The organism is Colwellia sp. M166 (assembly GCF_024585285.1).
Lineage (GTDB): Bacteria > Pseudomonadota > Gammaproteobacteria > Enterobacterales > Alteromonadaceae > Cognaticolwellia.
The window spans coordinates 1,153,428-1,211,098 of the sequence record NZ_CP040755.1 but is presented as its reverse complement, the minus strand read 5'-3'; the positions used below and the strand labels follow the sequence as shown (position 1 = coordinate 1,211,098).

Here is a 57,671-nt window from a genome sequence, read left to right as displayed (position 1 = left end):
GAAAAAACCAGTCTAATGACTGGTTTTTTTTCGTCTTAAATATAGCAACTTTCCTCTTTAACTTTTTAATTATACCCAAGCTATTAAATTTGTTCTTACTCAGCGTTTACCAGCAGTTTGAGAACAATGATCATTATTTGAAAATAGTTATTCTATATGAAGGAAATTATCGCCGGTTATCGAACCGCTGGTAGCTCCCTAGGGGGATTTTAAAAGGCTTGCCGTCGGTGTTATTGATTTTGACAAGGTTCTCACAGGGATGTGAATCATTAGAACAACGCAGGAGCAGTTGTCGAGAATAACCATTATCTTTAATCAATGCCTTGCCAACATGGATGTACTTAGGTTCAGTCTGGAACGGTGAACCTGTGCCACTAAAGGTTTTAAATTTCACTGAGTGGGAACAAGCTTAGTAGAATTGGTATTAATCTACCAAGTAAAAAGCTCATTATACGGTATAACTATATCGACTAAATTTACTCAGTGTTTATGGTTTTACGAAAAAGCCAAACATTTACAACTTAATGGTTTATTAAGAGCAGATTAAATTAAAGCGCTATAGTGGTCATTCGCAAAGATATTATCCAAAATTCAGTTTCTGCAATAAAAAAACATATAAATGGCAAGGTCAGCGATAGGCGCTAGAATAACATTATAGATGTATTTGCTTGCCTAGAATTTAAATTAGTTATGTGTCATTTAGTTGTAAATTAATGACTGATTTTTGCTTTTTTCGGTTCGTTTTTTAGTAAATGAAGTTGACTAGCCGGTTAGTTTTTTAAATATAGTATATTGTATATTATGTTGTTTTTTTTCTTTCTAATACCCGTTATTCATGAGTTTGATATTGTATACAATGTACTTGATATATCATTTTGTATAAAATAATGGTGAAATATTATTAAATTTCGCTGTTTTTTTGAACTATTTACACTTGACATCGCTTTTTTTTAACAATTTGTAAAAATGTGTTTGCATTTTACATATTGGAGTGATTATTCTAATTGTATAAAATTACTTGAGAGTAAAAAAATGGAAAATCTTCAAGCGTTATTTATTGAAGCAGGTACTTTAATGCTAGCCGGAATGGTCTTTGTTTTTGCCTTTTTAGGTTTATTGATTGTTTTTATCAATGAGGTGCTAGTTAGGTTGGCAAAAAAATACCCAGATGCCATTATCGAAAGTAGAGCGCCAAATAAACGAAATAATAAAAAACTAGACGGTAATGGTGGTGTATCGCCGGCAGTCGTCGCAGCAATTTCTTCTGCTGTTACTCAATATCGTCAACAACACTCTACAGAGAAATAGGACATAACCATGACCAAGCCCCTAGGAATAACTGAAGTCGTTTTACGCGACGGCCATCAATCATTACTTGCCACACGTTTGCGTTTAGAAGATATGTTGCCCATTGCAGCTAAAATGGATGATATTGGTTATTGGTCAATTGAGTCCTGGGGTGGGGCGACATTTGATTCTTGTATCCGCTATTTAGGAGAAGATCCTTGGGAGCGCATTCGAGCACTGAAAAAAGCCATGCCAAAAACCAAGCAACAAATGCTTTTTCGTGGCCAAAATATTTTAGGCTACCGTCATTATGCTGATGATGTTGTAGAGAAGTTTGTTGAGCGAGCTCATATTAACGGTATTGATGTTTTTAGAATATTTGATGCCATGAACGATGTACGTAACCTAGAAACATCGATTAAAGCGGCGGTAAAGGTCGGTGCCCATGCACAAGGTACATTGAGCTATACCGAAAGCCCAGTTCATACGCTTGATGGTTGGCTTACCATGGCTAAGCAACTTGAAGATATGGGGGCTCACTCATTATGTATTAAAGATATGGCAGGTTTATTAAAGCCATACGATGCTGCCGAGCTTATTGGGCGCTTAAAAGAAACGGTTGCCTTACCGATTGCACTACATTGTCATGCGACAACAGGTTTGAGCGTGGCAACCCATATGAAGGCTATTGATGCTGATATTGATGTAATTGATACCGCTATTTCATCAATGAGTATGACTTACGGTCATTCACCAACAGAAACGATTGTTTCTATCGTTGAAGGGACGCAGCGTGACACTGGATTAGATATGGTTAAGTTGGCAGAAGTTGCTACTTATTTTCGAGATGTTCGAGAAAAATACGCACAGTTTGAAGGTAGTTTACGTGGTATAGATGCTCGTATCTTATTAGCCCAAGTACCTGGTGGCATGTTGACTAACATGGAAAGCCAATTAAAAGAGCAAGGTGCGGCTGATAAGCTTGATGAAGTGTTAACCGAAATTCCAAAAGTACGTAAAGATCTTGGCTATATTCCATTAGTTACACCAACGTCACAGATTGTTGGTACGCAAGCGGTATTGAATGTCCTCACTGGTGAGCGTTACAAATCAATCACTAAAGAGACTGCCGGGGTTTTAAAAGGCGAATATGGTAAAACGGCTGATAAGGTAAATGCAGAGCTACAAGCGCGAGTACTTGATGGCAAAGAAGCGATCACCTGTCGACCTGCAGATTTACTTGATCCTGAAATGGATAAGTTGTCGGTTGAATTGCAACAAATTGCCAATGAAAAGAATATCAGCTTAGCTGAAGACACGATTGATGATGTCTTAACATATGCTTTGTTCCCACAAATTGGTTTGAAATTTTTAGTAAATCGTAATAACCCTGACGCTTTTGAGCCGGCACCAACGAAAGCCTCAGCTAAAAGTGCTATTGCCGCTGCGCCTGTTGTTAGCTCAGCAAACACGGGGCAAGAAAGTTACGCGGTAAGTGTTGATGGTAAGGTTTTTGATGTTGTTGTGGCACCAGGCGGCTCAATTGAACATATTCAAGCTGCTAACAGTGCTGTAGCATCAGTTGCAAGCTCAACAGATGGAGAGCCGTTAAAGGCGCCATTAGCAGGTAATATTTTTAAAGTACTGGTCAATGAAGGTGATGAAGTTGCAGAAGGTGAAGTGGTGATCATTATGGAAGCGATGAAAATGGAAACAGAGATCCGTGCCACTAAAGCCGGTGAAATCTCTGCTATTTACACCCGAGAAGGTGATTCAGTCGCCGTTGGTGATACATTGTTGAGTTTGGCATAGGACATCTCATGGAATCATTAAAATTATTGTGGATGTCGACGGGTTTAGCGAACTTTGAATTAGGCCAAGTTATCATGATGCTGGTTGGTTGTGGTTTGCTTTATCTTGCTATTGCCCGTAACTTTGAACCGCTATTATTAGTCCCGATGGGCTTTGGCGCTATTTTAACCAATATTCCCGTTGCCGGCTTTTCTGAAGTTGGTGGTTTACTGCATTACATATATTACGCAGGGATCGATACCGGCATATTTCCGTTATTGATCTTTATGGGGGTTGGCGCTATGACTGACTTTGGCGCCTTGATTGCTAACCCTAAAACATTATTATTAGGTGCTGCTGCTCAGTTTGGTATTTTTGCTACTTTATTTGGCGCAATTGCCTTAAATGCGATTCCTGGTTTTGAGTTCTCGCTTAAAGATGCCTCAGCCATTGCTATTATTGGCGGTGCTGACGGTCCAACGGCGATATTTTTAGCATCAAAATTAGCACCTGAATTATTAGGTGCAATTGCGGTAGCTGCATATTCATACATGGCATTAGTACCGATTATTCAGCCGCCAATTATGCGTGCGTTAACCACAGAAGATGAGCGAAAAATTGAAATGGCTCAGTTACGGCCAGTAACGCGTGTTGAAAAAATTATCTTTCCATTAGCGGTATTGTTAATGACGATATTTTTCTTACCGGCAGCAACGCCACTAGTTGGGATGTTTTGTTTAGGTAATTTAATGCGTGAGTGTGGTGTCGTAGACCGTTTAAGTTCTACTGCGCAAAATGAGCTAATTAACATAGTAACCATTTTCTTAGGCTTAGGTGTTGGTTCTAAATTGAGTGCTGATAAATTTTTGAATGTCGAAACTCTAGGTATATTAGCACTTGGTGCTGTTGCGTTTTCTATTGGTACCGCATCGGGTGTGCTTATGGCTAAGCTAATGAACCGGATATCAAAAGAAAAAATTAATCCACTCATTGGTGCGGCGGGGGTATCTGCAGTACCAATGGCGGCACGTGTTGCTAATAAAGTAGGCTTAGAGGCAAACCCTCATAACTTCTTACTGATGCATGCTATGGGACCAAATGTTGCTGGTGTCCTAGGCTCAGCAGTTGCCGCCGGTATTTTGTTAGCTTTAGTTGGTTAGTGGCATAGCTAAAAACATGTCTCTTCGTATGTGGTAGGTTAGACAGTTATAATTTTTAATATCAAAACGTACACATTATATAGCATAGTGTGTACGTTTTTTTATCTCTAGCTTTAAGCTGTTTAATGACGAGCATATCTTGCTATGTCAATCTATAGCCCCTTAAAAACTTAGTGGGTAAAAAATTAATCATTGCACCTGGATATATGATTGCTATGTTGAGTGCAACTAAAGCAATGCTTATAAGATCATAGATAATGACTTTATTTTTATCTAAATTGCCCAATCAAACTATGCTGTTCATTTAATCGCGTTAATAAAGTATCACTGAGTGTTACCGATTCTCGACCATGTATTTCGCTTTCTGTCGACATATCGCTGATAGAAACTATATTTTGGTTAACTTGCTCTGTTACAACCGATTGCTCTTCAACTGAGGTTGCAATTTGGGCATTAATGTTAGCTAGCTCAGTAATTTCAGTGTTTATTTTATTTAAAGTTTCACCTGTTTCTCTGGCAAGTTCCACACAGTTTTCAGAAAGTTTATTACCTTTATCCATAGCAAGAGTTGCAGAGGACGATTCTTTTTGAAGTAGTCCTAGCAATTTACTTATTTCCTCTGTTGACTGTTGCGATCTTAAGGCTAAGGCTCTCACTTCTTCAGCAACAACGGCAAAACCTCGACCCTGTTCACCAGCTCTTGCCGCTTCTATGGCTGCATTTAAGGCTAAAAGGTTAGTTTGATCAGCAATGCTGCTGATCTCATTTAAAACAGTTTCAATTGACTTAGTGCCATTGATCAGGCGAGTAATGTTACTCTCGACTTCCGTTAATTGGTTTGATAATTCACTAATTGCTTCAACCGTTGTTGAAACTACAGCCTGTCCATTCGCACTTATTTCTAGCCCTTGTTGTGCTGCCTCTGATGCCTGTATAACGACTTGAGCAATTTCTTGTACTGTTGCTGACATTTGAGTAATTGCAGTCGCTACTTGATCTGTTTCACTTTTTTGAGAGCTCAAAATACTTGCTACATCTTCGCCTCTTTTGGCCGATTGCTGAGCAATTTCAGTAATACTTTCAGAATCATCGGTTACTCTGCCAATAATTGCCTTGAGTTCAGCCTGCTTCATTTGAATTGCTAAATTAATCGTACCAATATCATCATTGTTTCCAGAGTATAAATAAGCCATTAAGGAGTTGTCATAAATCGCTTTTGCGTCATTAACCACTTGTTTATATTTCTTTCGCCAAAAACTAAACACTGCAGTACCGATTAAAGAAATTAATAGCATAGAAAGGCTAATAAAATAATTAGTCTCGGAAAATAAAACGGAGCCTGCTGATAAAGCTGAAAGCAGTATTAATATCAACTGGATCCATAAAGTTATATCTGTTTGATATTTTAAAACACTAGGCTGTTTATTTTCTTTAAGTTGTGAGTAGACTTTAATTGTTCTGTCGATAACATCTCGCTCTGGTAAAGTTCGTACCGATTGATACTCATTCACTTTCCCTGAGCTATCTTTAATCGGCGTTACAAAAGCGTTCACCCAGTAATAGTCGCCATTTTTACATTTATTTTTAACCGGCCCCATCCAAGGCTTTCCAGCTTGAATAAATGACCATAAATTTTTAAATGCCTCTTTGGGCATATCGGGATGGCGAACCATATTGTGAGGGTTGCCTTTTAATTCTTCGAGCGTATAACCGGCTATATCACAGAAGTTTTTATTTGCGTATTTAATGTGACTGTCAGTAGTTGTGGTTGATAATAAAATCTCAGATTGGTTAAATAATTTCTCTTTGCTCATAGTTAGTCGCCCGAGTTTAGATTTAATACAATTTATCGTTAAATTGTGATGATGATTACCACATTTAGTTGATAAATATTGTCTACATTGAGCAATACTAATATTTTCCTTCTTGCGCCCATCCCTTTGAAATTTATGATCCTCTCTTGTTATTAGAATAATGAGAGAATAGTTCTTAAAATTAATCTTACTGATGACTGTATAAAGTTGTCACTGTTTGATAATAAAGGTAAGAATTTCTTAAATGCATAACTAATATACTTAATTTTATCAGCTTGAAGCAATAGAATTATGTTAATCTTGTTAATTTAGTGTTAGTTACTTTACAGGTGAGGTTTTATAGGCGAGCAAATGAGGAGCTTTAAATACATAAGATTAATGGTTTAATACAAGTATAGATAACCCGAACTGGGGTTAACTATATTGTTATACCAATTCTACTCAGTTTCTTCCCTCTCAGTGAACAAACTTACTAGACTTGGTATAATATCCAATAAGGCTAATTAGGGCTGTAATTTAAAGTTATCCCAACCGGAAGCTGACTTTTCAAAGCACACGCGATCATGTAATCGACTTGCTCGTCCTTGCCAAAATTCTATATAGTTAGGCTTTACCCGCCAGCCGCCCCAAAATTCAGGTAAAGGAACTTCTTGGCCAGCAAATTTTTGCGTGTAGTACTCAACGTTGTCAGCAAGCTCAGTTGCTGTTTGCAGTTTACTGCTTTGTTTTGATGCCCAAGCACCAATTTGACTGCCTCTATCTCTACTATGAAAGTATTTCGCTGATTGTTCCGCACTCACTTGTTCAACACAACCTTCGATGCGAATTTGACGTTGTAGAACATTCCAGTGAAATAACAAAGCAATTTTGTCATTGTTACTTAGCTCATGACTTTTTCGGCTCGCGTAATTACTATAAAAAATAAAACCATCGTGATTAAACTCTTTTAATAGCACCATGCGACAACTAGGCTGACCATTATGACTAACGCTACTAACTGACATTGCTTCCGGTAATAAAATGCCTGATTTATGGGCCTCATCAAACCAAAGTTTAAAGAGCGCTAGCGGATCGGCATTTTCATCAATCGGTGGCAATGGTAGGGCAACGCCTTGACCAAAGGTAAGTAGGCAGCGTAGTTTTTCAAATAAAGTCATAACGTCGATGGTTAGGCAGTGAGAGTGTTAGCTTAATGATATCAGCTTTGCATTAGAAACAAATATTTACTATCAATTTTTTGCTGATAATTTTGAAAAAACTTAATGATAGTGTGCGAAAATAACAGCAGCTTACCGGAAAATCAAATTAAATAACTTTCGATAAATAAGCGCTTAAACGCTATTGAAGTTTGCCTTAATAAAAAGGTAAGCAAAGTGACAGCCATTGTTTGGTTTAGCGCAACAATAGCCAGCGATGCAGACCTTTTCGATTGTAGATTTAGATTAGTGCCTCACTAGAAAAATGTAACCTTGATAATGTTATTGATCAAATATCCCAATCATCAGAGTCGTCTAATAACTCTTTTAGGCGTTTCCTCTCTAATAGGTCATCAATGCGTCTTCTAACTTCACTGTTATGTGTTGCCTTTTCTCCTTTAGGCAGGTCTTCGTCATAACTTTCATGGTCTGCCGCTGGGGACATGTCATCTGTTAAATCGTCGTTCATTTTTTATACCTACGGCTTTTACAATCTGTGCTGCAATTACAATAAATAGGGTTGATAAAGTTTTAATGCTCGCCAACTGTTCAATTACATGAGCATTTCAGTGCCAATATTGCACAGTATTTTTAATTCACCATATCTTAAAAATAACTAACCTATAATTTTAGGGCATATACTGAAGACTAATAAATTGAACATAGGCAACTAACGGCGGATTTTCAACTAATTATTTTTTCATTTCAACAAAAATATTATCGTCAAAGTACTAGATGTTGTTTTTATATGCTGATTTTACCTTAGCGTAGATATTTAGCTTTGATTGGTGCTCTGATAGACTGATAACACTTGGCGACAGTCGAGATACTTCTTAAGGTTAAAATTGATGTTGAAAGAAAAATTTGCACATTGGTGTGAGCAATTAGCGCAATTTACACAGAATAAACGTTGGCGCAGCTTAGTTGTTTTAGTTGGTGATGAGCATTGGACGACTCAATATATTAATACAAGTTTGACGGTACTATTGAGTAGTTCGCGTCATAGCCAACCATGCCAAGGTCTTGTTTATGGCGATGATCTCAATGCAAATGTGCATGAACAACTGCTCTCAGTTAATCGCAAGAACTATCGCCAGTATTTGGGCACAGAGCAGCATGTTGTCGTTTTTAATGCCGGACAGAAGCTTAACGTTAGCGATACTCATTGTGATTTTGATGTTGATGCTTTTGCTGCACTTACTGGCACCTTAGTTGCCGGTGGCGTGCTTATATTGTTATTAACGCCTTGTCAAATTAGAGCGCTTAATGAACAGCAATCGACGGATTTTTTTCTTCAGCGCTTTTTAAAGCAGTTGTCAGATAAACATAGTTATTTAATAAAGCAAAATGCATTGTCGCTGCCTGAACTGCCTGAAGAATTAGCTATTAATGAAAGCGTTGAACTGGGCGTCAAAACAATAACATTGAGTACTCAGGTAACTGCACCAGAAAGTAAGCTATATGCCCAGAAATTAACGGCTGCTGAACAAGTTACGGATTTGCCATATGGCTGTGTTACTCAAGAGCAGGTTTTAGCCGTAGACGCTATGCTGAAAGTTTTGTACGGCCATAGGGATAGACCTTTAGTGTTAACCGCTGATCGTGGACGGGGTAAGTCTTCAGCATTAGCGCTAGCCGCGTGTCAAATGTTACTCCATGCTAAACAACCTATTAACATCATCATTACCGCAGCAAGTAAACAAGCACTGAAGGTGTTTTTTAATCAAGTTACTGCTCATTTACCTTGCGCTAGTCTACAAGGTACACGTGTTGAACATGATAATGGCCGTATTATTTTTTATCCTATCGATGTCATCTTAAAAGAACGGCCTGTTGCTAATATCGTTATGGTTGATGAGGCCGCTGCATTGCCGGTTTATCTTTTACAGCAACTACTTGAGCATTATCATCGTTTAATTTTCGCTAGCACTGTGCACGGTTATGAAGGCGCCGGGCGCGGCTTTAGTATTAAGTTTCGCTTAGTTTTACAACGCTTAATGCCTAATTGGCGCAATCTACATATTCATCAGGCTATTCGTTGGGCTGATGATGACCCGCTTGAACAATTTGTTTTTACCAGTTGTTTACTTAACGCCAAATTACCCAGTTATGACAATAGCTCAATTAGTGTCAAAAGCTTTGCTGATAGACATAGACAACAAAAGCTTGCTTTGATTGAGCAGGAAAATGTCACAATAGAGTCTGTTAGTAAAACGCAGTTATTACAAAATGAGGCGCTTCTACAACAAATATTCGCCGTGTTAGTAACAGCTCACTATCAAACATCCCCTAGTGACGTAAAACTGCTGCTAAATAATACGGCTATATCATTATTTATACTCAGGCGTGAAAGTGATATTTTGGGGGTGGTTATGCTTATGCGAGAAGGGGGAGCCGATAAAAGCCTTGTTAAGCTTGTACGGGAAAACCAACGACGTTTGCGTGATCAGTTTTTACCGCAGTCTTTGCTGACCCATTGTGGCATTAAAGATAGCTTTAATTATCGTTATCAACGCGTCATGCGTATTGCTATACATCCTCAATTTCAAGGCCAGGGTTTAGGTGGATACTTCCTAGGAGCTATTGAAAATAATATGATCGAGCAAGGCATAGATTTTATCGGCGCCAGTTTTGCCGGTAATGCGAGTCTACTTAAATTTTGGCAACAAGCAGGGTTTAATGTTGCACGAGTTGGCTTTAGTAAAGATAAAGCCAGTGGAGAGCATTCTTGTATCGTGACTAAAGCATTGATGCCAAATGCTGAAGGTACGCAACAAGCAATAAGCGCACAGTTTTATCAACAATTTGACTATTGGTTGTCGGATGAATTTAAATTTTTGCCGACAAAGTTTGTCTGGCAGGTCCTCAATGCTAATTGTGGCTTGAAAAAACTAGCGCTGAGCAATGATCTTGAACAAAGCGTTAATGACTTTATCTCAGGGCAACGACAATTTAGTAGCTGTGTTTATGCCCTACATCAATGGTTAATAAGACATTGTACCGAGCAGTTTAATACCGAAGTATTACCGTTAATTGCCCGTATTTTGCAAAAGCACAGTGTTGAACAAGTTTGTCAACATTATGCATTTACTGGTAAAAAAGCTTTAAACCAACAGTTGATTCATTATATAAGCGCACATAAACACTAAACCCGTTTGTTTAAGCGATTTGATAACGCCATAACCAATAATTTTGCATTTTAAGGTAACTACAATGACTATCCGCGACTTTCTCAAAATCGTCATGTTGAATTATGGCATTGATAGCAGCACATATTTTTGCCAATAGCTGTTTGTTACCGGATTGATTATAGCTAGAGATAAAATTCTCTAACCAAGCTTCTAAGCAGTCAAGTTCAACCGTGACCGATTCAGTTTTCATGTTACAACTCCCTTGTTGGTATATTCGCACTTAAGTTCAGTAAACATTGCCATAATGTTTTACGGGCATTATTGTCTAGGCATCGACAGTCATTACCTGTTAGTGCGCCTGAAGTAATTAATTGCGCTAATAAATCTGCTGATATTTCAACTTGGGCTCTGCCATTACATCCGTCATTCACTTGTCTAAATCCCATCATCATTCCTCGTGAAAGCTATTTCGTTAAAAACAATAGTTGAAAAAACAACTTGATGCAAATGATAATTGTTATCATTTGTAAAATATCTGAATTCTGATATTAATATTTATCATCAACCGTTAGAATACTGCTTAGGTTTCATAGAGGTGCGCCATGCAAGAAGTTATTCGTGTTGAAAACTTAACTAAGAGTTATAAAGATATTATTGCGGTAGACAATATTAACTTTGCTATTCAGAAAGGCCATTGTTTTGGCTTATTAGGGCCGAATGGCGCGGGTAAAACCACCACCATAGAAATTATGGAAGGTATTATTAAAGCGACTAAGGGTGAGGTTTTCTATTATGATAAGCCTATCGATGAGTCAATGTCGCAGCAAATAGGCATTCAGTTTCAGCATACTGCCTTGCAAGACTTTCTGACCGTTAAAGAAACTTTAAACCTATTTACCTCGTTTTATCAGCACACGGTGCCACATAATGAACTTATTGAATTATGTGACTTGAGTGAGTTTTTAGACCGTGACAATCGTTTGCTTTCAGGTGGGCAACGTCAACGACTATTGCTCGCACTAGCGTTGATTAATGATCCCGACATTGTCTTTCTTGATGAACCGACCACCGGCCTTGATCCACAAGCTAGACGTAATTTTTGGCAATTAATTAAAAATATTAAAGCGCGTGATAAAACCGTTGTGTTAACAACCCATTATATGGACGAAGCACAGCAATTGTGTGATGACGTGCTGATTATGGATCATGGTCAAGTGATCGCTCGTGGTACACCAAGGCAATTACTTAACCAACATTTTGATGAAGTGTTTATCTATTTACCTGCTGAGCAAGTACCTAGTGAGCTGTGTCAGCGAAATAACTGGCAAGTAGATGAACAGCAAGTTGAAATTACCACAACAGATGTTGAAGCTACGATAACGCTTTTACTGTCAGAGAAAATTTCATTAACAGGTTTGCATGTTAAATCACCGAACTTGGATGATTTATTTTTAAAACTTACCGGCCACACTTTAAGGGATTAATCAGATGAATTTTTCACGTTTTTTTGCTGTGGTTAAAGCCCGTAACATTGAGTTTTTTCGTGATCGCTCATCTTTGGGCTGGAACTTACTTTTTCCTATATTAATGTTGATCGGTTTATCATTTGTTTTTTCCGGTGATGGTCGTGCCGTGTATAAAGTTGGGGTATTAAACTTAGCGCAAAGCCAATCGAGTTTTCTAGAAACTAAATATATCAGTTTTATCGATTACCAAGAACAAGCACTAGGAGAAGTAAAACTAGAGCAGCATAGCATTGATCTATTAGTTGATTTTAATGCGCAACAGTATTGGGTTAATCAAGGTGCGCCTAGCAGTTACTTGGTAGAGAAAATATTTTTAAATGGGCATGATAACTATCAACGTATCGAAACTCAGGGTAGAAAAATTCGCTATGTTGACTGGGTTTTGCCCGGTATTCTTGGCATGAATATGATGTTTAGCTGCTTATTTGGTGTTGGTTATGTCATTGTTCGTTATCGTAAAAATGCAGTGTTAAAACGATTGAAAGCAACGCCTCTATCAGCATTAGAATTTGTTTCCGCACAGTTAGTTTCGCGTTTATTTATTGTCATGTTTTTATCGTCAGTGGTTTATATTGGCTGTAATTTATTTTTTGATTTTTATATGTTAGGTAGCTACTTTGACCTGTTTATTATTGCCATATTAGGGGCATTTAGTTTAATTACCTTGGGCTTATTAGTGGCAAGTCGTAGTAAAAGTGAAGAGCTTATTGGTGGCTTATTAAACTTAAGTTCATGGCCGATGATGCTATTATCAGGGGTATGGTTTAGTTTAGAAGACGCGCCGAATGCAGTGAAAGTGTTTGCTGATTTTTTACCATTAACCCATTTAGTGGCGGGGGCACGTAAAATTATTACCGAAGGGGCAACCTTAGCGGATATTAGTTATCATGTCTCCGTTTTAATGGTGATGAGTACAGTGTTTTTAGCCTTAGGTGCTTATTTGTTTAGTTGGAATACTGAACGCTAGATTATTTGAAGATTAATGTTAAGTTGATCTAAAAGAGGGCATAGCATTATGTTATTAAAAATATCAGGGATATTTTTTGTCGCTTTAGCTTTTGTTGGTGCGTTTTTACCTTTGTTGCCAACCACGCCTTTTTTGTTAATCGCGGCGGCATGTTTTGCCAAATCATCGCCACGCATGCATAAAATGTTGTTGGCGAATAAAGTTTTTGGGCCAATGATTTACCATTGGCAGCAGTCGCGCAGTATTCCTAAGCGAGCAAAAATCATGGCCTTGAGCTCTATTGCTATTGCGACATTATGGTCGTGTTATATTTTACCGACCCTATGGTTAAAGGTATTCGTAGTTGTGTTGGTTGCTTGGCCCATTGTCTTTTTGTGGCGCTTACCACTAAGTAATGGCAATCAAGATATTTTGACATCTAAAGCGCCAGAATAACAAACACAAGCCCAACCAGCCTGCTTAAATTATTGTTTAGGCTAAGGCTTTACCAACCAGCTCTGCTAAATGAGCTGGCAAGGTCAGGCTTAATGCAATTTCTTGGCCTTGTGTTGACATTTTTCGCCAGGTTAGCTGGACAATACGAATAATCTTTTCTTCTTTATGTTTAGCGGCAAATTCATCAAAATAATATTGTAAAAAAACTAAACAGGCTACGTCTTCTAAGGTTTGGCTATTATCATTCGATTTTAATTTTTCTTTACGAATAATCGCGGCAGTGGTTTCGGCTGAATCTTCACTGTAGCCATGCTCGAGCATCAATGCTTTGGCTGTAGCGGCATGAAAAATACCTAACTCTTTGCGCCATGTTAAGTAGCCTTGTTTACCTGCCGGAAAGTCGATACGCTTCAACTGCCAGCGCTTTACATGTTGTGCGCGCACCGCTATTTGTAAGTACTCATCGGCTTCAGGCCAATATTTTTCAAGGCAAGTTGTCATGTGGCGACCGTACACTAACTCTTTTGGCTGAGCAATGCCGTCAACAAGTGTGGTGTTGATATCAGCTTTATTGATGGTATCGATGGCGTTTAAAACATTTTGCAATTGCGTCATAGTCATGGGTTTTATTTATTAGGAAAAGTAAAAAATCAGTTTACCCCGTTTTTCATTAGTTACAATAATACTTTAAGAGAAAATTTCTGTGTTTTAATGAAAATTTGTGCAACTAGATGCCTTGATCATATTGTCGTGAACATGGCTTTTAAGTATAATGCTTTCCCGTCCTACTAAATTCATTTATTTACCAAAAATAAAATCAATTTAGTGCAAAATTTCTGTTTTTCCTGACTCTGGGTATCGCATGACAACTAGATATATTTTTGTTACTGGCGGCGTTGTATCGTCTCTTGGTAAAGGTATTGCTGCAGCATCACTAGCGGCAATTCTCGAAGCACGTGGTTTGAAAGTTACCATGTTGAAGCTTGACCCATACATTAATGTTGATCCTGGGACAATGAGCCCAATTCAACATGGTGAAGTTTTTGTGACTGAAGATGGTGCAGAGACCGATCTAGATTTAGGTCACTACGAACGTTTTATTCGCACCAAAATGACCAAACGTAATAACTTTACAACAGGTCGTATTTACCAAGATATTCTAGCGCGTGAGCGTAAAGGTGAGTTTTTAGGCGCGACAATTCAGGTTATTCCTCATATTACTAACGACATTAAGCGTCGGGTGATTGAAGGTGCTGAAGGTTACGATATCGCGATGGTTGAAATTGGTGGCACGGTAGGTGATATTGAATCGCAACCGTTCTTAGAAGCTATTCGCCAATTAGGCGTTGAGTTAGGCCGTGAACGCGCTATGTTCATGCATTTAACCTTAGTGCCTTATATTGCCGCCGCGGGCGAAATAAAAACGAAGCCAACGCAACATTCTGTAAAAGAATTACGCTCAATAGGTATTTTCCCAGATATTTTAGTGTGTCGTAGTGAGCGAGCTATTCCGGCTAATGAACGCGCTAAAATTTCATTATTTACTAACGTTGAAGCAAAAGCCGTTGTTTCAATGCGTGATGTTGACTCAATTTATAAAGTACCGGCATTACTTAAAGCACAAGGGACGGATGAATTAGTCGTTAAGCGTTTTGGCCTTGATGTACCCGAAGCTGACTTAACCGATTGGGAACAAGTGCTTTACAAAGAAGCTAACCCATCAGGTGAAGTTGTTATTGGTATGGTCGGTAAATACACTGAATTGCCTGATGCCTACAAATCAGTAAACGAAGCATTAAAACATGCCGGTATTACTAACCAAGTTAAAGTTAAAATTCAATATATTGATTCACAAGACGTAGAGTCTAAAGGTGTTGAAGTTTTTAAAGACCTCGATGCTATTTTAGTGCCGGGTGGTTTTGGTGAGCGTGGCGTTGAAGGTAAAATTTTAACCGCACAATATGCCCGCGAAAACAAAATACCTTACTTGGGTATTTGTTTAGGTATGCAAGTGGCGTTGATTGAATATGCCCGTAACGTTGCCGGTTTAACTGATGCACATAGTACTGAGTTTAATGCAGAGACACCACACCCAGTGGTTGGTTTGATCAACGAATGGTTAGATGAAGAAGGCAAAGTCGAATACCGTAATGCTGAGTCTGACTTAGGTGGAACCATGCGTTTAGGTTCACAATTGTGTCACATTGTGAAAGGTACCAAGACATATGACGTATATGGTAGTGAAACAATTTATGAAAGACACCGTCATCGTTTTGAGGTAAATAATAACTACCGTGAACAATTAAGCAAAGCAGGTTTAGTGTTCTCGGGATTATCTACGGATAAAAGCTTAGTTGAGGTGATTGAAAATCCTGATCACCCATGGTTTATTGCCGGGCAGTTTCATCCAGAGTTTAATTCAACTCCTCGTGATGGCCACCCGCTTTTCACCGGCTTTATTGCTGCCGCTTTTGAACATCAAAAGCAGCAATCAAGTTAACTCGAACTAATAAAAACCGTAGCTTATTGCTGCGGTTTTGTTTTTAGCAGCTAAGTATTTTATTACTGTTGAGAACTGAACTGAAATTTATAGCAATTTAACTTTTAATTTATCGTTTATAACCTGCCATGCGCAGTTAGTAAGGAATAGGGAACATAATGTCTAATATCAGTAAAATTATCGCTCGCGAAATCATGGATTCTCGTGGTAACCCAACGGTTGAAGCTGACGTCTATTTAGCGTCAGGTGCTTGGGGTCGAGCTGCCGCTCCTTCTGGTGCCTCAACCGGTTCTCGCGAAGCGCTAGAGCTACGTGATGGTGACAAAGCACGTTATTTAGGTAAAGGCGTGTTAAAAGCCGTTGCTGCTGTTAACCATGATATAGCTACCGCGCTTATCGGCAAAAGTGCTTTAGAGCAAGCAAATATTGACCAAATCATGATTGATTTAGATGGCACTGAAAACAAAGAAACTTTCGGCGCTAACGCTATTCTAGCGGTTTCTTTAGCTAATGCTAAAGCAGCGGCAATGGAAAAGAAAGTACAATTATTTGAACATATTGCAGACCTTAATGGTACTCCGGGCCAATACTCATTACCGTTACCCATGATGAACATCATCAATGGTGGCGAGCACGCTGACAACAACGTTGATATCCAAGAGTTTATGGTACAACCGGTTGGCGCAAAAAGCTTTAAAGAAGCATTGCGTATGGGTGCTGAAATTTTCCATGCCTTGAAAAAAGTATTATCTTCAAAAGGCATGAGCACAGCAGTAGGTGATGAAGGTGGTTTTGCGCCAAACTTATCATCAAATGCGGAAGCCTTAGCGGTTATTAAAGAAGCGACAGCAGCAGCCGGTTACGAATTAGGTAAAGATGTAACTTTAGCACTTGATTGTGCGGCATCTGAATTTTACAACGCTGAAAAGGGTATTTATGACCTTACTGGCGAAGGTAAGCAATTTACGGCGAATGAATTCTCCGATTTCTTAGCAACGCTTTGTCAGCAATACCCAATTGTTTCAATTGAAGATGGCTTGGACGAGTCAGACTGGGATGGTTTCAAATACCAAACCGATCTGCTTGGTGACAAAGTACAAATTGTGGGTGATGATCTGTTTGTGACAAATACCAAAATATTAGCTCGTGGTATTGAGCAAGGTATTGGTAACTCTATCTTAATCAAATTTAACCAAATCGGTACCTTAACAGAAACCTTAGCGGCAATTAAAATGGCGAAAGATGCAGGTTTTACTGCTGTTATTTCACATCGCTCGGGTGAAACTGAAGATTCAACTATTGCCGATTTAGCCGTAGGTACGGCGGCTGGCCAAATTAAAACCGGTTCATTATGTCGCAGCGACCGTGTTTCTAAGTACAACCAATTGTTACGTATTGAAGAGTTCTTAGGCGACAAAGCTATTTTTAATGGTTTGTCTGAAGTTAAAGGTCAATAATCAAAAGCTTTCTGCTAAATAAGTGCAATAACGGTTATGGTTATACTCACTGACACTTGATAGTTGCGTGCAACCGTTAAGCAACTTTTCAAGAGCCATTGACCGACCTTTCAAATAATTCAAAATCCGATACCAGTTAACTGATATCGGATTTTTTATGTATTTTGAAAATGAACCGTGTCCAAGTAAACTTGGTATAAAGTGATTCGAAAGCTATAAAAACCAATCAGTCTGGATAAATATTGTTGGTGCTAATGTCGTTCATATAGCGCTAAGCGCTGAGTGGGAACAAACTTAATAGACTTGGTATTAGATGCAATGATATAACTCAATGTTATAAAGCTGTTTTGTTAATTGATATAATTGACTTTTAAAAGTATCTTCGAAAGAACAAAATTTAATGGAAAAATTAACCATATGATAAGTATAGTAAATTTTGAGCACGATAAGCTGGTCATTAAACAGTGGCAATTACTTGAAAAAGAAAACTGGTGTGTTTTGGGACGCAATGGCTCAGGGAAACAATATTTTAATCAACTGTTAATTGGAGAATTATTACCAACAAAGGTTGAACAACTAACATTACCGGCTAAAGACAAAGTCGCTATGATTTCCTTTGAAGCACAGCAAGATATCTATGAAGAGACTTTAGAAAAAATAGCGCCTGATTATGCTGATATTAATGGGGCTATGATTAAAGCGAAAAATTTTTTACCGGAAGATAAATGGCATGACCCTCTCATTGGTGAGTTTGGCTTAAGTCAGCGTCTTGATACTAGCTACTTACAACTTAGCACTGGTGAAAGTAGAAAGTTGTTAATACTGCAAGCCATCTTCAAGGGGATTGATTTACTTGTTTGTGATAACCCGTTTGACAGCTTAGATATTGCTTCTTGTCAGGCTTTATCTGATGCCTTAGCAGGTTTATCGCAAACCGGTATTACCGTGCTCTTATTGTTAAATAATCGCCAAGATATTCCAACATGGTTTGACAACGTTGCCTTTATTGAACGTGGACAATTCTCTGTTATTGGTAAGTTAACGGATGCCGATACTAAAAATCAGCTTGATGTCTTACTAACTCCAGCACCAGATGATGCGCCTTGGCCAGATACCGTGCAGCAGTTAGCAGATTATCAACATACACTTTTAGTCGAGCTCATTCAGGGGACGGTGCGTTATGGCGGTGTGAGTGTTTTTGAAAACTTAGATGTTAGCATTAAACCTTTACAACATACGTTGATCACAGGTGCTAATGGCAGTGGTAAATCTACCCTGATGCAATTAATTACCGGAGATTGTCCACAATGTTATAGCAATAATATTCATGTTTTGGGTTATAAACGAGGCTCAGGTGAAAGTATTTGGGAACTGAAAGCACAAATGGGCATTGTGAGCGCCGAGTTACATCGTCAATATCGAGTGAGTGTCGACTTACTTACCGTGATCCTTTCGGGTTTTTATGATTCGATTGGTCTGTATCAAAAACCAAGCGAGAAACAACTTGCTATTGCAGAGCAATGGTTAGAAAAAATAGGTTTATCCGCACACAAGCAGCAATTATTTCAACAGTTGAGTTATGGTGAACAGCGACTTGCTTTAGTCGCTAGAGCATTAGTGAAGTCGCCTTATTTACTTATTTTAGATGAACCAACACAGGGACTAGATGAATTAAATAGGCATAGAGTGCTGAATTTTTTAGAGCACTTAGCCACGCAAAAACACAGTACTATGTTGTTAGTAAGCCATAGGCAAGACGAGCTTTTATCGATATTTGAGCAGCATATAAAGCTTTAATTGACTTTTTGCTTTTGGCTCTGTCTTTATAAAGCTGTTAACAATAAATTAACTGGCGACTTAATAAGTAATGCTGATCAGTTAAGAAACTTTTGCCGTGCCATTGAGTGAGCTTTCAAATAGTTCAATAGCGCCGCTTTCTTTAAGAACTGTACTTGTGCCAATGATCGGCATGAGTTTATTCCACCAATATTCGGCATGTAATATTGCAACCTAAATGTGTCCGTACGGACACACCTAAATGGATAAACGCTTCTGATTGCGCGAAGTGCACTGGTATAGCAAGCACATGTTTAGGCACTGAAGCGGTTAACAGTTAACTGATTGGCATTACACGCTTGTGAGTGACTTTTTGTTACTACTGATTTGTTGAGTACATTTATGTATATTATTTTACCTTGCTGCAATTTGGAGTTAATCAATTGAACTTAAAAAGTAGTCTCAATGCTAATATCATTACTGTCTTTTAATATTTTTGCATCTTCTCATGATGAAGTCGCTCATCTTTTGACGTTTATTGAAAAAACCGAATGTAAGTATGAACGCAATGGCACCATGCATACAGGGGCTGAAGCGGTTAAGCATATTAATAAAAAGTATCGATATTACCTTGATGATATTAAATCGGCAGAAGACTTTATTAAATATGCCGCGACTAAAAGTGCAATGTCAGGTAAACATTATAAAATCCACTGTGCTGATAAAGCGGTAATGAAAAGTCAAGATTGGTTACTTATTGAATTAAAAAAAGTTAGAAAATAAAATGTTTCATTGTTATAAAGTCATTCATTAACTATTATATGATTATGATTAAATTGACTTAAATAATCAGTACTGTAACTTTCTTGAATTTGGTAATATCTATAGCTAGTGAAAAGTCGCTTTAATTTGAGGCTTAGCCCTTGGGCTCATATTTAACTCTTAGACGTTGAACTTAGATTAAAATAAAGTAAGGAATTATGTCGTTGATTGATCTAGATAATAAAAAGTTAGCTTCGGCAGTTTCTAGTTTTCAAGTACCCGCTAAACCTCAAATTCTAATTGATATTCAAAAGCTGATGGCAGAAGATGAACCTAATATCGATAAAGTTGCTTTATTGATTAGTAATGATGTTGGCTTATCTTCAGCAATTATAAAAGTTATTAATTCTCCACTTTATGGTGTTAACCGTAAAGTATCTAAAATTAAGCATGCGGTGATGGCCTTAGGTTTACGAGGGGTTAATGGTCTTGTTATTGCCTTATTGCTTAAATCTTCCATTCAAGGCACTTCAAGTATTTCGCTTGAACACTTTTGGGATAACGCTATTGATACTGCTAACGCGATGTCTTTTATCGGCGGAGAAATAGACAGTAAAATACCGGTTGATACGCTCTATAGTATCGGGCTTTTCCATAACTGTGGTATGCCAATATTAGCGTTAAAATATACTGATTATAATGATTTATTAGCAGAAGCAAGTGGGTTAGCGTTAAATTCCCTTGAGTTAGAAGAGCAACACTATCATACCAATCATGCAGTGTTAGGCTATTATGTAGCAACGTCGTGGAACTTACCCAGTGAAATTTGTCAAATTATTTTGCGTCATCATGAAGTAGACTACTTGGATGAAATAACTGATAGTAGCGAGCAACTAGCATTCGCAATTTTAAAAGCGGCAGAAAACTTAATTGAGCAAGCTAGACGCCAGAGCGTTACGCCAGATTGGGAATATGTTCAAGAAGCGGTGTTTGATGTATTAGGGATCTCTGCCATGGACTACTCTGATCTAGAAGATGGCTATACTTTGCTGTATTAATTTTAAGTACATGAATTGAAGCGCTTGCGTTATCGGACATAGCTTTTGGTCTTTAGTTTTAAGCCAATATAGAAGAGCCTAACCGCTGGTTTATGAGCTGATCAGGCCTGATTTTTAGTGTCTATAGATATTACAATGTGGCGTGCGGGCCAAACACTTCATAATGAATATTACTTTCACCTACACCTAGTTTTAACAATTGCTGTTTAGCAAATTGCATAAAAGCAATGGGACCGCATAAATAGAAGTTTCCATTTTCCGTTGGTAAATCAACAGTAGCTAAATCCATCATGCCTTTATTGATATGTGGTTTTTGTACTTCTTCAGTTCTGTACCAGATATTCTGTTGCCAGTTGTTTTGATTGATGAGTTCACTCGTTCGTTGTGCAAAAGAATGTTGTTCACTTGCCTCACAAGCATGTAAAAAGTGTACAGGTTGGTTATGGTTATTTTCAGCTAATGTTTCTAACATACCTTGCATGGGAGTAATACCGACGCCGGCGGAAATAAGTACGGTCGGGGTTTGACGGTCAACAAAGAAAAAGTCACCGGCAGGTGGATAAAGTTTGACTTCATCAGCAATATTAACCGCTTGATGTAAATAATTTGATACTTTACCAGGCACACCTTGTTGTTCACGCTTAACCGAAATACGGTAATTTTTACCATTAGGTTTATTTGATAAAGAATATTGGCGAATTTCTTTATAGTCATTGCCTGTTGGTTGAACTTCAAGGCCTAAATATTGCCCAGGTATAAAATCAATAACTGCTTGTTGGTCGACCGGCGCAAAGATAAAGCTTGTTACTAGTTCAGATTCGACCACTTTGTCGATCACTTTAAATGCCCTTGCTCCTTGCCAGCCGCCCACTTCTATTAAACGTTGCTGATATAACTCGGTTTCACGATTAATAAATATGCCAGCTAAAAATTGATAGGCGCTTGTCCATGCCTCTTCAACATTAGAGGTAAAAGCTTCAGGGGCAAGTTCACGCAGGGTTTCAATTAGGTGCTGACCAACAATAGCGTAATGCTCTGCTTGAATATTAAAACTGGTATGTTTTTGTGCTATGCGTTCTACAGCAGTCGTTAATGCGCTTAAATTTTCAATGTTTTTAGCATAGGCGGCGATTGCTTCAAATAGCGCCACTTGCTGACGGCCGGTGTGTTGATTCGACATATTGAAAATATCTTGTAACTCAGGGTTATGAACGAATAATCGTTGATAAAAATGAGTGGTCATTGCAGAGCCTGCATTTTCCAATAATGGAATGGTAGTTTTAATTATCGCTATGTGTTTATCAGTTAGCATTATTGCTCCTAAATTAACTGAAAGGTAAAAGTAACTAATGAAATAGCAGTAATAAAATTCATTAGTCATTTATCGTGTCTTGATTGCATGCTTGAAGGTGCATAAGGTGCAACTTTAAATTTAAAGCTGTTAGAAATCCTTCTTACCAAAACCATGTAAGGCCACGCAACGTAAGACATAGCCAAGTTTTAGAGCGGCAGCAAAAACAATGGTGGCGATATGTGCGAAAATTTGCAACGGCATAGTAAAATAGTCATCAAAGACAAAGTTGATGGTAATACTGAGGGAAATAATGACGAAAGATATTAACATCATGTAATTACCTAAAATTAAGCATTTTTGAAAATTTAATGCGTGTTTAACATCCGGTAATTTATCGGCCATAGAAAATTGTGCGTACATCATAAACTCCTTATCTACCGCCAGATGCGGTAATAAATTATTGTGTTAACTCAAGTGCTTAACTTTATGCTTACCGTGGCTCTTACTAAGGTATTGCAAAGGAAGTGCCATCATTTAAAGTTATTAATAATCAATGGTTTGTATTATTTATTGGTAAGGTTGTTGTCATATTGACCGCGAATTTTCGTGGTCTAAATGACTCTTTCGTGATATTTTGCATACATCTTTGAGTGAAAATAAAATATCAGTAAAATATGAGCCAAATATCTTCAAGTGCAATTATTGAATTAGCACTAGATTTAGCCAGTAGCCTGAATAGTAAAGATAGGTTTGATCGTTTGCTTGCTACTGTGCGAAAAACCATTAACTGTGATGCGGTGGCATTACTATCGTTTCATGGTGATACCCTCACTCCTATAGCGTTGCAAGGCTTGAGTCGAGATACTATGGGCCGACGTTTTTTGATAGCCGAGCATCCAAGGTTTGCCGCGCTTTGCCAAGCAAAGCAACCGATTCGCTTTTCTGCAGATTCAACATTACCCGATCCCTATGACGGTTTGCTTATCGACCGAGAAGGTGACTTACCTGTGCACTCTTGTATGGGATTACCACTCTATTATGCCGATAAATTGTTAGGTTTATTAACCATAGATAGTCTGACACCACATGTATTTGATGATATTCCTGAACGTACCTTGGTGGTGATTTCAGCCATGGCTGCAGCCACGTTAAATACCGCTTTTTTGATTGAGCAACTAGAATATCGAGCTGATCATTCACAGCAGGTTGTGGCTGAATTAACCGAAGAAGCATGGAAACGCGATGGTGGCGAATTAATTGGCGAAAGCACAATCATGCAACAACTGAAAGAGGAATTAATTATTGTCGCTAATTCAGAGTTTAATATTTTAATTTATGGTGAAACCGGTGTTGGCAAAGAATTGGTTGCCCGGACCCTGCATCAGAAGTCTGCTCGCCAGCATGGTCCTATGGTTTATGTTAATTGTGCGGCATTACCCGAAAACTTGATAGAAAGTGAATTGTTTGGCCATGTTAAAGGTGCCTTTACCGGCGCAGATAAAGCACGTGCCGGTAAGTTTTCTTTAGCTGATGGGGGGACTTTATTTCTTGATGAAATTGGTGAGTTACCGCTAGCAGCGCAAAGTAAAATATTACGTGCTATTCAAAGTAATGAAATTCAGCCGGTAGGGCAAGACAGTGTTGAACAAGTTAATGTCCGTATTATTGCCGCGACCAATAGAGATTTAAAGGAAGAAGCCGAAGACGGCCGTTTTCGTGCTGACTTGTATCATCGACTCAGTGTTTACCCGATCCGTGTACCTAAGTTGCAAGAGCGCGATGGCGATGTACAAATATTGAGTGGCTACTTTGTCGAACAAACCAAGCGTAAGCTAGGGGTTGTGCAGCTAAAAATAACCAGTGACGCTATTCGTCACCTTGAACAATATAATTGGCCTGGTAATGTCCGTGAACTGGAACATGTTGTGAGCCGAGCGGCGCTAAAAGCGAGGGCAAGACAAAAAGATAAAGCGATTATTGCCATAGAAAAACAAGACTGTGGTTCTTTAATTAATTTGCAAGCGACGCAATCGGATCAGTTAATAATTGAGCCAAAAGTGGTTGAAGATATTCTAACACATAGCCGCTGCGTTAACTTGCGTACTGAAACTGAGCAATTTCAACGACAGCTGATAAAACAAGTGTTAACGCAAGAACAGGGTAATTGGGCGGCCACGGCAAGAAGGTTGTCGATAGATCGGGCTAATCTAAATCGTATTGCCAAAAGACTCGATATTAAAGTGGTTAAAAGTATTGTTATGTCGATTAACTAATGTATTTGATATTAATACGGGTTGAGAACGATTTAATTTCACTACAACGCATTTACTTTTATCGCTAAAAAGCCGAACATGATGTTTAGCTTTTTAGCGAGCATTGATAACTCAACTGGTGTTTTTAATAAGTCAAAGCCGACTATTTTACATGCTTATGACCAAGCCATAAGCTTATGGAAACGAGTAATACGATAATAGCCAGGTAAAGCGTTTCAATGATTGATGAGGGCTTCATCTCAACAAAATATGAAAACAGTTTAATCACTAATAGCATGACAATGACATTGCCTAATTTAGATTTTAGTTGGTCTATGCTGTTGATCTGGAAAGCTTGAGATGTGTGCTCTGAAGATTGTTCAATAGAGCTAATAAACAGTTCATATAAACCAAAGGAAAATATAAACAGGATTGATGAAATTAAGAAGGTATCTAATACCTCGATGACACTGAGTATTAACATTCCTCTTGATATTTCTCCAGTAGAGCTGAACAAATAACCGATAAGGTTACCGACAAAATGTATCACCTCATAAACACCTAAGCCCACTAAAGCCACAGCTGTTATCACACAACAGATAACAGCAACCAGCAACACCAAGCGGCTTTGCCATAAAAATGATTCAAAAAATTTTTCCATAAATCTCTACTTTTTTGTTGAAATAGTTTTAATTAGCAGATCACAATTTCTGATGCCTGTGAACTACAGTTTTTTTCTGCTCTTAATTGCCTGATTGCATCTACGAAAGGGCTAAAGTGCGCATGCTCATTGCTAAAAAAGTGATGACTTTTATCATTGAGTATCATACCACCCGCCATATGAGCATGTCCGCCACCAAAGCCGCGTTGCTTTTGGTTTAAGGTTTGTCTCAATAACAAGCCAACATTAACTTTAGGGCATTCAGAGCGCAGAGATAGCTGTATTGCTTGGTTAAACTTCATTGCAACAATAACAATATCGTATTCGTTTACACTCAAGAGGAAGTCAGCTAATACGCCTAATAAGTTCTTGGCACATGGTTCTTTTAATAACACAATGGCGATACCGTCATTACTTTCTACGTTATCACAAACGTGCTGAAAGCTTTTTAGTTCACTTTGTATTAATGAATTGCGACAAATTTTATTGACTAATGCTAAGTCTGCAACTTGATTAAGCCCTAAGAAGGCTTTTAAGTCGGCATTACAAAAACCGCGTGTTAAATTTGCCGTATCGATGTTTAAACCCACCAATAATGCGGTGGCAACCTTTTCAGGTATGTCTATGTTAAGAGAGCTGAAATATTCATAGATAATGGTTGCTGTAGCGCCATAGTTACTACGTACATCGCAGTACCATAGGCCTTTTGGTGGTGTGACGTTGTGATGGTCAATGACTGCAATTTCTTCACCTTGAATATCAGTAACATTCTTTTCACCAATACAACCATCAACCGTGATAATTTTATCATGTGCGGTTAACTTGGCTTTATTACAATGAATCACCGGAATGTCTAGCCATTCAATCATGTTGGCTAATGATATTCTATCGACATGGCCATTGTAGACAATAAGGGTGTTCATGCCCATTGCTTGCAATAAAGCGGCTAAGCCATAAGCGGAAGCAATCGCATCATGATCAGGAAAATCATGTGCTTGTATTACAACTCGCTGTAATGGCGATAATAATTGCAAAAACTTATTTAATTTTTGTTTAACTTTATTCACGGTTAATCCACTAATGGCAAAATGCAAAAAGGGGAGCTAGCTCCCCATTAATTTTTATTATTGTACTTAGCGTGCCATTGACTTTAATAAATTATCAGTAGAGGTCTTAAGTGAGCAAAAGTAACCCTCACACTTACCGGAAAGCATGATGATCATGCCTTTTTTAATTAACGGCGCTACGTCACTATCTACTTGAATATAAGACTTTTTACTTAAGACGTTTTTGGCATCCATCATTTCACCTTCGCCAATCATCACCATTTCATCATCAATTATTTGATAAATGGCGATTTGTGCATCTTCTTTAGCACCATGAATTCGACCTAGGTTTGTTTCGAAATACAGCTCACCGTTAAATGCTTTGGCACCGGTAATTAAGCCTCGTGAACCGACGTACTTGCTTAAGGTTACGTAATCACTCTCACCTTTTTCAAGTAAATCAGCAACGGCACCAGCAACAACACCGTTATACATGACTTGCTCTTCACAAGAACGACTTGGTGGGTTCTCTTTACTATTAGAAGAACTACCTTGGACATTGAATGAAACAATTTGCTTCATGGAAGGTAACTCTCTAATTTGTACATTGCCTTTTACTTTTGCTGAGTAATCACATTCAGCAGGGTGGTGTGTTGATTCACCTTTTTTATTCTTAGAAGTGTAAGCTTTTTCATATTCGCCACCAAATGACATATCGGTGATTGTTGGGATGACAACAAACTTAGCTTCTACAGGGCCTTGATAAGCATTGTAGTTTTCACTTAGGTTTTCTTTTAATTGAATTTCATCGATAAAGCGTGCTGCCATTCTTCTATCGATAACTTCTGAGCCACTATCAACGATAATGGTGGTTATTTCATTAGCAAAGTAGCCTTGTACAAACTCAGGTATATTAGATTTCATACCTGGTGCTACGATGATGTTGTTGTTTTTGACCTTTAAGTCTTGGTCCGAAAAACCGTCGATTGATGCTAAGTTTACTGATGGTAATGTTGGTAATGGTGGTAATGTTGCACCACAACCGATAACCACGACTGAAATCGCTGTTAAGGCGAGAGTTTTAATAGAGTTTTTCATGCAGATTCCCTTTTATTAAGACTTTATCATTTGTGTTTCTATTTTTTTTATCAGATTTATGACAGCTTTTTTATTTGCTTCTTTTTTATTGTTAAATGATGAACCTTTGCTTTTTAGTTTTATAAAGCTAATCACATCACCAAACTCATCTAAAACAGTAAACTCTGCATTGATAATATTTAGATAATTTTTAAATGCATAGCTTTGTTTTTCTGATAGTTTAATCTGAATATTACCGGTATCTTTTTTCTGGTTAGTGACTTTAAATCCTTGGCTTTTGATTAGTTGTTCAAAAGCCCGCTTAAAGTCAGCAGAGGCTTGAGCAGGATAAGTAATGGTATATTTATTTTTATACTTACAGCGCTTAAATAAACGTTCATAAGTTTGTGCTTGTTGACTAAATGCGAGTGTACTCTCTTCTGCCATACCACTGCCAAGGTAGGCAGGAATTAATGCGGTTAGTTTTTCTTTTTTATGGTTGTTTGTTGAAAGTGTGTGCCAACAAGCTGGCCCTTGAGATTCACTAAAATCTTCGATGATAAACATAAGTTCATCATTTATCGTTTCAAGTTGCTGCTTAAGTGATAGTTGCACTAATTTTCGTTCAACTCGAACCAGCACTCGCCATTGATTGTCAGCTTTACTATTATTTATTACCTGGATGTTAGGCAGTTCAATCTCTTGAGAAACCGCCATTGTATGCTGTTTAGTGCTTGTGGTGGTGGTATTACCGGTTTTATCTTGGCTGATACCTACACTTGATTGTATTCGTGTTGACAGCTTCTGTGTAATGTCAGCCAAAGCAAGTTTTTGGGCATTACTGTGATCAACGTCGATACCTAGACCATAAATATACTGTTCGTCATCAGCGGGAATTGCTTCAAGCGCATTGGCTAACGGTTGCAGCAAGATAAGTAATATACCGATGAAGTATCTCATTTTTAGACCTTTTGCTGTGAAAAATACTGTTTACTTTCCAGTACTTTATCTAGGTATCGCTGTGTTTCCGTATGGGTGCGCTTTTTAATCACATCGTATACTTCATCTGGAGTCATAGTATTGATCACCTTCATAGCCTTAAGGCGTCCTTTTTTACCTTTGTTAAACGCTCTAGCAACGTTGCCTATGCCAGTATTGTAGGCGGCAATAGCGCAATAAAGTCGGCTAGTTGGATTTTCAATTTCTTTTAAATACTGAGTCATCAAAATATGGATATAAGCAGAGCCGTATTTGATATTATCGCGGCCACTAAACAGTAATTCAGGGCTTGGTTTTTCTTTCATGCCAAGAATGCGATTATTGACATCAGCACCTGCTGTAGAGGGGACTATTTGCATTAAGCCATAAGCCGGTACATATGATTTAGCTAGTGGGTTGAAGTGGCTTTCAGTTTCCATAACCGCGAGGATAAATTGCTTGGACAGTTGCCATTTTTCGGCATTACTTTCAACATATTGTAAATATTGCTCAGCCTTTTTAAAGCGATCCCTGTGCAGGTTAACTTTATAGGTTTTAATGTTTTTTGTAATTAATTGATTAACATCACGTTTAATAGATTTTTTCTCTTCTTTCATGCTAACAACGAGTGCCTTTGGTGCCTTGGCTTGTTCGATACTAATCTCATCGCTATCAAGAAAGTTTTCGATATTTGCTATTTGTTTATCTAAGCGTGTTTGTGTACGTTTGACGACGATTTGTTGTTGTGTTTCTAGCGGAACGGTTGTTACTTGCTTAAGTATAGTGTTTAAGCTTTCAGCAGAATCTATACCTAAGTGATTTAAAACCGTTGGTGTTGAAATCTCTGTTTCTGGTGCTTTTTCTGTCGCAACGTCAAACTCTATCTGTTTACTGGCAAGGATTTCAGGTTGTTGATCTAATGAATCAATTATCGCTGCACGTATACGTTGATCTACTTCGTTATCTGATAAATTATCAGCATCTAAAAGGCTAATTTCTATGGTATCGTTTTCAAAGTCGGTTAAAACTTTAGTTTTGTTTTTTTCGTTATAGTGGACGTACTCTGTTTTAGAACTTAATTCAGCAACGCCCCATTTTTCTTTGATTTCAGCACGATAGTTTTCATACCGATTAAGATAATCCGTTTTAAACTGATTATATATCGCTTGGCGATTTTTACGATATTCGGCAAAGCTGTTGCTTTTTTTCTCTGCTGCTAGCGCGATTGGGCTTGAGAAACAGACGATCAAAAGAGCGACGGTGACTCTAGAAAAGCTAGACATAATATATCCTTATTAATACAGCTGTCAGTTTTACTGTTTATAGTAAAATGAATATTCAAAGTTAGTGAGAACGGAGTCTGCGATAACAGATAAGTCGACTTCACCTGCGCCAAAAAAGTTATTTCTCGCTTTCTGACTTATGTTTAACGCACGCGTCTGAGTTACTTTGCTATTGTCTTCTTCTAAGTTAACTTCGTCGTATAATTTTCGAAGCTCTTCAGCACTAATATTTATGTTCTTTTTATAACCGATAGCACCAAAGTATTGATTCATAAATAGTTTGTCTTTGCCTAACTCTTCTCTTGTTAAAAAGAAATCGACATTATTATAATCTAAGGTAAAGTCAGTCATATTCTGGGTATTATCCGCAACACTGATTTTATTCTCAGAAGGCTTTTTATTGAGCAGGTTGTTGGGCGTAAAATCATCTGCTAATGCGCTAATAGTATAGGCGGTAACTCTGCTGTCTTGCAAAATTAAGGTTAAGATATATTTTTCATTGAGATAATAGGCGAAGCTGATGTCGTCGATGTATTTACTCTTTTTTATTAATTGCGGGAAGCCTATTTGCTGTGAAATATACTCCATGTTGCTGCCAATATTGATCTTATTTAATGCTTCATACTCATACTTATGCGTAAAATTAGAAATAACCGCGACATAAGCTTCTTGAGCGAGCTCTTTCGAATCAGACCATTGACCGAGTGCCATAATAGCAATAGCAACAAAAAGGAACTTATCTTTAAAAGTTCCATTTTTAAACTTTATTTCTTCCCAGAAAAACATAACTAACCTTATTTTCTTCTATTATTGTGTACTTTAATTAGCGCTATTTTCAGACTTCATAAAGTTTAGATACAGTAAGGTTTCGTTTTCAGGAGATAACTTGATCGGGGCTTGTTGTAACAGTTGGCTAAATAGCGCTTTGCTTTTCGCTTCAGACAAGGTCACCAAAGTACATAGGTTTTTTACGTTATCTATTTGCGCATAATCTACTTTGACGACTTTTGAACCTCTTAGGAATTGATCGGTTAATTGTGCGCTGGTAATACTGATTTTGCTTTCAGTATTGGTCTCGCCCATAGAAGAAATCTTTGTGCTGTACTCTTCTTGTAAACTAGACACTCTAGTTTCAATTTGACTGGCTAATTCAGCTCTAGCTTGTGTTGCCGCTTGAGATTTATCCATTGAAAAACTGTTAGATGCAGTAACACACGAAGCTGCTGCCAAGCCTTTGTCAGAGGTTGGGCTTAACACCCATTGTGGAATGTTCATGCCTAATTCTGCAGCATTAGTTTCTGGTGTAGAGTTACACCCCGTGATGAATAGTGACATTGCAGCAATTGAGGCGACAGTTAAGTTACGTTTAAGCATTTCAGTCCTTTAATAATGTTTAATAAGTGAATTTTTATCTACTTATTTTTGTACTTTTGTTTTGTTATAGTAATAAATTTTTGAAATATTTCAACATATTGTTACATATAATTGCAAAGTGAATTGTTTTTCTAAAATTTTGATAAACGAGCAGACGAAGGACATTATATTATGTCTGCTCGCTTATTCTTTGTCATGGCTTGCTAGGATGTAAAAATAGCAATAACGCTATCATACTTATTTAATTATTGTTTTTAGCAGTATCTTCTTTAGGTAAAAGTAAGTTTAAACTGATAGCGACTAATGCGCACAAGCTAATCCCTTGAATGCTATAACCACCAAAATTGAGTGCCATGCCACCGATACCAAAAACTAAGACAATAGCAAAGATAATGAAATTTCGTGGTTGGTCAAAATCTACTTTCGCTTTCACTATGCTGCCTAAGCCAACACTGGCAATTAAACCAAATAACAACAGCATGATACCGCCCATTACTGCACCAGGTATGGTTTGTAATAAAGCACCTAACTTACCAACAAAGGCCATGATAATTGCAGCACAAGCCGCCCAAGTCATAATTCTTGGGTTAAATGCTTTGGTGAGCATTACTGCGCCTGTCACTTCTGAATAAGTAGTGTTTGGCGGGCCACCTAGCATTGATGCTGCCGTGGTGGCGATACCATCACCTAATAATGTGCGGTGCAAACCTGGCTTTTTGATGTAGTCTTTACCGGTGGCCGAGCTAATTGCTAAGACATCACCAATGTGTTCAATGGCAGGAGCTATGGCAATTGGCAACATATAAATAATGGCTTGCCAGTTAAATTCCGGTGCAGTGAACTTTGGTATGGCAAACCAAGCGGCATTTTGTACTGGGGTAAAGTCAATGATACCGTGATAAAGCGATAATACATACCCTACAACAATACCTGACAATATTGGCATTAAACGCATAAAGCCTTTGCTAAAAGCGGAAACCAATAAAGTGGTTAACAAGGCTGGTAATGAAATACTTAAGGCAAGTGATTGAGTAATTAATTGTGCTGAGCCATCACCCGTGCGACCCAACGCCATATGCACAGCAACAGGCGCCAGCGATAAACCGATAACCATAATAATAGGGCCGGTAACAATAGGCGGTAAATACTTACTAATAAAACCGACACCGCGCATTTTGATTAAACCACTAAAACAAGCATAAACAACACCAACGACAGCCAGTGCGCCCATGGTAGCCGGAATCCCCCATGTTTGTGTGCCGTACATAATAGGAGCAATAAAAGCAAATGAAGAGGCTAAAAAAACAGGTACTTGACCTTTTGTGACGAGTTGGAACAATAAGGTACCTATACCGGCAGTGCACAAGGCCACGTTAGGGTCTAAGCCGGTAAGTAACGGCATTAGTACCAAAGCACCAAAAGCAACAAATAGCATTTGAGTGCCAGTGAGTACTTCTTTAAAAAGTGACAAGTTGTTTTGCGCTAAATTACTCGATAATGGGGTATTTGAACTCATATTTCACTCAATAAAACTGCCAGCAAGCTGGCAGTATTGTTATTGTTTAAATAGTCATGTTTGCTGCAAGCAGCAAAGATGACTATTGATAATTATTTTGTGCCGAAAATCTTATCTCCAGCATCACCTAAACCCGGTAATATATAACCCGCGTCGTCTAAGCGATCATCAACAGAAGCGGTATAAAGTTCAACATCCGGATGTGCTTTCTCTAATGCTGCTACACCTTCTGGTGCCGCAACTAAGACCAGTGCTTTAATGTTGGTAGAACCACGCTCTTTTAGTAAATCGATGGTTGCTACCATCGAGCCGCCAGTGGCAAGCATTGGATCAATGACCAGTGCTAGACGCTCTTCAATTTGGCCGGCTAACTTTTCAAAGTAAAATACAGGTTCTAGGGTTTCCTCGTTACGGTACATGCCAACAACCGAAATACGCGCACTAGGAATAAGCTCTAGAACACCGTCCATCATGCCTAAGCCCGCACGTAAAATAGGCACAACAGTAACTTTTTTGCCTTTGATTTGTTCTACTTCTATTTCACCATTCCAACTATTAATTGTTGTGCTTTCAACGGCCATATTTTTGGTGGCTTCATAGGTGAGTAGACAGCCAACTTCAGAGGCAAGTTCGCGAAATCGCTTGGTGCTAATATCAGCTTCACGCATTAAGCCAAGTTTGTGTTTAATTAGGGGATGCTTTACTTCAATTACGCTCATCTTTTACTCCAAAACTCGATGAAAAAACTATTTTTGCATATTATATGTTATCTCTGCACTTATGTACTTAACTGCGATGAAAAAAATAATTCAGACTTGTTGTTGATCAATAAAATGCTTTGCTGCAGGTATGACGTGCATTCGTTCAATATAAGGTGAAAAATCAATATTGAAGGCGTTAACGTGTTGTCGATTGACGGTAATTAGCTGTGCTTTAGTTGGTAATGGGGTTTTACTGAGCAGCACAATGATATTTTTATAATCATTAAAATCAATTAATGAAATATGTAAATTTAAGCACCGTAGTTTCGTTAATAGCTCGGTTAGCTGCTCAGCATTGCTATTAACGCTTACTAAGGCACAACCTGTTGGGGTTAACTTTTTTGACAAGTTCAGATAAAAAGTGCTGCTAAATAATGCTTTAGGAGACTGCTCTTGTTGATAAATATCACACAGGATAATGTCAAAAGTGCTTTTGGTTTTTGCTAAAAAAGACTCAGCAGTTTCAGCAATGGCAAGTACGCTATCCGGTAAATTAAAGTAGCGTTTTGCCATTGTTATGATCTCAGCTTGTTGTTCAATAGCAGTGATATCAAAAGTATAATGATGAGTTAATGCTCGCTCTAAGCCGCCAGCACCTAAACCCAAATTCAAGATACTTTTGGCTTTACTTTGCCATAAGGTAAATATCAGCAGAGCTTGTGGAATCGCTAATAATATTGTCTCAGGTTGAGCTTTTGCCATAATGGCTTGCACAGCGTCGCCGCCTAAAGTGAACCAACGATATTGAGCGTTTTCGAATACTCGACATATTTGTTTTTCGAGTTTTTGTTGAAAAATCACTTCCCCTTCTAATTGGAGTAGTTGTGTGGCACTGAGCATAGTTTTCAACTTTGGCTAATTGATGACGAGATAAGTGTAATTTAATGTTTTTGAAAGGCAATCAGTAATTTTTATTAAATTAGCCATTCCAGCGTTTGAAGTCAATCGACAACTAAAATGTTGTTTAGCTATTTTATCTTTACACAACAATCAAGTATGCTTAAATTATCGGCACATTATCAGCACGTAAGTTAAGGCAGTTGTTAAATTTATGGTGACGCAATCATTATTATGGCAATCACAGCAGCAGTCATCAGACTTTGCTGAGCTTTGTAATGCGCTTTATGAACGCGAGCTGGTAAAATTAGCTAGTGATGAGCAATCACTACTGAGTGGTTTACAAGCAAAAATTAACAGTTTGCCTCATTATGTTAAACGTACGGCATTTGCTTTATTAAATGCTCAAAGTCCGCTTGAGCTAGACGTACAAAATGCTAGCTGGTCTGCTAAACAGGCAAGTATCTCACCTTCAACAAGTCAATTAATGGCTTATGATAATAATGTTATCTCATGGTACAGAGAGCAAGCATTAGTACATGGTTTAGTGGTTCCTATTGCACTAAAACAAAAAATTGTGCTTGATTGTATTGATAGAGTTGATGTCAAACGACAACGATTTCGTACTAATGTCTATGGTTGGTTTAATTTAACCGATAATGCCTTAAAAAAGGTTATTGAGCCGATGAATGCGAATTTACTTAAGCCGACTAAAAAAGTGATGACAGCAGCATGCGCAGGGCATTGCTGGCAAAACAATCAAAAAGTGCAGCCATCAATGCCGTCACTTCGAGAACTGTTGCTGTCTTGCACAATTAATTGGCGTAATTTCAAACAACCAAGAACAAATATTGCCCACAATTGATTTTTAAATCTTGTTGGGTGTTTACAGCAGACGGTACGCATTTATAATAGCGTACTGATATATCTTCGATAGCGACGTTAAATATTTTATGCGGCTGATCACGGCAGTTTTACTACTTTTTTTACTCCTTTTGCAATACCGACTGTGGTTTGGTAAAAATAGTGTGCCTGATTATATGGCATTGGAAGAAGAGGTTACCCGACAGTTAGCTAATAATAATAAGCTTAAGCAGCGCAATAAATTACTTTATGCCGATACCGATGATCTAAAGTCGGGCACTGAAGCGATTGAAGAACGTGCTCGCCATGAACTTGGTATGATCAAGCAAGGCGAGACATTTTTCCGGGTCATCCCTAACGATGATGGTGATAATAAGGAACGATTGCGATAATGAGCAATTCACTTGGGCAATATACCGTAGTAGTGCCCGCTGCAGGTGTTGGTAAGCGTATGCTGTCATCTTGTCCAAAACAATACTTAACCATTGAAAATAGAACCATCTTAGAGCATACCGTACAGCGCTTACTCAGCCATGAAGCCATTGCTCATATTATTATTGCTTTAGGTGAGAATGATGAATATTTTCCAACTACGTCACTGATAAATAATAAAAATATTACCTGTGTTGTTGGCGGCAAAGAACGTGTGGACTCGGTACTCGCAGGCTTAAGCTATTTAAATGGTAATGAAGAGCACTGGGTGTTAGTGCATGATGCTGCTAGACCTTGTGTTAAACATCAAGATTTGACGCAATTAATATCATACTGTCTTGCGCATGATCATGGTGCGATATTGGCCTGCCCAGTTCGCGATACCATGAAGCAAGCTAACCATGAGCAGCTAGTCGCAACCACTTTAGATCGTAGCCAAATGTGGCATGCCCTAACACCGCAAATGTATAAAACTGCGGAATTAAGCACAGCGATAACCTCGGCTCTAACAAAAGGTATCGCTATTACGGATGAATCATCAGCGATGGAAGCCTCAGGTTATGCTAGCGGTTTAGTTAACGCGAGTAGTGACAATATTAAAATTACTCAGCCAGAAGATTTGTTTCTTGCTGAATTTATTCTTAACCAACAAAAAAGTAATTTATCATCAGAGGCAATATGCGAATAGGGCACGGTTTTGACGTTCATAAATTTGGCGGTGCAGGGCCATTAGTTTTAGCGGGGGTTGCTATTCCTTATGAATTTGGTTTTGTTGCACACTCTGATGGCGATGTGGCGATTCATGCTTTATGTGATGCCATTTTAGGGGCATTATGTTTGGCTGATATTGGCAATCACTTCCCAGATACCGATGGTCAATATAAAAATATATCGAGTGGTATTTTATTACGTCATGTCGTTGGCTTAATGCAAGAAAAAGGTTATTGCCTTGGTAATGCAGATATAACTATTTGCGCACAAGCGCCAAAGGTTGCACCACACTTGATGGCAATGCGAAGATGTTTAGCTCAAGACTTACAAGCCGACATCGAGCAAGTTAATGTTAAAGCAACAACGACTGAAAAACTTGGTTATGTTGGCCGTAAAGAAGGCGTATCAGTGCATGCAGTGGTATTACTAAATAAGGCTACTAACTTAAGTAAATCTGTTGATGCAAGTGAATTAACGTTCGAAAATCGCTCAGTAGCAAATGATAACTTAGAGAAAGAAGTTAGTGCTGAATGCGAGAGCAGCTCTGTTACCCAAGTGAATGAAAGTCTTAATATCCGTACTCAAGCAGAAAAAGAACTAGTAACGGCAGAAACCTCTGAGCCAGTTAAGGAACCCGTCGTCAGTGCCTTACCTGCATTTACTTACTTATATGGTCAACCCATTTCTAGTGGTTTACTGCGCAGTAAAAAAGCTGATTTTAAAGTTTTTGAACAAATTCCTTTTTTGCCTTGTGGTGAAGGCGAACACCTTTTTATTCATCTTCGTAAAACCGGTGCTAATACGGCATTTGTTGCTAAACAACTAGCGCAATATTTTTCGGTCAAAGAGTCTTTGGTTTCTTATGCTGGCTTAAAGGATCGCTTTGCCGTAACAGAACAATGGTTTGGTGTGCATGTGCCAGGTAAGCAAGTTTATGACTTAAGTGATCTCGACATCGAAGGCGTTGAGGTACTGTCTTATAAACGTCATAACAAAAAGCTACGTATTGGTGGTTTAGACGGCAACCGATTTGAAATTACTTTACGTGATGTTACTGAAATTGACGAATTAGTTCGACGCTGGCATGTGGTGAGTAACCATGGTGTACCTAATTATTTTGGTGAGCAACGCTTTGGCATTAATGGTGGCAATATCGCAAAAGCATTGAGTTTGTTTTCAGGTCGTAAAGTTAACGATAAGAAAAAGCGTGGCATGTACTTATCCGCAGCACGTTCGTTAATCTTTAACCAAGTGATCAGCCAGCGTATTGAGCAAGAAAAATTTGAGTCATTACTTAATGGTGATGTAGTAATGTTGGCCGGCACACAGTCAGTATTTTTAGCTGATAGTATTGAGCAAAGCTTAATCGATAGACATTTAAATCACGACGTAGATATAACGGCTCCTATGTGGGGCGCAGGTGAGTTAATGACAACCAAGCAGGCGTTAACATTTGAACAAAATGTTGCAGAGCAACTGCCAGAGTTTTCTCAGGGTCTACCGCGTTTTGGTTTAAAACAAGAGCGTCGTCGTATTCGTTTGCTGATGAAAGAGCCGAAAATTGATATTGAGAATGACATTGTTACTTTATCTTTTTTCTTACCTGCTGGCGCTTATGCTACAACCATTATGCGCGAATTAATTAATTATACTGATATGACTGAACGAGTCGATGTATCTTCAAAGCTAACAACTGATAGTGAATCAAGACAAAAAGGCCAGTCATGAGAATATTATTGAGTAATGATGACGGTGTTAATGCCGAAGGTATTAAAGTACTTTTTGATGAGTTAGCAAAAGTATTTGATGTTACGGTGGTCGCGCCAGATAGAAATTGTAGTGGCGCAAGTCATTCGTTAACATTATTAAATCCGTTACGGGCGCAAGTATTAGAAAATGGCTTTATTGCTGTAAACGGCACACCAACAGATTCAGTACACTTAGGTGCGACACAGTTAATACAAGGACAGCTTGATTTGGTGGTTGCTGGCATTAATCATGGTGCTAATTTAGGTGATGATACGATATATTCTGGTACAGTAGCGGCGGCAACAGAAGGCCGCCATTTAGGTATGCCTGCAATAGCGGTATCATTAGTATCTAAATCACCAGAACATTTTCAAACTGCAGCGGTTGTTACCGCTAAATTTATTGAGCGCTTGCAGCTGCACCCATTGCCAAGTGATCAAATTATTAATATCAATGTACCAGATTTACCCTTAAATGAATTAAAAGGCATTCAAGTTACTCGTTTAGGTCATCGCCATAAAGCGGAAACGATGACGAAAATGAAAGACCCTTGGCAACGTGATATTTATTGGTATGGTCCTCTAGGGCAAGAGCTTGATGCAGGTGTTGGCACTGATTTTAATGCCGTAGCCAATGGTTATGCGTCAATTACCCCGTTGACTATCGATATGACCGCTTATAAAAGCATGGCACAAATGACAGAATGGATTAATGAACTTTCACTATGAAACAAAGTACTATCAACGCCAGACTCGGCAGTAGTATCGGCGGGAAGTCGAGTCGCAGTGGCGAAATACTAGCGCAAAAACTATTGCTTGAAGGCATCCGAAATCAACAAGTATTACAAGCTATAGCTCGTTCACCACGACATATTTTTGTGCCTGAAATTTTAGCGCACAAAGCTTATGACAATACCGCGTTACCGATTGGCCAAGGACAAACCATATCGCAACCTTATATTGTCGCTAAAATGTCAGAGCTTTTACTTGCTGATGGCGTGCCTGACAGTATTTTAGAAATAGGTACCGGCTCGGGTTATCAAACCTCTATTTTAGCGCAGTTAACGACTAAGGTTTTTTCTGTTGAACGTATCAAGTCATTGCAATGGCAGGCCAAGCGTCGATTACGTAGCATGGATTTACATAATATTGCTATGAAGCATGGTGATGGTTGGCAAGGTTGGCATAGTAAAGCACCATTTCAAGCCATTATTGTTACCGCAGCTCCCTCTAAGGTACCTGCTGCGCTATTAGAACAGCTTGCTGATGGTGGCCGGTTAATTATTCCCGTTGGTGAGCAAAGCCAAATTTTAAAATTAATTACCCGCCATGGCGATGAGTTCAAAGAACAGCAAATTGAAGCTGTTCGCTTTGTTCCTCTGGTTCCTGGCGCTTTAGGATAGTTTGTGAAAATATTTTCTGCGCTATATGAATGGACACTAAAATGGGCTGAGCATAAATTTGCACCCAGAATTCTCGCGTTATTGACCTTTGCTGAATCCGTTTTTTTTCCTATTCCCCCTGATGTTTTACTTGCTCCTATGGTACTAGCGCAGCGTGAGAAAGCATGGAAATTTGCCACGTTGACAACCGTAGCATCAGTTATCGGGGGGATCGTCGGCTATGGTTTAGGCTATATGATGTTTGAACCTTGGATCCAACCTTTGATCACCGAATTTGGTTACCAAGCTAGATTTGACAAAGCCATGCTTTGGTTTAGTGAGTGGGGGGTATGGGTAGTATTTATTGCCGGTTTCTCTCCTATTCCGTATAAACTGTTTACCGTCAGTGCTGGCTTTTTACACATGGCTTTTCTACCTTTTTTATTAGCATCAGCTATTGGTCGCGGTATGCGATTTTTCTTAGTCGCAGGAGTTATTCGTTGGGGCGGAGCCCCGATGGAACAAAAAATTAGACAGTGGGTTGATGTCTTAGGTTGGCTTGTCGTTAGCGCCATTGTTATTGCTTATATTGCCACACGATAAAGGATGTTTTGCTGGTTATGACGAAATGGTTACCAGGTAGCTTAATTAATAGAAATAACTTATTAGTACTAATAATAATATTAGTACTTAATGGTTGTTCTAGTCGTAGTAAACCAGCACCAGTGGTTGATGTTCAGGGCTCACTTCCATTGAGTCAGCGCATTAAGAACAGTGTTACTGGAAGTGAATATATAGTCAAAAAAGGTGAAACATTATACTCAATAGCATGGCGTGCTGATGTCGATGTTCGCACCTTAGCGACTATCAATAACATTAAAGCCCCCTACAATATTTATCCTCAGCAAAAATTGTTTTTAAGCAATAATTATAGCAAGCCAAGTCAAAGCAAGCGTAAGAGTAAAAGCTTTAATCCATCAAAACAAAAAGTTATAAAAAAACCTATTGCACAGAAGAAAAAGCAGGAGTATGGTGGAAATGTAGCTGGACAAAAAACAAGCAAGAAAGCTCAGCAACAAAATAACACCTTTTCACAAAAAGTAAGAGGGTGGCGGTGGCCAGCAACTGGAAAAGTTATTCATAAGTTTTCCACTGCAAAGCAAGGAAATAAAGGAATCGACATTGCGGGGCGACGCGGTGATTCGGTAAAAGCAACTGCAGACGGTAAAGTAGTTTATGCCGGTGATGCGTTACAAGGATACGGTAAGTTAGTCATAGTTAAACATAACGATGATTATCTTAGTGCTTATGCTCATAACGATCGTATTTTAGTTAAAGAGCAGCAGGTTGTAAAAGCCGGTCAAGTGATTGCCAAAATGGGAGATACTGACGCTGAAAGAGTCATGCTTCATTTTGAAGTTCGCTTTCGCGGAAAATCAGTCAATCCAATGAAGTATTTGCCGAAATAAAAATAAAAAGTTATAAAAAATAAATAAATTGGAGTCAAAGTGAATGTTTAGTCAGTAAGTAAATTTAGCAATTGCTAATAGCGGAGAGATAACATGGGCATAAAAAAACAAATAGAATGTTCTGATGTTGCAGAGAAAGACAAACCCAAAAAAACCAAGGCAGACACGCCTGAAGGTAGTCATTCTAACTTAGATGCAACGCAAATATATTTAAGTGAAATCGGTTTTTCTCCATTACTAACTGCAGAAGAAGAAGTCTACTATTCTCGCCTAGCACTGAAAGGTGATGAAGCATCTCGTAAACGAATGATAGAAAGTAATCTTCGTTTAGTCGTAAAAATTGCACGTCGTTATAATAACCGTGGTTTACCGCTTTTAGATCTTATTGAAGAAGGTAACTTAGGTTTGATCCGCGCGGTTGAAAAGTTCGATCCTGAGCGAGGCTTCAGATTTTCGACTTATGCAACTTGGTGGATACGTCAAACCATTGAACGTGCCATTATGAATCAAACCCGCACCATTCGATTACCTATTCATGTAGTGAAAGAGTTGAATATTTATTTGCGTACGGCGCGTGAACTAGTACAAAAGCTGGACCACGAACCTACCGCTGAAGATATTGCCTTTGAGCTTGATGTACCGGTAGAAGATGTCAGTAAAATGCTACGTTTAAATGAACGCATTGCTTCAGTTGACTCACCATTTGGTGGCGATGGTGAAAAAGTTTTATTAGATGTTATTCCTGATGAAAAAGCCGGTGGTCCAGAAACGAAGTTACAAACGCATGATATTAAGCATAGTATTGTTGATTGGTTAAATGAGCTGAACTCTAAACAGCGTGAAGTATTAGCAAGACGCTTTGGTTTGCTTGGCTATGAAGCGGCAACATTAGAAGATGTTGGTGTTGAAATCGGTTTAACCCGTGAACGTGTGCGCCAAATCCAAGTTGAAGCGTTAAAACGATTACGTGATATTCTTAGTCAGCAGAATCTATCTATAGAAGCACTATTTCAGGTTTAAAAAGCAGCTATAGTATCTTTAACAAAATCAGTTAGTAAAGAAAAAACCAGCAAATGCTGGTTTTTTCTTTACTGTTATTTTTCTACAGTAGCTCTTTAAATTTATATAATAAATCTAGCGCCATTTTAGGGCTTAGATCATTCACCTCTATTGCACTTAACTCATCAATGACAGGATGATTCGTTTCCATCAACGATAATTGTTCAAAAGCTTGAGGCTCATTATTCATGATTGAAGGTGCTTGCATACTTTCAAGTTCATGTAAGCGTTGCTTGGCTCGTTGAATAACGCTCTTTGGTACACCGGCAAGCTGGGCAACTTGTAAACCAAAACTTTTACTTGCCGCTCCCTCTTGTACCGTGTGCATAAAGACTATACTGTCACCATGTTCAACGGCATCAAGGTGAACATTCGCTAATGTATCAATTTGCTCAGCCAATAATGTAAGTTCAAAATAATGACTCGCAAAAAGCGTAAAGGCTTTGGTTTTTATCGCTAACATTTCAGCACAAGCCCATGCTAGAGATAAACCGTCATAGGTACTGGTGCCTCGGCCAATTTCATCTAACAAGACTAAACTTTTGTTGGTGGCATTATGCAAAATATTTGCCGTTTCAGTCATTTCAACCATAAAGGTTGAACGACCACTGGCCAAATCATCAGAAGCGCCAATGCGGGTGAAAATTCTATCCACCATACCTATTTGGGCAGCACTTGCCGGTACATAGCAACCAATATGGGCAAGTAATACAATTAAGGCCGTTTGGCGCATATAAGTTGATTTACCGCCCATATTAGGGCCGGTAATAATTAACATTTTTCGACTATCGGTTAATACCACCGGATTGGCAATAAAAGGCTCAGATGTCATTTGTTCAACAACAGCATGACGACCAGCTTCGATATTAATACCGCTCGCCTCTTGTAACAGCGGTTTAATATAATTTAACGTATCGGCACGTTCTGCAAAGGTATTAAGTACATCAACTTCAGAGAGTGCTTGTGCCAGTAACTGTAATTTTTCTAGCTCAGGCAATATCTGGTCAAACAATGCTTCGTACAAACGCTTCTCAAGTGCGAGAAACTTACTTTGGGCAGATAATACTTTTTCTTCGTGTTGTTTTAACTCATTGGTAATGAAGCGTTCATTATTTTTTAAGGTTTGGCGACGAATGTAATCATCGGGTACATCCATCGCAGAGGTGCGACTCATCTCAATGAAGAAACCGTGTACTTTATTGTAACCGACTTTCAGAGATTGAATGCCGGTTCGAGCTTTTTCACGGGCTTCTAATTGCGCGAGAAATTCTGTTGCACCATCGCTTAAATCACGCAGTATGTCTAATTCTTCATTATAACCCGGCGCAATAACACCTCCGTCACGGATCAATACCGGTGGGTTTTCGACAATGGCACTTTCTAATAATGCCTGAGTCGTCGGTAATGGCTGACACTGGCTGATTAACGTGGCTAAGTGTACTTGTGTGCAACTTGCCATTAATGTTTGTAGCTCAGGTAAAGCCATTAAGGCATTTCGTAAGCGAGCAAAATCTCGCGGACGGGCAGAACGCAAAGCAATACGGGCAACAATTCGCTCAATATCACCAAACTGTTTTAAATTGCTATTCAGTTCAAACGATAAGTCTTGCTGTAATATTTCTTCAATGGCATTTTGGCGATTATTTAACGTGTTAATATCGCGTAAGGGAAAATGCAGCCAACGTTTTAATAGTCTTGAGCCCATTGGTGTTGCGGCTTTATCTAGAATAGCAGCGAGGGTATTTTCGCTGCCACCTTGTAGGTTTTGTGTTAATTCTAAATTGCGGCGGGTAGCGGCGTCGAGGATCACGGCACTTGATGCACTTTCGCCAATAATTGCTCTGATATGTGGTAATGCCGTGCGTTGGCTATCTTTGACATATTGAAATAAACAACCAGCTGCAGCAATACCTAACGGTTTATCTTCAACGCCAAAGCCAGATAATGACTGAGTGCCAAACTGCTTATTAAGTAAAACTTTGCTGGTTTCTAAATCAAACTCCCAATCAGGACGTCGGCGTAAACCTTTATGGCCAGTGATAATATTATTAGCTGCTAATGATTCTGGGTATAATAATTCTGCTGGTGATAAACGTTGCAACTCAGCTTGTACTTGTTCTTCTGTTCGTGGCTCTACCAACACAAAGCGGCCACTGGTCATATCTAAATAAGCTAGGCCAAAACCTTGTGTTGTTTGATGTACAGCAACAATTAAATTATCTTTTCTGTCGGTCAATAGCGCTTCATCACTGACCGTACCAGGCGTAACTACGCGCACGACTTTGCGCTCAACAGGGCCTTTACTGGTCGCTGGATCACCTATTTGTTCACAGATAGCGACAGACTCGCCTAGTTGAACTAACTTAGCTAGGTAACCTTCAACTGCATGATAAGGAACCCCAGCCATTGGAATTGCATTACCGCCGGTTTTTCCTCGAGCAGTTAATGATATATCAAGTAAATCGGATGCTTTTTTCGCATCATCAAAGAATAATTCATAAAAATCCCCCATACGATAAAAAATTAGAATATGTGGAAACTCTGCCTTTATAGTCAGGTATTGACGCATCATCGGGGTGTGAGTTGAAAGGTCTTGCGTTATTGTTGTCATTGAAATGCCGGAACTCAAAAATTTATGAAAAGATTAATTACCTAGATTATGCCACAAGGCACATTATCAAATCTTTCTATTTTTAATAAAATGTTCAACAAGTTAGCCGAATAAAAACTACTGTATAATAACTGTAAATTGCTTAAGTAACTTTTTTTTCAAGAATCATGAAAAGTTACTAACTAATAATAAGTTGTTATTTTTCAATACTTAAAAAGTATCATCTGTTATATTTTTATGCGATTATAAAATAAATTAATAAAAAACTTGATACTGTACGACCATACAGTATACTTGCTTCATTAAAACGAGTTAAGCACCTAAATCATCGTGGAGCATTTTATGAACGATAACAAAGAAAAAGCATTATCAGCTGCCTTAAGCCAAATCGAACGTCAATTCGGTAAAGGTTCAATTATGAAGTTAGGTGATAATCGCAGCATGGATGTTGAAACTATTTCAACGGGTTCATTAGGTTTAGATATCGCACTGGGTGCTGGTGGTTTGCCGCTTGGACGTGTTGTCGAAATTTACGGTCCAGAATCAAGTGGTAAAACCACATTAACACTGGAAGTTATTGCAGAAGCACAGCGCAATGGTAAGGTTTGTGCCTTTGTTGATGCTGAGCATGCTCTCGACCCAATTTATGCTGAAAAACTCGGTGTAAATATTAATGAGTTATTAGTTTCTCAGCCTGATACCGGTGAGCAAGCGCTTGAGATTTGTGACATGTTAACACGCTCAGGTGCTATCGATATTATCGTTGTTGACTCGGTTGCTGCTTTAACACCAAAAGCTGAAATTGAAGGCGATATGGGCGACTCACATATGGGTTTACAAGCTCGTATGCTTTCACAAGCGATGCGTAAGTTAACGGGTAACCTTAAACAATCGAACACGATGATTATTTTCATTAACCAAATTCGTATGAAAATTGGTGTTATGTTTGGTTCACCAGAAACTACCACCGGTGGTAATGCGTTAAAATTCTACGCCTCTGTACGTTTAGATATTCGCCGTATTGGTGCGGTTAAAAATGGTGATGAAATAGTCGGTAACGAAACCCGTGTTAAAGTGGTTAAGAACAAAATTGCGCCACCATTTAAACAAGTTGAATTTCAAATTTTGTATGGCGAAGGTATTAACAGCTTAGGTGAGTTGGTTGACTTAGGTGTTAAGCATGAAATGGTTGAAAAAGCGGGTGCTTGGTATAGCTATAAAGGCGATAAAATTGGCCAAGGTAAAGCAAATGCTGCTAAGCATTTGAAAGAAAACCCTGAAATAGCCAAAGAGATCGATACGCGCTTACGTGAGTTATTATTATCAAAAAATAAAGTGGTTGAAGTAACAGATAAAGTTGAAGCACCAGCTAAATAAATAGACTAGCGTTTGTTTATAATGAAGCCACTGTAAAGTGGCTTTTTTTATTGGAGTTTTTCAATAAACAATCTTGTGAGAGTTTAAATGAGTCGAGTTTTTAAAGTCTATTTAACTTGCTATGATGGCTGGAGGCTAAATTCGGCTTTTAATATGATAATTCTAAGGTTTTTCATTGTTAAACAATCATTCTCATTTTTCCTTACTCGAACTTTACCTTAGCCAAGCTGATAACTTTTCTTGGGTTATTGCCACTATAGTAAATAAAGCCGGCTCAAGTTACCGCTCTCCTGGTGCGATCATGCTAATTAATAGCTTAGGGCAAACGCATGGTTTAGTCAGCGGTGGTTGTTTAGAAGCTAATATCGTTTTACATGCTAAAAAGGTCTTTGATAATCAGCAAGCACATTATGTTGAATATGATATGCGTGAAGACGATGGTTACGCAGCAGAGCTAGGGGTTGGCTGTAAAGGTAAAATTGGCGTTTTACTACAATTTATCACTGCAGAGCATCAAACCTTATTATTAAGCCTTTATCAGCGCATGAAAAAGGGACAAGTGAGTTATCTACAACAAACATTTTCATCTCCGGAGCCGCAGTCGTTAAATGAACTCAGTTTATTTGGTTGTGAAGGTGAGTTGTTAATAACTACTGATAAAAACAATACTCAAAGTAAAAATACAGCACTAAGTCAAATGATAAAGCAGGGCGATACCCATGCTAATTTCTTAATGGTGAGAACTGAACTTTCACTGACAAAAATCTCTGCGCCAATAAATTTGTGGGTTTTTGGTGGTGGTTTAGATGCTGCACCATTAGTGTCAATGGCAGCCCAAATGGGCTGGCGAGTTACTGTCGTCGATCACCGCTCTAGTTATGCTCGGCAAAGTGTATTTAGGCATGCCAGTCATATTATTCGCGTTCACCCTGATAACTTTGCACAACAAGGGTTATTTCAGCAAATGGATGCCGCGGTTTTAATGACCCATAATTTAAACTTAGATGCTGCTTGGTTGAGATTACTGCATGAAACGAATGTTGCAAAATATATTGGTTTATTAGGACCGCTTGAACGACGTGGTAATGTTGAGGCTTTAAGTCATATTCAAGATAGCGCTTGGTTACTGCAACAGGTGAATGGTCCTGTTGGTTTTGATATTGGTGGTGAGTTACCAGAATCGATTGCTTTGTCTATTTTGGCGCAATGTCATAGTGTTTTACATCATCGTAGCGGTTTAGCATTATCAGGTAAATTCATTAACAGTTGAGCTAATGTGTAAAGAGCAAATTGTTCGACTTAGTCCTTTAGTCTAGTTTGAGTTTATTATCATTGCAGTTTTCTATGATATGGTTACCTTGTTAAGGTTAACCAACGAGCAAAAACATCGTTGGGACAAATTAAAAGATCATTAATCTAAATGTTAGGTTAGAAAATAAAATGACATCAAATACTAAGCTCATCATTGCTGATGACCATCCACTTTTTAGGCAAGCACTGGCACTAATGCTTAAATCTAGTTTTGTTTGCTCTTCTCTACTTGAAGCAGAAACCATACCCGAATTAGAAGAGCAGTTAGCCACTACTACTGATATTGACCTGATCTTACTCGATCTTGATATTCCTGGAGCTCAAGGTTTTAATACCTTAGGTCGAATTCGTCAACTTTATCCAGAAATTGGTGTGGTGATTATTTCAGGTTTTGAAGAGCTTGATACCATTCGCAAAGCCATGAGTTTAGGCGCAGCCGGTTTTATTCCAAAATCGACCCCTGTGCCTGAAATGATTAAAGCGATTAATGACGTTATTCAAGGTAAATTATGGACGCCTCATGGTGATTATAATCCTGATGAACAAGTGACGGAGCAGCAAGATAAACTCGCTTCGTTGACCCCACAACAGCACAAAATATTGCTGATGTTTGCCGAAGGCTTACTTAACAAGCAAATTGCTTATGAACTGGGGTTGTCAGAGTCAACCATTAAAAGTCATGCCAGTACCATCTTTTTAAAACTTGGGGTGAAAAGTCGTACACAAGCAGTGATTTTATTAAATGAACGCCAGCAAGCGAACGCATCTTTTACTTAATATCAGCCTAAGGCCGTTGCCCTTGTCTTACTTTATTTTCTTACTTTATGGTTTTATTTTAAGACAATGGGATAAAAAGCTGCGCTAAGCAGCACAGCTTTTATTAAATTAGCTCACCGGTGATTATTTTACTGTATCGTTTAAAGCCTCATACCACCTGACTTCCTCTAAACCAGTTTTGTGTACGGTTAATAATATAAACTAAAGACAACATAACCGGAACTTCCACCAAGACACCAACCACGGTTGCGAGTGCAGCGCCTGAGTGTAAGCCAAAAAGCGATATTGCTACTGCAACAGCCAACTCAAAGAAGTTAGACGTACTTATCAAACATGCAGGTGCTGCGATGTTATGTGGTAGCTTCATCCATTTAGCGGCAACGTAGGCAATCATAAAAATAGCATAGGTTTGGATCATCAGAGGAATAGCAATTAAGCCAATGGTTTCTGGCTCAGATATAATGGTATTTGCTTGAAAGCCAAACAATAGCACTACGGTTGCTAACAAGCCAATAACCGAGCAAGGTTTTAACCGTGATAATAAATGCTTTAATGACGGTTGACCATGACGGTTATTCAGTATTTTTCGAGTTAATATGCCGGCAATGAGTGGCAGTAATACGTAGAGTAGTACTGATATTAATAAAGTTTCCCATGGTACTTGTATGTTACTAACACCCAGTAAAAATGCAGATATTGGCGCAAAAGCGAAAATCATGATCACGTCATTTACCGACACTTGCACTAAGGTATAGTTTGGATCGCCTTTAGTTAACTGTGACCAAACAAATACCATTGCTGTACAAGGGGCTACACCCAGTAGAATCATACCTGCAATGTATTCTTGTGCTGATGCGGGGTCAACTAAATCAGCAAAAATAAAATTAAAAAATAACCAACCTAAACCGGCCATGGTAAAAGGTTTAATCAACCAATTGATAACAATGGTCAGCACTAACCCCCGAGGGTTTTTACCAACATCTTTTATTGCTGAAAAATCGATTTGCACCATCATCGGATAAATCATCACCCAGATAAACACCGCAACAACAATATTAACGTGCGCAACTTCAAAACCTGCTATTGCTTGAAATGCCTCAGGTTGCCATAAACCTAAAACCACACCAAGGGCTATGCTCAAGCCAACCCAAACTGATAAATAACGCTCGAAAATACCCATAGTTAAATCCTGTTTATCCATTAAATAATTATTTGCAGAAACTCGTACAATGAACTCTTTTTTGCATGCCAGCTAAATGTTCAACATCATTACTGAACAAAATAACGAGTTCGGTGTATAATAAATATTATATATATGTTTTTTCATATGTATAGTTTTAATCATTAGAAACCTGAAAACACTATAGTTAATGCAAGTTGTTTATATTGAGGTCGTTTAGTTTACGCAATAAGCAGGACGATCAGCCGTTATAAACCAAGATGCTTATCAATTTGTTTATAACGGCTTAGAAAAATAGGGGGTGTGGTGAAGTTAACATTCTCTAAATAGTGGAACCCTAAGAAAAGTCGTATGTTCTGAGCATAAATTAATAAATGAGGTTGCCGCGAATCGGGTAGTTTTCTTGGTTACGAACAAAGTTTAAACCTCTTACAATAACAGCTAATTCAGGACGTAAAAATGGCGTGTTAGAAATATTAATGGCCTGTAAAAGACCTTGTTCATTGATCACAAACAGTCCTGGTTCGGCGAAGTTATGCTCAGTTTCTTGTTCAGAACGTGGTGTTGAAATATAAAGTCCTAATTGCTGCATTTGCTGCTCGGTTAAACCGTAAGCAATAGGATAGGTTATTGTTAGCTGGTCCATACTCTCTTCAAGTTGTGCTTTCGAGTCAGCTGAAATAGCGGATACGCTGATACCGATAGCTTTTAATGCTGCTTGATGTGTTTCGAGTAAATTTAAATAGCGCAGACACAATGGACAATGCTTACCTCTATACACCACTAGCATTTGCCAATCAGCATCGCCGTGTGCTTTGCCCATATTCGTGATGGTGCCATCAAGTTGCGTTGCTTCAATGGTTGGAAACGCTTTTCCTGCTGTTAGTTTTATTGCTTGTATCATAGTGCTCTCTAATAATTTTTGGCTTTGCTTGTTTTGAATGAACGTATAGTGCAATAACGGTGTATAAGGTAATACATCCTAAATTACACCGTTTATGGCGTTTAGTTTATTGATAAAAATTCAGCTTAATATGTAAAGTAGAGTAACGGTTATTTCTTTGCAAAAGCGTTAAATAGTGCACTGAGTGAAATTAATAAAACACTCACAGCAACAACGCCTGGCCATTGGTACATTGCGAATGCTTTTACGCCGATCACGGAGCCCAATGCACCGCCGATATAGTAGCCCAACATGTAAATTCCGTTTATACGGCTTTGTGCGCTTGGGTCAATACTGAATACACGTACCTGATTAGCTACTTGTGCACTAAAAATGGCAAAGTCGATTAAAATAATACCCACAATTAATGCTATTAGGTTGCCAGAAAACACGCCTGTAATTGTGAAACCAATAGCCGCTAGCGCCAATACCATCATAACTAACTTTTTAGATCCTAACGAATTGACCCACTTACCTGAAGATTTGGCACCAATAACGCCAGCTAAGGCAATAATTCCAAATAAACCCGCTTGCTCTGCATTGTAATTAAAGGGAGCATCGCTGATATAAATAGCCAGTGTTGCCCAAAGTACATTGAAGGAGGCGAACCAACATGCACCTGTCAGGGTGAATATTTTTAATGATTTATGTTTCGAAAATAAACTCAAAGTACTTTTAAGTAAGGGCAAGTAACGTAAATTAGTTTGTGGTTTATTGGTCGGTAAAAATATAGACAGTAAGATACCAAATACAACCGCTAAACCGGCAGACATAATAAACACACTACGCCAGCTAAAGTTTTCAGCCATAAATCCACTGACAGTTCTTGATAGTAAAATGCCCACCGTTAAGCCCATCATTAAGGTACCAAGCGTTGCACCTTTTTTGTCGGCAGAGACCATTGAAGCGGCAAATGGAATTAACTGTTGGGTGATATTGGCACTGACACCAATTAAAAATACCGCCACGAGTAATGTCGGCAAGTTTGGTGCTATAACGGCAGCGCTGCAAGCGACAATTAACAAGCCAGACAAAATGTTAATTAAACGTCGACGAGGAATTGAATCTCCTAAAGGCGAAATAAATAACAACGCAAAAGCATAACCCAGTTGCGTTAAGGCTGGGATACTACCGAGTTGCCAATCCGTTAAGCGAAATTCATGGGCAATTAACGGTAAAATCGGTTGGCTGTAATATAGGTTAGCTACTGTTGCCGTTATTGCCGTTGTCATCAGCAATAAAATAAAACGACTTAATGGCTGGTTGTGCTCTGACACATTCATTTCTTTATCTTAGTAAAATAAATCATCTTTGAATGATAGGGTTTATTGATGTATAACAAAAATAATAATATTTTATTGAATCTATATAAAATACGTATAAATGAGTTTTTAATACCGAATGAAGGTTTTAAAACCATTTAAAAGCCGACATTAAACACAGCTAGGCATGAGCAAGTTATGGATATAAAAATATTAAAAAGCTTTATTACAGTCGCTAAATATAAAAGTTTTTCAGCGGCAGCGCGCGAGTTACATACCGTACAACCCGCGGTTAGCCGTCATATTTCGGCATTAGAGAATGAACTTGGCGTGAATTTGTTTAACCGTAACTCTCGAGAGGTAAGCATTACCGAGGCGGGCGAGCAATTATTAAAAGATGCTACGGCCATTTTATCTCTAACAGAGCATGCAAAAACACAAGTTAAACTTGCACATAATGGCCAAGTGGGGACTCTTAATATTGCTTATTTAGGCTCTGCCTGTTTATCGTTTATGGCGACTCTCGTTCATGCTTATCGCTCACAATTTCCGCAAGTGCATATCACCTTGTTTGAAATGACAGTAACCGAGCAGATTGAGGCTTTGACAGATGAGCGAATAGATGTTGCTTTTTCAAGGCCTTTACAGAATTCAATTAGTGACGAGTTTATTAGCCATAATATTTATATTGATAAACTCGTGGCCATTGTTAATACAAATCATCAGCTGGCAGATAAACAAACCATCAACTTAGCTCAGCTGAAAGACGAGCATTTTATACTGTTTAAGCGTGATGAGGCACTTGGGCTATTTGATGAAATCATCATACGGTGCAAACAAGCGGGTTTTTCGCCCAATATCATTAGCCAGCCGAGGCACATGCAAACATTAGTGACCGAAGTTGCTGCCGGTTTAGGTGTGGCTATCGGGCCTTACTGTATACGAAAATTATATAGCGAGGGCTGTCATTTTATGACTTTAGACCATGTTGATACGCAAATACCATTGCAGATTCAATATAAAAAGCACAATCATAGTGCGACAGTGCGAGCGTTTGCTGAGATTGCTTTAATGGCTACCAATGAAATACAGCACGATATGGCTAATTGAGCCACCTCAAGGTACTGTTATTAATTTTAATCAGCGCTATGAAAACTAATAAATTAATGGGCAAGTTATCTAAGCACAAGTAAAGTTACATTAACGTCAGCATTTTTCGCTATCCTATACGTCGTCAGTGCCTACTATCTTGCTATAGCTTAAAGTTATCAGGAATATAGTTTCTTTCGAGTTCTTTGGTGAGTAAAGAGCTCATCAGTGCTCGTAAAGATATCGGTTTAACTATTTTTCTTAGATAACCAATGTCGGCTTGTTGCGCCTGTGCTAAAACGCTTTCGTCGGTTGTGGCGGTGATTAAAATAGCCGGTAAAGGATAGTGGCTTTTGGCCCGCAAATATTTGATCAACTCGATACCATTGAAGTTCGCGATATCATGACGTTCGCTATTATTTTGCATCGGTTTGAAAGCCTGCTCGGTAGGCTGTACGTTGGTAGTATTTTCTGTGGCTAATTGATAATCAACTAAAACAATATCGATCGCTTCTTCGTGCTGTAGATAAATCTCAATGGCTTGTTCAGCACTGATAGCACTGTAAACCTTACATTTCCATGCTGACAATAAGTCATTCATTCCTGACAACACAGCAGCTTCATTATCAATACATAAAACACTAACGCCTTGTAAAGTGGTGCTTGCGCGTATTGGTTTAGCTTGTTGTCGTGGCGGTGCTGCTACTATTGGAACGCTGACGCTAAATAGACAGCCATGACCCGCTTTTGATGTTAAGCCCAGCTCATGATGTAAAATTTCAGCTAAACTTTGCGCAATATTCAAACCTAAGCCTAGCCCCTTAGGACCAACTAACTTTGTTGATAATTGCGTGAATTGTTCAAACACTTGTTGTTGTTTGTCTTCAGGTATACCAGGTCCGTTATCTAAAACTTGTAGGCAAAGATAGTTGCCTTGACGACGACAACCGAGCAGTACTTTTCCGTTGTTAGCATAGCGAAAGGCATTACTGAGAAAATTTTGAATAATGCGTGATAAGAGAGTGAAATCACTTCTGATATATAAGTTGCTAGAACAGCAATGAAAATCAATATGATAATCTTTGGTCAGTGCTGAGAACTCCGAATGCAGCATAGAAAACAGCCGTTCAACAGTAAAGGTCGACAAATCAGGGCTAATATTACCACTCTCAATACGTGCTATTTCATTTAAATCTAATAATAAATTATTAGCAATTTCCAGTGAAGTATCAATTTTTTTGATTTGCTCTCGTTCTTGTTTTGATACTTTAGAACTTAAACTGACCGCGGAAGAGAATAAGCGAGCGGCAGATAATGGCTGTAATAAATCATGGCTACAAGCCCGTAAATACTGGCTTTTTTTCAAGTGTGCCTGTTCTGCTTTTAACTGTGCATTGGCTAAGTCTTGGTTCGCTTTTTCCAGTTCAACGTTTGCTTGTTCTAGTTCTTTTGTTCGTGTTAACACTCGACTCTCAAGGTCAGTGTTTTCTTCTTTTAGGTATTTTTCTGCTCGACGATATTCGGTAATATCGGAAAAAATCATCACAAAGCCGCCACCAGGGATCGGGTTACCTTCAATGTTAATAATTTTACCATTTGAGAGTTTTCGTTCTGACTTATGTTTGCTGCCTGCTCGAATATATTGTAAACGCTTTTGTACCTGTGATTCGATGTCGTGTACATAACGTTTTTGATTATTAAGATTATATCGAATGAGTTGGCTAATAGGGCAGCCAATATAAATAAAGTCTTGTGGGTAATTAAAAATATCTAAGTACTGTTTATTCCAAGCAACTAAGTTTAAATTACCGTCAATAACCGAAATACCTTCGCTGGTGTTCTCAATTGCGCCTTGTAAAACCGAGCGACTAAATTCTAATTGTTGGGTCGAGTTGTCTTCGACAATTTTAACCACTTGATCAAAGGCGATATCACGTCCACCAACGGCAAATGAAATAACCAGTTTTGCTGAAGCTGAGCCCATCACACTGGCAAGAGTATGTTCAGCATGAAATATTAACGCTTCATTATAGCTTTTTTGTTTTTTATTTTTGTGTACGGAATTAAATGCTTCAAAACACTCTGCAGCTTTTTCTTGGCCAATAAAGCGCGCAACTAAATATTCTAACTCTCGAATGTCAATTCTTGGTTGTTTAGGTAAATGGGATTGCGGGCGTTTGTCTTGTTTGTAGAAAAATTTACTTTGCATTTCCTCGCGTATGCTTTGTCGAGTGAACAAAGAAACGATTACCAGCACGACTATGTTAATAAATAGGCCAAATAGCGTCATAACCGTAGTGGCGGCAAATGTTGAATTTGCTAATGGATGAGCATAAAAGCCTAATTGAGGTAATAAGTTAAATAAAATCCAAATAGAAAAACCACTGGTTATACCCCAAAGTACGCCTTTTTGTGTTGCTCGTCGCCAGAAAAAAGCCGCAACTAATGCCGGACCAATTTGGGCGATTGCGCCAAAAGCCACTTCACCCAAAGAAGAAAGCGTATCCGGTGGCGATAATAACAACATGCCGTAACTTAAGGTAATTACGGTGATGACTAAGGCTTTACGAATACGTAATAAACGAGATTGAAAGTGTAGAAAGTCATGTTGTTTTTGTGGTGATAACTTAAACATGAGCGGAAATACAATTTCGTTACTTAGCATCGTGCTTAGGGCAATTGTTGAAACAATTACCATCGAGCTTGCGGCAGAAACCGCGCCGAGAAAAGCAAATAATGACAACCACACTTGGCCATTGTAAGCAGGTAAAAATAAAACATAAGCGTCAGGCTCTAGAGATTGACCATAATTTAGTGTCCCGGCAAGTCCTATTGGGCCGGCAAAAAAAGCAAATACCAGAATATAAGCTGGCAGCCACCAACGGGCTAAATTACTATTTTTTTGCTCTTTAATTTCAACAAACATTACTTGAAATTGGCGAGGTAAGCAAAGGCAGGCTGACATCACAATAATGAGCAAACCAACCATGTTTATGAGATTGCTGCTCTCAAATTGCTGACTAAATGAAACATGACTTTGTGATAATCGCCAAATTTCGGCGGGGGAATCATAGATAAAAAATGAGACAAAAATGCCGACCATTAAAAAGGCAATAAGTTTGACAGCTGACTCGAACGCGATGGCGATCATCACCCCAGGATGTCGTTCGGTAACATCAATGGTTCTAATACCAAAAATAATAGTAAAACCAGCAAGAATAGTGCTGACAATCAAGCCTAATTGCCAAACCGGAAAGTCTTGATTTTGTTGTAATATTTTGTAGGAGTAAACAATAGCTTTGAGCTGTAGAGCGATATAGGGCAGGGTGCCAATAAGCGCTACCACCGTAACAATAAAGGCTAAGCTTTGCGACTTTCCAAAACGCGCAGAAAGTAAATCGGCAATAGACGTGATTTTGAGCTTTAAACAGGTTTTGATCATCCGTTGGATAAACGGCCAAGCAAAAACAAACAGTAATATCGGGCCTAAATACACCGAAATGTAGGTAAATGAGCCCTTAGCTGCTTGTGCCGAGGTGCCTAAAAATCCCCATGACGTACAGTAAACCCCAAGTGAAAGGGCATAGATAACGGCATGCTGTTTCTCAACTAATTTATGACGATATTTACCACCTAAATAAGCAATAAGAAAGAGTAAAATTATGTAGCCAATACTGACACTTACCAGTAACCAATTAGAAAACATATTACCCTTGCAACTACGCCAATTTCATTCACTTTAACCTGAATTAATTCAGGTTAAAACTGCTATTTTTCTTCATCTTAGCGCTTGCCATTTTTCGTCACAAGTCAAACAACATAGCACTAGACTAAAGGACTAAGTGGAAGGTGCTAAGCCTTATTTCCAATTGTTGATTTTTTCGACGTGTCTAATATTGAACGAACAAAAAATACAAGGGGGATTAGCTAGATGTTTAACTCAAACTATAAAAAATTATTACTCGCATCTTCGTTTATGGCGGCAACAAGTTCTGCAATTGCTGGTTATGAAATTGACGTAACAGACAATGATAAATTAACTTTTGGCGGTTATATCAAAATTGATGCTCGCTATGTTGATGGTGATGTTGCCTATAAAGATTTCTGGATCGGTGATGGTGCCGCGCTTTCGCAAGATGCCTCACAATTTAAGATTTTTGCTAATGAAACACGCTTTAACACTAAATATGTTCATGGCGACGTCATGGGCTTTATTGAAATGGATTTTTGGGGCGGTGGTGGTAATGAAATAGTGTCTAACTCAGCAAATCCTCGTATTCGTCATGCCTTCGTTAAATACAAAGATTTAACCGTCGGTCAAACATGGTCCACTTTTATGAATACCAGTGCTATTCCTGAGTCAGCAGATTTTGCTGGTGCGACAACCGGCTTAGTTTTTATTCGTCAAGGTCAAGTACGTTATAACGTTGGCGATTTTCAAGTGTCGTTAGAAAACCCTGAAAGTTGGGGCGGCGATACTGCAAATGATAGCGTGCCTGACGTTATTGCACGATATAACTTTAAAGGTGACTGGGGCAGTGTGTCTGTATCGGGTTTAGCTCGACAGTTAAATACCACATTAGGTAACAGTGAATCGGCATTTGGCGCTTCAGTTGCTGGTCGCATTAAAACGGGCGACAAAGATGATATTCGCTTTCAATTCCATCAGGGGGAATTAGGCCGTTATGTTGGTGTTGCGGCAGTAAAAGATCTTTATGATGAAGAAGTTGAAGATGTCACCTCAGTGCTAGTAGCTTACCGTCACTTTTGGAATGAAACACTACGTTCAACGGTATTGTACGGCAAAGTTGAAGGTGATGTTTCTGACCGAGAACGTACACAATGGGGAGTTAATTTATTTCAAGACTTAACCAAAGAACTCGCTGTTGGTATCGAAGTGGGTAACTTTTCCATTGATGAGTTAGATAAAGACTCTAACTATGTGCAAGCAACTATGCGATACATGCTGTAATTTTTTATCCCGTTCTACTGCTTGAAGCTCACGTAACTTTCCTAATCGTTGTTACGTTTTGGGAGGGGGCTTGCCCCCTCTCTTTTTTGAAGCGTTAGTCGCAATAGAATTTTATTCCCCCACTTGAATTTAGGAGGTTGAGTATGACTGCGTCGATACTCAATATAGAGCAAATATCGCTCGCGTTTGGCGGTGTTAAAGCCTTAACCGATGTTAGCTTTTCAGTAAAAAAAGGCTCAGTGTTTTCTATTATCGGGCCCAATGGTGCGGGCAAAACCTCAATGCTTAATTGCATTTCTGGCCGTTATCAACCGAACAGTGGCAATATCAGCTTTGATGGTAAGAACGTCACGGGTTTACGTCCCAATGACCGAGCAGATCTTGGTATGGGCCGTACTTTTCAAAATTTAGCTTTGTTTGGCCATATGTCAGTGCTCGATAATATTATGGTTGGACGTCATCATCTACTAAAAAATAACTGGCTTACCGGGCCATTATATTGGGCATCTGGCGCACAAAAAGAAGAACTAGAACATCGTCGAAAA

Annotated in this window: 51 protein-coding genes and 1 pseudogene (1 of these 52 only partly in view); 29 read left to right on the top strand and 23 right to left on the bottom strand. The window is 38.6% G+C overall.

Annotated elements, in window-relative coordinates; genetic code table 11:
* Window positions 1–1,032: 1,032 nt before the first annotated feature.
* From FGD67_RS05475 to FGD67_RS05465, 3 genes are read left to right on the top strand one after another with little or no spacing between them, the layout of a single operon-like run.
* Window positions 1,033–1,308: an OadG family transporter subunit gene (locus FGD67_RS05475; RefSeq protein ID WP_257174048.1), complete on the top strand. Its 276-nt coding sequence runs from the start codon at window positions 1,033–1,035 to the stop codon at window positions 1,306–1,308.
* Window positions 1,309–1,317: 9 nt separating this feature from the next.
* Window positions 1,318–3,099: a sodium-extruding oxaloacetate decarboxylase subunit alpha gene (gene oadA / locus FGD67_RS05470; protein ID WP_257174047.1), complete on the top strand. Its 1,782-nt coding sequence runs from the start codon at window positions 1,318–1,320 to the stop codon at window positions 3,097–3,099.
* A gap of 8 nt (window positions 3,100–3,107) precedes the next feature.
* Window positions 3,108–4,238, top strand: a complete 1,131-nt coding sequence (locus tag FGD67_RS05465) for a sodium ion-translocating decarboxylase subunit beta (RefSeq protein ID WP_257174046.1) — start codon at window positions 3,108–3,110, stop codon at window positions 4,236–4,238.
* A 269-nt stretch (window positions 4,239–4,507) separates the two neighbouring features.
* On the opposite strand, the gene FGD67_RS05460 is transcribed toward FGD67_RS05465, so the two are convergent.
* From FGD67_RS05460 to FGD67_RS05450, 3 genes are all read right to left on the bottom strand, one after another.
* The gene (locus FGD67_RS05460; protein WP_257174045.1) at window positions 4,508–6,052 is read right to left on the bottom strand and encodes a PAS domain-containing methyl-accepting chemotaxis protein; all 1,545 of its coding nucleotides are present in this window, start codon (window positions 6,050–6,052) and stop codon (window positions 4,508–4,510) included.
* 503 nt (window positions 6,053–6,555) lie between these two features.
* Window positions 6,556–7,209: a pyridoxamine 5'-phosphate oxidase gene (gene pdxH, locus FGD67_RS05455; RefSeq protein ID WP_257174044.1), complete on the bottom strand. Its 654-nt coding sequence runs from the start codon at window positions 7,207–7,209 to the stop codon at window positions 6,556–6,558.
* Between the two features lie 328 nt (window positions 7,210–7,537).
* Window positions 7,538–7,693, bottom strand: coding sequence for a PA3496 family putative envelope integrity protein (locus tag FGD67_RS05450; RefSeq protein WP_257174043.1), 156 nt, complete (start codon window positions 7,691–7,693; stop codon window positions 7,538–7,540).
* 403 nt (window positions 7,694–8,096) lie between these two features.
* Here FGD67_RS05450 and FGD67_RS05445 point away from each other — a divergent pair, with 403 nt between their 5' ends.
* Entirely contained in the window at window positions 8,097–10,397 is a 2,301-nt protein-coding gene (locus tag FGD67_RS05445) for a GNAT family N-acetyltransferase (protein ID WP_257174042.1), read from the top strand.
* A 10-nt stretch (window positions 10,398–10,407) separates the two neighbouring features.
* On the opposite strand, the gene FGD67_RS05440 is transcribed toward FGD67_RS05445, so the two are convergent.
* Window positions 10,408–10,629, bottom strand: a complete 222-nt coding sequence (locus FGD67_RS05440; RefSeq protein WP_257174041.1) for a hypothetical protein — start codon at window positions 10,627–10,629, stop codon at window positions 10,408–10,410.
* 1 nt (window position 10,630) lies between these two features.
* On the bottom strand, window positions 10,631–10,825 hold the full coding sequence (locus tag FGD67_RS05435; RefSeq protein ID WP_257174040.1) for a hypothetical protein: 195 nt from the start codon (window positions 10,823–10,825) through the stop codon (window positions 10,631–10,633).
* A 156-nt stretch (window positions 10,826–10,981) separates the two neighbouring features.
* Between FGD67_RS05435 and FGD67_RS05430 the strand changes: the two genes are divergently transcribed.
* Genes FGD67_RS05430 through FGD67_RS05420 form a run of 3 tightly spaced genes read left to right on the top strand, consistent with a single transcriptional unit; the run spans window position 10,982 to window position 13,307 of the window.
* Window positions 10,982–11,863 carry an ABC transporter ATP-binding protein gene (locus tag FGD67_RS05430; RefSeq protein ID WP_257174039.1) on the top strand — a complete coding sequence of 294 codons (882 nt, stop codon included), beginning with the start codon at window positions 10,982–10,984 and terminating at the stop codon, window positions 11,861–11,863.
* Window positions 11,864–11,867: 4 nt separating this feature from the next.
* Window positions 11,868–12,872: an ABC transporter permease gene (locus FGD67_RS05425; RefSeq protein WP_257174038.1), complete on the top strand. Its 1,005-nt coding sequence runs from the start codon at window positions 11,868–11,870 to the stop codon at window positions 12,870–12,872.
* Between the two features lie 48 nt (window positions 12,873–12,920).
* On the top strand, window positions 12,921–13,307 hold the full coding sequence (locus FGD67_RS05420; RefSeq protein WP_257174037.1) for a YbaN family protein: 387 nt from the start codon (window positions 12,921–12,923) through the stop codon (window positions 13,305–13,307).
* 36 nt (window positions 13,308–13,343) lie between these two features.
* On the opposite strand, the gene FGD67_RS05415 is transcribed toward FGD67_RS05420, so the two are convergent.
* On the bottom strand, window positions 13,344–13,928 hold the full coding sequence (locus tag FGD67_RS05415; protein ID WP_257174036.1) for a DUF4202 domain-containing protein: 585 nt from the start codon (window positions 13,926–13,928) through the stop codon (window positions 13,344–13,346).
* Between the two features lie 241 nt (window positions 13,929–14,169).
* Here FGD67_RS05415 and FGD67_RS05410 point away from each other — a divergent pair, with 241 nt between their 5' ends.
* The 5 genes from FGD67_RS05410 (at window position 14,170) to FGD67_RS05390 (ending at window position 20,860) form a co-directional block, all read left to right on the top strand.
* A complete protein-coding gene (locus FGD67_RS05410; RefSeq protein ID WP_257174035.1) occupies window positions 14,170–15,807 on the top strand; it encodes a CTP synthase in 1,638 nt (545 codons plus the stop codon).
* 158 nt (window positions 15,808–15,965) lie between these two features.
* Window positions 15,966–17,264, top strand: coding sequence for a phosphopyruvate hydratase (eno, locus tag FGD67_RS05405; protein ID WP_257174034.1), 1,299 nt, complete (start codon window positions 15,966–15,968; stop codon window positions 17,262–17,264).
* Window positions 17,265–17,681: 417 nt separating this feature from the next.
* The gene (locus tag FGD67_RS05400; RefSeq protein WP_257174033.1) at window positions 17,682–19,061 is read left to right on the top strand and encodes an ATP-binding cassette domain-containing protein; all 1,380 of its coding nucleotides are present in this window, start codon (window positions 17,682–17,684) and stop codon (window positions 19,059–19,061) included.
* 444 nt (window positions 19,062–19,505) lie between these two features.
* Window positions 19,506–19,823: a DUF5329 domain-containing protein gene (locus FGD67_RS05395; RefSeq protein ID WP_257174032.1), complete on the top strand. Its 318-nt coding sequence runs from the start codon at window positions 19,506–19,508 to the stop codon at window positions 19,821–19,823.
* A 197-nt stretch (window positions 19,824–20,020) separates the two neighbouring features.
* Window positions 20,021–20,860, top strand: a complete 840-nt coding sequence (locus FGD67_RS05390) for an HDOD domain-containing protein (RefSeq protein ID WP_257174031.1) — start codon at window positions 20,021–20,023, stop codon at window positions 20,858–20,860.
* Between the two features lie 130 nt (window positions 20,861–20,990).
* On the opposite strand, the gene hmpA is transcribed toward FGD67_RS05390, so the two are convergent.
* Both hmpA and FGD67_RS05380 read right to left on the bottom strand, forming a co-directional pair.
* On the bottom strand, window positions 20,991–22,172 hold the full coding sequence (gene hmpA, locus FGD67_RS05385) for an NO-inducible flavohemoprotein (protein WP_257174030.1): 1,182 nt from the start codon (window positions 22,170–22,172) through the stop codon (window positions 20,991–20,993).
* A gap of 129 nt (window positions 22,173–22,301) precedes the next feature.
* The gene (locus FGD67_RS05380) at window positions 22,302–22,577 is read right to left on the bottom strand and encodes a hypothetical protein (RefSeq protein ID WP_257174029.1); all 276 of its coding nucleotides are present in this window, start codon (window positions 22,575–22,577) and stop codon (window positions 22,302–22,304) included.
* 251 nt (window positions 22,578–22,828) lie between these two features.
* Here FGD67_RS05380 and norR point away from each other — a divergent pair, with 251 nt between their 5' ends.
* Window positions 22,829–24,427, top strand: coding sequence for a nitric oxide reductase transcriptional regulator NorR (norR, locus tag FGD67_RS05375; RefSeq protein WP_257174028.1), 1,599 nt, complete (start codon window positions 22,829–22,831; stop codon window positions 24,425–24,427).
* Window positions 24,428–24,569: 142 nt separating this feature from the next.
* On the opposite strand, the gene FGD67_RS05370 is transcribed toward norR, so the two are convergent.
* The 10 genes from FGD67_RS05370 to FGD67_RS05325 all read right to left on the bottom strand — a co-directional run bounded on the left by FGD67_RS05370 (window position 24,570) and on the right by FGD67_RS05325 (window position 33,942).
* Window positions 24,570–25,067 (bottom strand): YqhA family protein, encoded by a 498-nt coding sequence (locus FGD67_RS05370; protein ID WP_257174027.1) that lies wholly within the window; start codon window positions 25,065–25,067, stop codon window positions 24,570–24,572.
* 32 nt (window positions 25,068–25,099) lie between these two features.
* The gene (locus FGD67_RS05365) at window positions 25,100–26,134 is read right to left on the bottom strand and encodes a bifunctional oligoribonuclease/PAP phosphatase NrnA (RefSeq protein ID WP_257174026.1); all 1,035 of its coding nucleotides are present in this window, start codon (window positions 26,132–26,134) and stop codon (window positions 25,100–25,102) included.
* 66 nt (window positions 26,135–26,200) lie between these two features.
* Window positions 26,201–27,211, bottom strand: coding sequence for a hypothetical protein (locus tag FGD67_RS05360; RefSeq protein WP_257174025.1), 1,011 nt, complete (start codon window positions 27,209–27,211; stop codon window positions 26,201–26,203).
* A 15-nt stretch (window positions 27,212–27,226) separates the two neighbouring features.
* Window positions 27,227–28,150, bottom strand: a complete 924-nt coding sequence (locus FGD67_RS05355; protein ID WP_257174024.1) for an LPP20 family lipoprotein — start codon at window positions 28,148–28,150, stop codon at window positions 27,227–27,229.
* Between the two features lie 2 nt (window positions 28,151–28,152).
* Window positions 28,153–29,451 (bottom strand): murein transglycosylase domain-containing protein, encoded by a 1,299-nt coding sequence (locus tag FGD67_RS05350; protein WP_257174023.1) that lies wholly within the window; start codon window positions 29,449–29,451, stop codon window positions 28,153–28,155.
* 30 nt (window positions 29,452–29,481) lie between these two features.
* Window positions 29,482–30,237: an ETEC_3214 domain-containing protein gene (locus tag FGD67_RS05345; protein ID WP_257174022.1), complete on the bottom strand. Its 756-nt coding sequence runs from the start codon at window positions 30,235–30,237 to the stop codon at window positions 29,482–29,484.
* A gap of 33 nt (window positions 30,238–30,270) precedes the next feature.
* Entirely contained in the window at window positions 30,271–30,825 is a 555-nt protein-coding gene (locus FGD67_RS05340) for an LPP20 family lipoprotein (RefSeq protein ID WP_257174021.1), read from the bottom strand.
* Window positions 30,826–31,066: 241 nt separating this feature from the next.
* A complete protein-coding gene (locus tag FGD67_RS05335) occupies window positions 31,067–32,341 on the bottom strand; it encodes a uracil-xanthine permease family protein (protein WP_257174020.1) in 1,275 nt (424 codons plus the stop codon).
* Window positions 32,342–32,433: 92 nt separating this feature from the next.
* Window positions 32,434–33,060, bottom strand: a complete 627-nt coding sequence (upp, locus tag FGD67_RS05330) for a uracil phosphoribosyltransferase (protein WP_257174019.1) — start codon at window positions 33,058–33,060, stop codon at window positions 32,434–32,436.
* A gap of 90 nt (window positions 33,061–33,150) precedes the next feature.
* Complete coding sequence (locus FGD67_RS05325; RefSeq protein ID WP_257174018.1) at window positions 33,151–33,942, bottom strand: hypothetical protein; 792 nt, start codon at window positions 33,940–33,942, stop codon at window positions 33,151–33,153.
* A gap of 211 nt (window positions 33,943–34,153) precedes the next feature.
* On the opposite strand from FGD67_RS05325, the gene FGD67_RS05320 reads away from it, so the two are divergent.
* From FGD67_RS05320 to rpoS, 10 genes and pseudogenes are all read left to right on the top strand, one after another.
* A complete protein-coding gene (locus FGD67_RS05320; RefSeq protein ID WP_257174017.1) occupies window positions 34,154–34,804 on the top strand; it encodes a hypothetical protein in 651 nt (216 codons plus the stop codon).
* Between the two features lie 88 nt (window positions 34,805–34,892).
* Window positions 34,893–35,195, top strand: a complete 303-nt coding sequence (ftsB, locus tag FGD67_RS05315; RefSeq protein WP_257174016.1) for a cell division protein FtsB — start codon at window positions 34,893–34,895, stop codon at window positions 35,193–35,195.
* Window positions 35,195–35,923 carry a 2-C-methyl-D-erythritol 4-phosphate cytidylyltransferase gene (ispD, locus tag FGD67_RS05310; protein WP_257174015.1) on the top strand — a complete coding sequence of 243 codons (729 nt, stop codon included), beginning with the start codon at window positions 35,195–35,197 and terminating at the stop codon, window positions 35,921–35,923. The genes ftsB and ispD overlap by 1 nt, the downstream gene beginning before the upstream one ends.
* A pseudogene (gene ispF, locus FGD67_RS05305) lies at window positions 35,914–36,375 on the top strand (2-C-methyl-D-erythritol 2,4-cyclodiphosphate synthase); the annotation flags it as partial. The gene ispD and the pseudogene ispF, both read left to right, overlap by 10 nt.
* Entirely contained in the window at window positions 36,355–37,674 is a 1,320-nt protein-coding gene (truD, locus tag FGD67_RS05300; RefSeq protein ID WP_257175074.1) for a tRNA pseudouridine(13) synthase TruD, read from the top strand. The pseudogene ispF and the gene truD, both read left to right, overlap by 21 nt.
* Window positions 37,671–38,423 (top strand): 5'/3'-nucleotidase SurE, encoded by a 753-nt coding sequence (gene surE, locus FGD67_RS05295; RefSeq protein WP_257174014.1) that lies wholly within the window; start codon window positions 37,671–37,673, stop codon window positions 38,421–38,423. Before truD ends, surE begins: the two co-directional genes overlap by 4 nt.
* Window positions 38,420–39,097, top strand: a complete 678-nt coding sequence (locus FGD67_RS05290; protein ID WP_257174013.1) for a protein-L-isoaspartate(D-aspartate) O-methyltransferase — start codon at window positions 38,420–38,422, stop codon at window positions 39,095–39,097. The genes surE and FGD67_RS05290 overlap by 4 nt, the downstream gene beginning before the upstream one ends.
* Window positions 39,098–39,100: 3 nt before the next feature.
* A complete protein-coding gene (locus FGD67_RS05285; protein ID WP_257174012.1) occupies window positions 39,101–39,679 on the top strand; it encodes a YqaA family protein in 579 nt (192 codons plus the stop codon).
* 149 nt (window positions 39,680–39,828) lie between these two features.
* A complete protein-coding gene (locus FGD67_RS05280; protein ID WP_257174011.1) occupies window positions 39,829–40,545 on the top strand; it encodes a peptidoglycan DD-metalloendopeptidase family protein in 717 nt (238 codons plus the stop codon).
* A gap of 93 nt (window positions 40,546–40,638) precedes the next feature.
* Window positions 40,639–41,565, top strand: a complete 927-nt coding sequence (gene rpoS / locus FGD67_RS05275; protein ID WP_257174010.1) for an RNA polymerase sigma factor RpoS — start codon at window positions 40,639–40,641, stop codon at window positions 41,563–41,565.
* An 82-nt stretch (window positions 41,566–41,647) separates the two neighbouring features.
* Here rpoS and mutS read toward each other — a convergent pair whose 3' ends face one another.
* A complete protein-coding gene (mutS, locus tag FGD67_RS05270) occupies window positions 41,648–44,215 on the bottom strand; it encodes a DNA mismatch repair protein MutS (protein ID WP_257174009.1) in 2,568 nt (855 codons plus the stop codon).
* Between the two features lie 342 nt (window positions 44,216–44,557).
* Between mutS and recA the strand changes: the two genes are divergently transcribed.
* From recA to FGD67_RS05255, 3 genes are all read left to right on the top strand, one after another.
* The gene (gene recA, locus FGD67_RS05265; RefSeq protein ID WP_257174008.1) at window positions 44,558–45,592 is read left to right on the top strand and encodes a recombinase RecA; all 1,035 of its coding nucleotides are present in this window, start codon (window positions 44,558–44,560) and stop codon (window positions 45,590–45,592) included.
* Window positions 45,593–45,767: 175 nt separating this feature from the next.
* A complete protein-coding gene (locus FGD67_RS05260; RefSeq protein WP_257174007.1) occupies window positions 45,768–46,862 on the top strand; it encodes an XdhC family protein in 1,095 nt (364 codons plus the stop codon).
* Between the two features lie 170 nt (window positions 46,863–47,032).
* Window positions 47,033–47,680, top strand: coding sequence for a response regulator transcription factor (locus tag FGD67_RS05255; RefSeq protein ID WP_257174006.1), 648 nt, complete (start codon window positions 47,033–47,035; stop codon window positions 47,678–47,680).
* Between the two features lie 148 nt (window positions 47,681–47,828).
* On the opposite strand, the gene arsB is transcribed toward FGD67_RS05255, so the two are convergent.
* The 3 genes from arsB to FGD67_RS05240 all read right to left on the bottom strand — a co-directional run bounded on the left by arsB (window position 47,829) and on the right by FGD67_RS05240 (window position 51,086).
* Window positions 47,829–48,860 (bottom strand): ACR3 family arsenite efflux transporter, encoded by a 1,032-nt coding sequence (arsB, locus tag FGD67_RS05250; protein WP_257174005.1) that lies wholly within the window; start codon window positions 48,858–48,860, stop codon window positions 47,829–47,831.
* A gap of 367 nt (window positions 48,861–49,227) precedes the next feature.
* Window positions 49,228–49,764 (bottom strand): redoxin domain-containing protein, encoded by a 537-nt coding sequence (locus FGD67_RS05245; protein WP_257174004.1) that lies wholly within the window; start codon window positions 49,762–49,764, stop codon window positions 49,228–49,230.
* A 149-nt stretch (window positions 49,765–49,913) separates the two neighbouring features.
* Window positions 49,914–51,086: an MFS transporter gene (locus FGD67_RS05240; protein WP_373567846.1), complete on the bottom strand. Its 1,173-nt coding sequence runs from the start codon at window positions 51,084–51,086 to the stop codon at window positions 49,914–49,916.
* Between the two features lie 177 nt (window positions 51,087–51,263).
* Here FGD67_RS05240 and FGD67_RS05235 point away from each other — a divergent pair, with 177 nt between their 5' ends.
* A complete protein-coding gene (locus FGD67_RS05235; RefSeq protein WP_257174002.1) occupies window positions 51,264–52,175 on the top strand; it encodes a LysR family transcriptional regulator in 912 nt (303 codons plus the stop codon).
* A 142-nt stretch (window positions 52,176–52,317) separates the two neighbouring features.
* On the opposite strand, the gene FGD67_RS05230 is transcribed toward FGD67_RS05235, so the two are convergent.
* The gene (locus FGD67_RS05230; RefSeq protein WP_257174001.1) at window positions 52,318–55,860 is read right to left on the bottom strand and encodes a PAS domain-containing hybrid sensor histidine kinase/response regulator; all 3,543 of its coding nucleotides are present in this window, start codon (window positions 55,858–55,860) and stop codon (window positions 52,318–52,320) included.
* A 225-nt stretch (window positions 55,861–56,085) separates the two neighbouring features.
* Between FGD67_RS05230 and FGD67_RS05225 the strand changes: the two genes are divergently transcribed.
* The gene (locus FGD67_RS05225; protein WP_257174000.1) at window positions 56,086–57,126 is read left to right on the top strand and encodes a DcaP family trimeric outer membrane transporter; all 1,041 of its coding nucleotides are present in this window, start codon (window positions 56,086–56,088) and stop codon (window positions 57,124–57,126) included.
* A 143-nt stretch (window positions 57,127–57,269) separates the two neighbouring features.
* On the top strand, window positions 57,270–57,671 hold the beginning of the coding sequence (locus FGD67_RS05220; RefSeq protein ID WP_257173999.1) for an ABC transporter ATP-binding protein. It continues 429 nt past the right edge of the window; the window shows 402 of its 831 coding nt (coding positions 1–402); it begins with the start codon at window positions 57,270–57,272; the stop codon falls past the right edge of the window.

Coding starts and splice junctions, on each gene's coding strand:
- FGD67_RS05475 (WP_257174048.1), top strand. CDS start 1,033: ATGGAAAATCTTCAAGCGTTATTTATTGAAGCAGGTACTTTAATGCTA.
- oadA (WP_257174047.1), top strand. CDS start 1,318: ATGACCAAGCCCCTAGGAATAACTGAAGTCGTTTTACGCGACGGCCAT.
- FGD67_RS05465 (WP_257174046.1), top strand. CDS start 3,108: ATGGAATCATTAAAATTATTGTGGATGTCGACGGGTTTAGCGAACTTT.
- FGD67_RS05460 (WP_257174045.1), bottom strand. CDS start 6,052: ATGAGCAAAGAGAAATTATTTAACCAATCTGAGATTTTATTATCAACC.
- pdxH (WP_257174044.1), bottom strand. CDS start 7,209: ATGACTTTATTTGAAAAACTACGCTGCCTACTTACCTTTGGTCAAGGC.
- FGD67_RS05450 (WP_257174043.1), bottom strand. CDS start 7,693: ATGTCCCCAGCGGCAGACCATGAAAGTTATGACGAAGACCTGCCTAAA.
- FGD67_RS05445 (WP_257174042.1), top strand. CDS start 8,097: ATGTTGAAAGAAAAATTTGCACATTGGTGTGAGCAATTAGCGCAATTT.
- FGD67_RS05440 (WP_257174041.1), bottom strand. CDS start 10,629: ATGAAAACTGAATCGGTCACGGTTGAACTTGACTGCTTAGAAGCTTGG.
- FGD67_RS05435 (WP_257174040.1), bottom strand. CDS start 10,825: ATGGGATTTAGACAAGTGAATGACGGATGTAATGGCAGAGCCCAAGTT.
- FGD67_RS05430 (WP_257174039.1), top strand. CDS start 10,982: ATGCAAGAAGTTATTCGTGTTGAAAACTTAACTAAGAGTTATAAAGAT.
- FGD67_RS05425 (WP_257174038.1), top strand. CDS start 11,868: ATGAATTTTTCACGTTTTTTTGCTGTGGTTAAAGCCCGTAACATTGAG.
- FGD67_RS05420 (WP_257174037.1), top strand. CDS start 12,921: ATGTTATTAAAAATATCAGGGATATTTTTTGTCGCTTTAGCTTTTGTT.
- FGD67_RS05415 (WP_257174036.1), bottom strand. CDS start 13,928: ATGACTATGACGCAATTGCAAAATGTTTTAAACGCCATCGATACCATC.
- FGD67_RS05410 (WP_257174035.1), top strand. CDS start 14,170: ATGACAACTAGATATATTTTTGTTACTGGCGGCGTTGTATCGTCTCTT.
- eno (WP_257174034.1), top strand. CDS start 15,966: ATGTCTAATATCAGTAAAATTATCGCTCGCGAAATCATGGATTCTCGT.
- FGD67_RS05400 (WP_257174033.1), top strand. CDS start 17,682: ATGATAAGTATAGTAAATTTTGAGCACGATAAGCTGGTCATTAAACAG.
- FGD67_RS05395 (WP_257174032.1), top strand. CDS start 19,506: ATGCTAATATCATTACTGTCTTTTAATATTTTTGCATCTTCTCATGAT.
- FGD67_RS05390 (WP_257174031.1), top strand. CDS start 20,021: ATGTCGTTGATTGATCTAGATAATAAAAAGTTAGCTTCGGCAGTTTCT.
- hmpA (WP_257174030.1), bottom strand. CDS start 22,172: ATGCTAACTGATAAACACATAGCGATAATTAAAACTACCATTCCATTA.
- FGD67_RS05380 (WP_257174029.1), bottom strand. CDS start 22,577: ATGATGTACGCACAATTTTCTATGGCCGATAAATTACCGGATGTTAAA.
- norR (WP_257174028.1), top strand. CDS start 22,829: ATGAGCCAAATATCTTCAAGTGCAATTATTGAATTAGCACTAGATTTA.
- FGD67_RS05370 (WP_257174027.1), bottom strand. CDS start 25,067: ATGGAAAAATTTTTTGAATCATTTTTATGGCAAAGCCGCTTGGTGTTG.
- FGD67_RS05360 (WP_257174025.1), bottom strand. CDS start 27,211: ATGAAAAACTCTATTAAAACTCTCGCCTTAACAGCGATTTCAGTCGTG.
- FGD67_RS05355 (WP_257174024.1), bottom strand. CDS start 28,150: ATGAGATACTTCATCGGTATATTACTTATCTTGCTGCAACCGTTAGCC.
- FGD67_RS05350 (WP_257174023.1), bottom strand. CDS start 29,451: ATGTCTAGCTTTTCTAGAGTCACCGTCGCTCTTTTGATCGTCTGTTTC.
- FGD67_RS05345 (WP_257174022.1), bottom strand. CDS start 30,237: ATGTTTTTCTGGGAAGAAATAAAGTTTAAAAATGGAACTTTTAAAGAT.
- FGD67_RS05340 (WP_257174021.1), bottom strand. CDS start 30,825: ATGCTTAAACGTAACTTAACTGTCGCCTCAATTGCTGCAATGTCACTA.
- FGD67_RS05335 (WP_257174020.1), bottom strand. CDS start 32,341: ATGAGTTCAAATACCCCATTATCGAGTAATTTAGCGCAAAACAACTTG.
- upp (WP_257174019.1), bottom strand. CDS start 33,060: ATGAGCGTAATTGAAGTAAAGCATCCCCTAATTAAACACAAACTTGGC.
- FGD67_RS05325 (WP_257174018.1), bottom strand. CDS start 33,942: ATGCTCAGTGCCACACAACTACTCCAATTAGAAGGGGAAGTGATTTTT.
- FGD67_RS05320 (WP_257174017.1), top strand. CDS start 34,154: ATGGTGACGCAATCATTATTATGGCAATCACAGCAGCAGTCATCAGAC.
- ftsB (WP_257174016.1), top strand. CDS start 34,893: ATGCGGCTGATCACGGCAGTTTTACTACTTTTTTTACTCCTTTTGCAA.
- ispD (WP_257174015.1), top strand. CDS start 35,195: ATGAGCAATTCACTTGGGCAATATACCGTAGTAGTGCCCGCTGCAGGT.
- surE (WP_257174014.1), top strand. CDS start 37,671: ATGAGAATATTATTGAGTAATGATGACGGTGTTAATGCCGAAGGTATT.
- FGD67_RS05290 (WP_257174013.1), top strand. CDS start 38,420: ATGAAACAAAGTACTATCAACGCCAGACTCGGCAGTAGTATCGGCGGG.
- rpoS (WP_257174010.1), top strand. CDS start 40,639: ATGGGCATAAAAAAACAAATAGAATGTTCTGATGTTGCAGAGAAAGAC.
- mutS (WP_257174009.1), bottom strand. CDS start 44,215: ATGACAACAATAACGCAAGACCTTTCAACTCACACCCCGATGATGCGT.
- recA (WP_257174008.1), top strand. CDS start 44,558: ATGAACGATAACAAAGAAAAAGCATTATCAGCTGCCTTAAGCCAAATC.
- FGD67_RS05255 (WP_257174006.1), top strand. CDS start 47,033: ATGACATCAAATACTAAGCTCATCATTGCTGATGACCATCCACTTTTT.
- arsB (WP_257174005.1), bottom strand. CDS start 48,860: ATGGGTATTTTCGAGCGTTATTTATCAGTTTGGGTTGGCTTGAGCATA.
- FGD67_RS05245 (WP_257174004.1), bottom strand. CDS start 49,764: ATGATACAAGCAATAAAACTAACAGCAGGAAAAGCGTTTCCAACCATT.
- FGD67_RS05240 (WP_373567846.1), bottom strand. CDS start 51,086: ATGAATGTGTCAGAGCACAACCAGCCATTAAGTCGTTTTATTTTATTG.
- FGD67_RS05235 (WP_257174002.1), top strand. CDS start 51,264: ATGGATATAAAAATATTAAAAAGCTTTATTACAGTCGCTAAATATAAA.
- FGD67_RS05230 (WP_257174001.1), bottom strand. CDS start 55,860: ATGTTTTCTAATTGGTTACTGGTAAGTGTCAGTATTGGCTACATAATT.
- FGD67_RS05225 (WP_257174000.1), top strand. CDS start 56,086: ATGTTTAACTCAAACTATAAAAAATTATTACTCGCATCTTCGTTTATG.